We start from the raw sequence: 57,671 nt of genomic DNA, 5'->3' as shown, positions 1-57,671 counted from the left end.
GCGCATGAGCAGGCGCGAGGTGCCGCCGTCGCGAAAGAGCCGCTGCAGGCTGAAGATGACTGCGGAAATCATGAACGGCAAGGTTGTCATCTTCAGCAGGTCGACGTAGACGTCGCCGATGAAGCCGAGCTTTTGCGCCAGGTCGGGCAGGAACAGGCCGAACGCGCCGCCAAGCGCGAGGCTGCCTATCACCACCCAGGGGTTGAGAACGAATGCGTAAAGCCTGCTGGAATTCATGGTGGTCTCTCGTGCTGTTTTCTTTCTGTTCGCGCGTTTCGATTAGTGGTCCGCTGCCTGCAAAACCGCGCTCACGTCGAGCTTCACGCTGCGTTCGGAGAGGAACTGGTTCACGAACGCAAGCAGCGCCGGATCGCTCACGTTCACGCCGACCGCGAGCGTGTCTTCCAGATCCTGGAGCGTGACGACGCGCAGACGCAGCGAAGCGGTGGGGTCCACCTTGAGCACGTGCTTCACTTCGAACTCGTCGCGATAGGCGGCAGTGATTTCTCCTGCGTTGAGCGCCTTGAGTACGTCGTCCCAGGTCGGATAGGCGTGCACCTGCGCATGCGGGAAGTTGCTCACCACGTAGGCGGCATACGACGAATTCGCAACCACGCCGATGGTGCTGTCGAACGAGCGCACCACTTCGGGCACCGAGCGGTCGTGTGCGATCTGCGCGAACTTCACGCGGTTGAGCAGCAGCGCGCGGTTCAGGCGCAGGTACGGCGTACTGAACGCGATGACCGTGGCGCGCGCGAGCGTGCGCGACAGCTTGCTCACGGCAATGTCGGCCTGGCCGCGTGCGAGCAGGCTCACTACGTCGTCGAAGGTGCGCGCGTCGCGGTTGAAGCGCACCTTCACGTGCAGCCGGTTCGCCATGTCGCGGGCAAGATCGATGTCGATGCCTTCGAGCTTGCCGTTGCGTTCCTCGAAGAACGGCGGCTGGTCCACGCCCAGCACCGCCACCACCAGTTCGCCGCGACCGACGATGCGTGCGAACTCGGGGGCGAGCAGGCGTCCGTCGGGCATCTGAACCACGCCGGTCGAGGTGGTGACAGGCGCCGCAGACACAACGGCTGCGCCCGATGCGCCGCCCGCAACCGGTTTCGTGAGCGAGGTCGCGCCCGCAGCGGCGGGCATCGCCGCGAATGCGCCGGTTGCGGCGCCCAGCATCGCACCGGCCACGCCCACACCGAGCCACGCACGCCATGCGCGTCGCGCAGCACGTGCGAGCCGTGCGGCTCGCGAGCCGCGCACGTCGTTGGATGGAAAGTTGAACAAGGAAGACGACATGGCGTTACCGGTCTCAAAGAGTCGAAGAAGCGGATGCGGGCACAGCGGCGGTGCTGCCCGTATCCAGCGGCGAGGGAGCGGCGAGATCGGACTGCATACCCGGCGCAGGAGCCGTGGCGGATGGGGTGGCGCGCAGCGCGTCGGCGCTCTGGGCGGGCGCGCGATTCATGCGTGCGCCGATCTCCACGCCAAGGAGGAACAGCAGCAGGCACAGCAACAACGCACAACTCACGGCGATGGTCACCATGCGCGAAGTCATCGAAAAAACGTATTGCATCGCGGCCTCGGTCTCAGTTGGTCAGCGTGGTGAACTGCGCGGCGACCACTATCTGGATGACACCGCCCCATGTGCACATCAGCCGCGACGAGTCCTGTAGCGCAGGCATTTTGCCGATCATGACCTGCGATGAGCCCGGTGCCCACGGCGCCGCTGTGGCCGGCATGCACGGCATCGGCGTGAGCACGCCCGACGCCGCTGCCGTGGCGGCGGCCACTGTCGGGTTGGCCATCGAGTTGCACATGCCGAACGGCAGCACGTTGACGAACGGCGCGTGGTCCATGATGTTTGCGGCCGGCGTGCCCGCCGTCACGCATTTCACCGGCAACACCTGCAACGCCGAAGGCGTGGCGCCGAAGCTGCACTGGAGCGTTGCGCCCGAAGTCACCTGAAATGCCATGTCTACCCTCTCACCCACTTTTCCAGTTGCTTGACCATGCGCGGCCCGCGCGCCCCGTCGGCGTTCGTCGCGGCAGTGTCGAGCGCGCGCCAGTCGCCTTGCGGCTTGCCGAGGCGATAGACGCGCTCGTGCGTCACCGTGCCGTCGGGCGCATAGCGGCGCGCCGTACCGTGCAGCAGGTCGCCGTGGTACGGCAGGCTCTGCGCGAGCGTGCCGCTGGCGGCGTACTCGCGCGTCTCGCCTTCCAGACGGCCCTTCACGTAGCGCGCGCGGCGCACCACCACGCCCTCGTGCAAAAAAACCGCTTCGCGTTCGAGCTTCCCGGCCTCATAGGTCATGCGCGACGTGACGAGCCCCGAGGGCGCATAGGTCACGCGCTCGCCGTGCAACACGCCGGCCACGTATTGATGCCGTGCGGCGAGGCGCCCGTCCTGATACACCGACATCGCGCCGTCGAGCAGGCCCGCGCGGTACTGCGCTTCCTGCACGGGCTGCCCGTGGGCATCGAACGTGCGCAGCGCGCCGTCGAGCAAACCGAGTGCGTAGTTCGCGCGCAGCAGCGCCGTGCCATCCGGCGCGTACTGCACCGTCTCGCCGTGCGGCACGCCGTTCACGAGCGCGGCGCGGGTCACGAGGCGACCTGCGGCATCGCGCGCCTCGATCACCGTCGGTTCAACGGCCTCGGTTGCATCGGCGGCGTGGGTGGCAGGGGTAGCATGCGTGCCATCGCCCACGAAGAACACGTTGGCAGCAGAAGGCGGAGCGGAGGTCGGCGCAGACATGGCTATCCCTAGTTGAGCGCAATGAGGCCGCCCTTCAGCACGAGCATGGTGCCGCCGTCCACGGTCTGTTGCGCGGATGCCTTGTGCGATACGCTCGCGGCCTCGGTGCTGAGCGTGATCTTCGCCTTGCTCGTGTGGGTCGTGCCGGCTTCGCTCGAAAACGACGTGCCGGCCTTGATGCTCACCGAGCCCGTCACTTCGATCGAGAGATTGCCGCCCACCTTCAGCGTGTAATTGCCGTCCACCGTATGCGTGTTGTCACCCGTCACGTTGTGCGTGAACTTCGCGTGGCTGGTGTGCGTTTCGTCCCCGGTCACATCGAGCGTGCGCGTGCCCTTCACGGTGTGCGTTTCCTTGCCCTCGCTCACTTCGATGCTGCGGTCGCCCTTCTTCACGACGTGCGTCTCCGCGCCTTCCTTCACCGTGGTGGAAAGCGCGTTTTCGATCTCGACGGTCATGTCTTTCTGCGCGTGGAAGTACAGCTGCTCGGAATCGAGCTTGTCTTCCATGCGGATCTCGTTGCCCGCCTTGCCGTTCTTCGACGAACGCGAGCGCATCACGCTCTGCGTCTGCATCGACGGCAGCGAAACCGGCGGCGCGTTGTCGCCGTTGTAGACGCAGCCGGTTACGAGCGGCCGGTCGGGGTCGCCGTCCACATAGCTCACCACCACTTCCTGCCCCACGCGCGGCAGGAACAGATGTCCCCAGCCCGGCCCCGCCACCGACTGCGCCACGCGCACCCAGCAGGAGCTGTTCTGGTCGGCGCCCTCCGCGCGGTCCCAATGGAACTTCAGCTTGATGCGCCCTTGCGCGTCGGTCCAGATTTCCTCGTCGGTGGAGCCGACCACCTTCGCGGTATGCGTGCCCGCCACGAGCGGACGAGGCGTCACGAGCGGCGCGCGAAACGGCACCGTGGCCGGAAACACGTCGAATTCGTTGCTATAGGTGCTGTTGGACGCCGTATGCCGCACGGCCCGTGTCACGTAGCGCACGTTGAGTGCGCTGCGGGGATGCGCCTTGAGCGTAAACGTGGTGCCCGCGGCAAGCCCGTAGTACCTGCCGGCGCCCTGCCCGGTCTGCTGGGTGACGTTGTGCGCTTCGAGCTGTGTGGTTGAGAGATGCGTGGCCTGCCCCGCGGTCGCAACGCGGCCCGGGAACGTGAAACGCGTGCCGGTCGGCAGGTTCGAAGACGCCTTCGCCGAAGAGAGCATTGTTTCCGGCGTCGTGTAGTCGTAGTCGCTCACGATGTGCTCGCCCGCCACCACGCCACGCGACATCGCGAAGAAGTCGAGACGCTTCGCGTCGCTGGAAACGCTGGCGTCGGGCGCGAAATACAGTTCGCCGGCCGGGGTTTCATCGTGGGCCGAAGCGTCGTCGGCGAGCACCATCGTGTGCGCGCCGTCTACGAACGTGAAGAAATAGAAAATGCCTTCCTCTTCCATCAGCCGCGAGATGAAGCGAAACGCGCTCTCGTCGTACTGCACGCAGTATTCGCGCGTGCCATAGGCGCTGCTGCGCTTCGTGCGGTCCTGGAACGCCACGCCGAACGTGCCCAATACGCTCTTGATGATGTCGAGCGCCGTCTGGTTCTGCCAGATCACGCGGTCTTGCCCGAGCGTGAGCAGCCACAGGCGCGGCGCCAGTTCCGCGGAGTAAAAGCCGTACTGCACGTCCGCGCCCGCGTGCGCGAAACGCGTGACCATGCCGTTGAAATGCCGCACAACGCCGGTCTGGTCCTCGAGCGTCACGGTCACGCTCTTGCCCACGATCTGTTCGGGGTCGAGCACCTTGTTCGTGGAATGCATGCGCAGGTCGAAGCGAAACAGCTCCGAGATGGCCTCGCGGCCCGCGAAACCATCGAGCAACAGCACGTCCGCGCCGAACGGCGTAGAGACCGACGCGAACCAGTTGGCCTGGCTGGGTTTCGACATGCGCTTACGCCTCTTCGCCGGAGTGGAAGCGGAACTCGACCACGCCCGATGCGCCGGGTGCGAGATGCACGCCGGCAAACGGTTCGGATATCGAAATACGCTCCAGAACCTGGCGCGCAAGCTCCGGCAGCACGGACTGCGTGAGGATGTGGTCCACGTTGCGCGCGCCGCTGTCCACTTCCTTGCAGCGTTCGGCGATCAGCGTGGCCATGTCCTCGTCCCACGTGAGGCGCGCGTGATGGTTGCGCTGGAAGCGCTGCGCGAGCCGTTCGAGCTTGAGGTTCACGATGGCGTTGATCTGCGCGTCGCCCAGATGGTAGTAAGGCACCAGCACGAGGCGGCCCAGGAAGGCCGGACTGAACTGCTTGAGCAACGCGGGGCGCAGCTTCTCGATGAGTTCTTCGGGCGGCGGCCGGTGCCCGCCGCGGCTCGCTTCGGTAATGACGTCTTGCGCGGCGTTCGACGTAAGCAGGATCAGCGTGTTCTTGAAGTCGATGGGCACGCCTTCGCCGTCTTCCATCACGCCCTTGTCGAACACCTGGAAGAACAGTTCCAGCACATCCGGGTGCGCCTTCTCCATTTCGTCGAGCAGCACGACGCTGTACGGGCGGCGCCGCACGGCTTCGGTCAGCACGCCGCCACGCCCGTAGCCCACGTAGCCCGGCGGCGCGCCCTTGAGCCCCGAGACGCTGTGCGCCTCCTGGAACTCGGACATGTTCACCGTGATCATGTTGCGCTCGCCGCCGTAGAGGATGTCCGCGAGCGCGCACGCCGTCTCGGTCTTGCCCACGCCGCTCGGGCCCACGAGCAGGAACACGCCGACCGGCTTGCCCGGATCGTCCAGGTCGGCCCGGAACGTGCGCACGCGGCGCGCAATCGCGTCGAGCGCTTCGTTCTGGCCCACCACGCGTTCGGCCAGTTTGTCCTGCAGATAGAGCACCGTGTGCAGTTCGTCGGCGAGCATGCGGCCCACGGGGATACCGGTCCAGCCCGAGATCACTTTCGCGACGGTGGCCGAATCCACGCAAACGGGCACCATCGGCTCGTCGTTCTGCACCGCTTCCAGACCTTTCTCGAGACGCGAGAGGTTCGCGCCCAGCGATTCAGCGTCTTCGCCTTCGGCGGCGCTGGCCGCATCGGCAAGATAGCCGCGGATCTTCTTGCGCCACACGAGTATCTCGTCCACGGCGCGCTTTTCGGTGCCGAGCTTGTCCGAAAGCCGCGCGTGCTGCGCGCGCTCGTCTTCCAGCTGCTTCGTGAGCGCGGCGATGGCGTCGGTGCGGTCCGTGCCTGTAGCGGCCTCGTGGCGCAAGATGCGCAACTGGTTCTCCGCACTTTCGATGGAGCGGCCAAGCGCTTCGATCTCTTCGGGCACGCCGTTCTGGCCGATCGCCACGCGTGCGCATGCGGTGTCGAGCACGCTGATCGCCTTGTCCGGCAACTGGCGCCCCGAGATGTAGCGATGCGAGAGCTTCACCGCGTCGCGCACGGCTTCGTCGAGAATTTCGACACCGTGATGTTCTTCGAGCTTCTGCACCATGCCGCGCAGCATGTCGATGGCAACCGCCTCCACCGGCTCTTCGACCTTCACCACCTGAAAGCGCCGGGCAAGCGCCGGGTCGCGCTCCACGTACTTCTTGTATTCGGCCCACGTCGTGGCGGCGATGGTGCGCAGCTCGCCGCGCGCGAGTGCGGGCTTGAGCAGGTTCGCGGCGTCGCCCTGGCCTTCGCTGCCGCCCGCGCCGATCAGTTGATGCGCTTCGTCGATGAAGAGGATCACAGGAACGGGCGACGCCTTGACCTCGGCGATCACCGATTTCAGCCGGTTTTCGAACTCGCCCTTCACGCCCGCGCCGGCCTGGAGCAGGGCGAGGTCGAGCGAGCGCACCGAGACGTTGACGAGCGCAGGCGGCACCTCCCCCTGCACGATGCGCTGCGCGAAGCCTTCCACCACCGCCGTCTTGCCCACGCCCGCTTCGCCCGTGAGGATCGGATTGTTCTGGCGGCGGCGCAGCAGCACGTCGATCAACTGGCGGATTTCGGCATCGCGGCCGCGAATGGGGTCGATCCGGCCTTCGCGCGCGAGGCCCGTCATATCGACGGTGTACTGCTCCAGCGCGGACTGGCGGCCGCTCGCGCCCACAGCGCCCGCCGTCATGCTGGGCATGGCCGCCGCACCTGGCGCAGAGGACGGCGCGGCCGCGGGCATGCCCGTGGACATTCCCGAGCCCGACCCGCCGGACCGACCCGCGTCAGAGCCAACGGCCTGGCCGCGCATTGGCGAGCCGCCCGCATCTTCGGACGACCCCGCGAGAATCGCCGCGAGCCGTTCGCGCAGCGCCGCACGCGGAATATTGAGCAGCGCAGGCGCGGATTCGAGCAACAGCCCGCGCAGGCTATCCACTTCGAGCAGCGCGAGCGCGAGCGTGCCCGAGCGGATCTGCTGCTCGCCGAGCAGCATCGAACTGAGCAGCCACGCCTCCTGGAAGAGCGGCGAAAAATTCGGCGAAAGCGCGGGCGTACGGCCATTGCCGCGCTTGAACGAATCCACGGCTTTTTGCAACTGCGCCGTGAGCGTGTCGGCCTTGATACCGAAGTGCGAAAGGATGGCACCCAGGTCGGGCGCGTCGGATTCGAGCAGCGTGAACAGCAGATGCTCGACATCCACGTTGTAGTGCGTCTGCCGCACGCACAGCTGCGCGGCCTGCTCCATGGCGAGCTTGCATTCGGGGTTGAGACGGCTCAACAGCGTGCGGATATCGATGTCCATGCGCAACGTCCTTAGTGATGCTTCGGCGCGGGCACGGCAGCCTCGCGCATCGCGAGGCGCACGGGTGCCGGCGCGTGAGTGAGGTGACGCGAACCGCCCAGCCAGGTGGTCCAACCAAGCTTCGCCGCTTGCGCACCGCCGGCTGCGCAGACCGTGGCCTGCGGTGCAGGATCGGGCGCAAGATGCAGCACGAACCGCACGTCGAAATCCTGTTGCAGATAGGTGCGAACGAGCCACGCGGCGCGCGCGTGATCCGCGCCGCCAGGCAGAAGCGCCTCGAAACGCGCCTTCGAAAGACACGGAAATTCGAGGCGAATGCCGCTCGCTTCGTCCCATGTGCGTCGCCCGAGCACCGCCACACCGGTGAGTCGTGTTGCACCGGAATCTGTTTCTGAAGCAGTTGCCAAACCGATGCCTGCGAGACGCAGCGAATCGGCGCGATTGATCTCACGCCAGCCGCCCACGAATTGCACGCCGCGTACTTCGATTCCGAGCCGGTCCGCAAGCACCGCGACGAGACCCGTCATCGAGCGCGGCGCGGCGCTCAGGAGCCCTGCGTGGCGCAGCCACAGACGGGCGTCTTGCGGGCCGCGTTCATCCGCGCGCAGACCCAGATTGCTGAGCGCGTCGAGCGAAGTTGCAATCGCGCTCGCATGCGGCGAACGCCAGTTCAGCGCAGGCGCGTGCTTCTTGCGGCTGCGATACAGGAACGACAGAAAGCGGTGATTGAAAATGTCGAGCAGGTCTGTTGTCGCCGTGTCGCGTTGCGCACGGCGCTCCAGCACCAGTTCGGTGTAGGCCCTCGGCAACGGGCCGTTGGCGCCCGCGAGCGTGAGCAGAGGCGTGGACAGCGTCCACGTGGGTCGCTGTGCGTAAGAGACGCCGGGCGCGCTGTCGTGATCGGCCGCGGTGTTTTCGCGCACGCTGTGGATGTCGCTCGGCTGGAACGCGAGCGAGACGTGGCCCGTCAGACGCACCGCCTCGGCAAGCCCGTTGCCCCGCCCGAGCGGACGCGCCCACGGCGCCGACCGTTCCAGCAGACTGATGGCCTGGAACAGATCGAAGCGCTGCGGATTCGCCCGGAGACGGGCGATCAGAGCAGCTGCTGGCAGCCTGTCATCGGCTCCCATTGCTTCCATATCTCGTCTCCACGGCGCACCACGAGCCGTACAAAGGAATTGACCGACGTGTACATCGCGAAGAAGCGCGCGAGCACGGCGCCCAGCAGCAGCGGCGAGCCGCCTACGAAGGTGTCTGGATCGAACTCAACGCAGACCTCGGTGCCGCGGCAATAGCCGCGCCACGCATCGCCGCCCACATGCGCCGTCGCGCTGCGTGCGTCCACACTGCGAATGCCTCGAATCTGGTCCTGTTCGCGCGTGCTGTCCGATGCGAAGAGACGCAACATCTCCTGCAACTGTGCGCGGCCCGTTGCGCCGCTCACGAGCGAGTGATAGTTGAGCGTGAGCAGCGAGATCAGACGCCACAGCGTCTCGCTGCCGAGTGCCGGGCTGCGCTGTGCGGTGGGTTCGTAAAGGCAGCGCACGCGCGCGTTCTGCGAGACTTTCTCGACGAGCATGCGCGCGCCCACCGGCACACGTTCGGCGAGCCTCCGGTTCGTGCAAAGCACGTTCGCGTAGATCACGGGCGCACCAGGATCGGCGAGCGTGTTGGCCGCGTCGACGAAACTCAGGAACATGTCGGTGCCTTGCACGTGCTCGCGCAGGCTGCGCTCGCGTCGCGCCGACCAGAACACGGTGTCGCCTTCGGCCGCGACGTGGTCGATGGCCGAGAAGCACGGCACCGCGGACTCGCGCCCGAGCGTCGGGTGCGACGCCACGACGGAATCGATGGAATGGATTTCCGTAATCGACTCGCGCCGCTGGTCGGCAACGAGCCGGTATTCGTAGTGGCGATGATCGATGACGATCGGCTCGCTCGTCTGCGAAAACAGATTGATGACGGGCGTGCAGCCAAGCTGGAAATGCCCGGCGTTGAGCATGCCGAGGCCACGCGGCGTGCGCTTCAGATGCAGCACGATCTCGCAGCGGCGGCCCTTGCCGAGACGCCCTTCGAGATGGTGCAGATCGAAGAAATGAAACTTGCGCGGAAACGCAAAGTACTCCTGCATCAACGCGTAGGCAGGCTGCGCGTTCGGCGGCCGCGGCAGCACGTCGTCCGCTTCGCCGTAGCCCACTTCCCGCCAGGCGCGCGCGGGCAGCAGAACCGGTACACGGCCTTCGGGCTGCACCGAAACGTCCCTCACGCCCGATACGAGCAACTCGTAGAGCGGCATCGTCACCATCCAGTCGCCGTACAGATGCAGGCGCAATTGCCTGATCTCCAGTTCGGAGAAGTCCACACCGTCTGCGCACTCCAGCGTGAGGCGCAGCGTGGCGTCTTCGCCGAACGCGGCGTGGACAATGGAAAGCGGCCACAACACCGTCTCCCATGCCGTGCGGAAGCGGCATGCGTCGCCTGTTTCCGTGCGTGCCTGCAGGCCCGTGTGACGCGGCACGGCGAAACCTGCCGTGACCTTGCCTTGTGCGGGATCGAGTTCGAACTGCGCAACCGTCATCGAAGGCACGGGTTGCACGAGCGACGGACAAACGTTGTCGAGCAGGGCCGACGCGACCTGCGGAAACTCCTGGTCGAGATCGCGATGCACGCGCGCAGCGAGAAACGCCGTGGCCTCGACGAGACGCTCGGTGTGCGGGTCGAGCGATTCCGTGCCGTGCAGGGCGAGACGCGACGCGATCTTCGGATAGCTGCGCGCAAACTCCGCACCTTGCAGACGCAGGTACGAAAGCTCGCGTTTGTAGTACTGAAGGATGTCGTCGGTCGCCATGTCAGCCCCGGTTCGCGCCTCGCGCATCGGCGAACGTATGTCCGTTGGCCGCAAGTTCGAACGCCACGTGCGTGACGCCCAGGCCCGCGCGCATCTGCCCCGCAATGGTCAACGTCGCGTGCTGCGCGTGACCTGCGGGAAAGGCGAACGTCACCGTTACGTGGGCGAGGCGCGGCTCGAACAGCGATATCGCGCGCACGATGGCCGCGGCAATCGCGTCACGGTCCGGTCCGGATTGCAGCGAGCGCTCCGAAAAATCCGGCACGCCGTAGTCGAGCACGGTCCCCTCGCAACCGGCGAATTCGCCGAACGTCAGGTGTGAGCGCGTATTGAGCAGTCTCATGAGGTCGCGCGCGATCGAGTCCCGCAGCGCATCGGCGCTGGAAAGCTGCGCCTCGCCGCTGGCGGCGAGGCGGTCGAACAGGGGCATCGGTGAACCGCTGACGATTGCCGGCATGGCACGAAAACTCCAGATAGTGCGGACTGCCGATCTCCAGCATCCGACAGCGGCGCGCAGCCGATGCTCAGGCCGGTGCCTCGGCCTTGTTTGCGGCCAGATCCCAGCCGAACGAAGCCGTGCCCTTCTTCGTCGAGTCCACGTTTTGCTGCGTATAAACGGTCGTGATCTTCGAGAAGCTGATCGTCACGCTGTCGGTCGATTCGCCGCCGCCCGACGTATTGATCGAAGAGATCATGGCGTCGCTCAGGGTGTACTCCAGCAGCGGCATGAACTTGCTGCCCTCGTTGCGCCCGATCGAGATCTTGGCGTCGCCGAGCTTCGTACCGCCGGCACAGGCACCGTAGAGTGCCGGCGTGGACTGGTCGGACGCCTTCGTGACGACGAAGTCCTGGAAGTTCGGGCGGCCGAGCGTACGCTCCGTGCGGCCCACGTCGTGATTCATCGGCATCGCCACGCCCAGTGAGTACGAATACAGCACGATGTGGTCAGTCGCGCCTTCCAGCGTCGAATTGCCCTTGATGTCCTTGAAATGCAGCAGAACGGTATCCATGACTGTCTCTTGTCGAAAGGTGACTCAAAAGATGAAAAGCGAAGTTGCGGCGTGCGGCCGGTGCCGCACGCGCGGACGTCACGCCGCGGCGGCCGGCAGTTCGGCCACGAGCCGGATCGACGCCGTCAGTTCTTCCATCTGGAAATGCGGCTTCAGGAAACACGTTGCGCGGTATGCGCCCGGCTTGCCCGGCACTTCGGTCACATCCACGCGGGCTTCGCCCAGCGGGAAACGCGCCTTCTGCGCATGCGAGGCCGACGGGTTGATCAGCACGTAGTCCGCAATCCAGTTGTTGAGAAACGCCTCGATGTCGCTGCGCGCCTGGAAGCTGCCCACCTTGTCGCGCATGATCACCTTCAGGTAATGGGCAAAACGCGATGCCGCGAGCACATAGGGAAGACGTGCCGAAAGCTGCGCATTGGCATTGGCCGCGTCCTTGTTGTAGACCTTGGGACGATTGGTCGTCTGGCCGCCGAAGAACGTTGCGAAGTTCGAACCCTTCGAGTTGACGAGCGCGATGAAGCCCAGATCGTTCAGTTCCTTCTCGCGACGATCGGTGATCGTCACTTCGGTGGGGCACTTGAGCACGACGTCGCCCTCGCCCGTCTTGTACGCGTGCGCCACCATGTTTTCGACCTTGCCACCGCCTTCCACGCCGCGAATAGCCGTGGCCCAGCTGAACTTCGCGAACGAATCGGTAATGCGCAGGCCGAGTTGATAAGCCGAGTTGGCCCACAGGTACTTGCTGTGATCGGTGCCGTCCACGTCTTCTTCGAAGTTGAAGCTCTCCACCGGCTTCGTCTTCGCGCCGTAGGGCAGGCGCGCCGCGTAAGACGGCAGCACGAGCGAGACGTAGCGCGAGTCTTCCGAGTCGCGGAAGCTGCGCCATGCGGCCAGCTCGGCGCTCTCGAAGGTCTTGGACAGATCGCGCGTCACGCCGAGATCCGTGAACGACTTGAGGTCGAAGAGGCTCGGCGCAGCGGAGGCGACGAACGGCGCGTGGGCAGCGGCTGCCACCTTCGAAATGCGCTCGAGCAGCGCGAAGTCCTGCGGATGACGACCGAACGAGTAGTCGCCGATCAACATCGAGTACGGCTGGCCGCCGAACGTGCCGAACTCTTCTTCGTAGATCTTCTTGAAGAGCGTACTCATGTCGTGATCGACGGCGGTTTCGAGGTCTTTGAGCAACTCTTTCTTCGTCACGTTCATGAGGCGAAGCTTGAGTTGCGGGCCCGTTTCCGTGCCGAACACCATGTCGTGCAGACCCGTCCACGACGCTTCGAGCGCCTGGAATGCTTCGTCATGCATGATTGCGTTCAGTTGATCGGTGAGCAGCCGGTCGATCTCGGCCACGCGCTCGTTGATCATCGCGACGACGCTCTTGTCCGGGCTCGTACGCATGCCCTCGTCGAGAATCTGCGATGCGAGCTGGCCGATCAGCTTCTTCGCATAGCTGTTCTGCGAAGGCTCGACCGCCATGTTCCCTTCCTGAACGATTTGCTCGAGCAGGCTCAATTCGCCGCTTGTCGCGTCGAGAGCCGTGGTTTCGCGCGCGGCCGCGCCGCCCGCCTGATTGCTTGCCATTCCGATCACCTCAGAAAATTCGTTGCGCCCCGGTCAGAGGCAGATTGAGCAGTCTTTCGCGATGCGTCACGCCGCCGGAGCGTCTTCTGCGGGCGCAGCCGGCTCGGCCGACGCTGCCGCCGGGGCATCGCTCGATTGCGCCTGGCTCTGAACCTCTTTCAGCGCCTCACTGTTCTGCACGATGCGTTCGAGAATCGAATCCAGCTCGTCATTGCCATCGAGCTTGGCAAGCAGATCGCGCAACTGCTGGCGCGCTTCGAGCAGCTTCGCGAGGCGCGGCACCTGGTTGACGATGCTTTCGGGGTGGAAGTCTTCGAACTTGCGGAAATTCAGTTCGATCTTGAGATTGCCCTCACCCTTCGCCGTGTCGGGCACGGAGAGATCGAGACGCGGGGCGATCTTGCCCATGATCTCGTCAAAGTTGTCGCGGTCGATCTCGACGAAGCGACGTTCCTTGAACTTGGGCAGCGGCGTAGCCGGCTGTCCGGACAGGTCTGCGAGCAGACCGACCACGAGCGGAAGCTCGCGTTTTTCCACGGCATCGCCCACTTCGACGTCGTAGGTGATCTGGACACGCGGCGGACGGTTGCGCCCTACCCACTTCTGCAAACTGTTCGACATGGATCTCTCCGAAAACGCTCAGCTATTTAGTGTTACTAAGTGAATGCCACGCTCGCCGCGAGGCAGGCAGTACGAAGCGAAATGGTTGGTCGAAGCGCGCGGACGTCCGCTTGCGACAGCGAGGCGGCAGGCCGCTGGCGCAATGCCGCTAACGTGAGCGCTTTTCTTCAGACTCCTGCGAACCAGGGCACTCACACACGGCGGTGGCGAACCTTGCGCGGATGGCAGGCTGCCGTATCGAGCGCCGGGGTCATGTCGGCGCTCGTCCCCGCGATTCTTCCGGGCCGTGAACGTCACCCTGGTCAGGGGTATGGCTGCACCGGAAAGAACCGTGACATCTATGAGTTGATTTGAGCGGGAGCACGATCGGCGCTCAGCCTCAGGTTTGTAGTGTCTCCAAATTCAGGCGGCATTTAACCATAGACTTTTTGCGTCGTACTGCCTGGTTCAGCGAAAATCGGACCGCGCAAAACAACGTATCAGGGTGTCTCAAATACTTGTCGTTCTGTCTCACTCGCGGCGGCCGTCGACGTGGTGGCGGACTCTGCCCGAATGCATACGTCAATACGCCTTACTCAATGTGACATCAGGATGACACTCGACGAGTGCGGCACCCCTCTGCCCTTTGCCGCACGCCGGTAGATCTGCCGCTCTAAAGTATTGGGCCGCGCGGCCGTTAGCCCTGTTAGCCCGGCGAGGTATCTCACGTTCAGCTCCTGCCATGCCCGCCCGGGACGTACAACGATCCAGTCCAGAACGCAGCCGGAACCCACGTGGACCATGAACCCAACGCCGAACGCTCTGCCTCATTCTCACTTCGATACCAGCGGCCTGCCGCGCGCCCAGCAGTTCGCGGCCTGGCGCGAAGCGGTCAACGTCATCTTCGACACCGAAACCTCCGAGTCGCGCGACGCCGGCTTCAAGACCCGCGTGAACGGATATCAGTATGGGGACGTGGTGCTGGGATCGATACAGACCGGGACGCAGCGCTACAACCGCTCCAATGCAAAGATCGGGCGTGATGGTCTGGACCACTATGTTCTGCAGTTCTATCTGGACGGCAGTTGCCGCGCGCGCGACGGCGGCCCGGAGTCGTGTACCCGGCCAGGCGACCTCTTTATCGTAGATGCGGCCCAGCCGCTCGCAACCGAAACCACGCAAAGCACCTTTCTCAATCTGGCCGTACCTCGCCGTCTGCTGTCGCCGCTGCTGGACGCGCCGGACCAATACAGCATGCGGGTGCTTCGCGGCACCGATCCCACTGTGTCTCTGCTTCGCGAACATCTGACGTCGCTATACAAGCACGGCCCCGAGATGACGATCGCAAGCGCGAAAGCCGTACTGCCGGCCACGTTGCAGCTTGCCGCTTCGGTCATGAATGCGAGCGCGAAACCGGAACATGCGGCCGCCGTTCAGCAGTGCGTGTTCGTATCGATTTGCCGCCACCTGGAAGAGCGGCTGAACGATCCGCAATTGAGTGCGGAGCAAGTGGCCTTCGCTTACGGCATATCGCGCGCTACGCTCTATCGGTTATTCGAGAAGGAAGGCGGTTTCGCGACATACATCCGCGAACGACGCTTGCGCCGCTGCCGCGAGATGCTCGCGGACCCGGCACGACGTGGCATATCGATTGCCGACATCGCTGCCGAGCATGGATTTTCGAACGCGGCGAACTTTGCCCGCGCGTTCCGCCGGTCGATTGGCTTGTCTCCGCGCGCAGTGCGTATGCTGGCGTTGAGCGGCGACGCCGCGCGAGTGCAAACGGCGAGTGCCGACGATTGGCACGACTGGATTGCGCGGATGCGGTGAGGTAGGCGTCGCAGACAGGCACATGGGTCCGCCGGGCTCGAACCAGCGGGCCGTCATCCCGGAAGCGTCCAACACACGCGTCACTTCTTGCGTCGCGCACGTCGCGTATGTCGCGCACGTCGCGTATATCGCGTATGTCACATATCGCGGCGCGGCTCCGGCTCAACTGCGCGTGCGAATGAGCACCTTGCCGCACGCATGCCCCGTCGCGAGATTTTCGAGCGCTGCGCGCACTTCTTCCAGCGGGAAGACACCCGTCGTAGCCAAAAAGGAAGCAGTCAGGTGAGCCAGGCGATATCCATCACGTAATCCGGCAGCCAAGGTCAGACCGTCGCCAAAACCAGACGCGTGGGTGCCACACCGATATTCAGCCCGTCCGTGCGGTTGGCGAGATAACGCTGGTTCAACTCATCTGGGGTCCAGGTTTCGCTGCTGCTGAACCCCAGCGTGCCGAGCATCCCGGCGAGTGCGGCAGGTTCGAAGAAGCTCTTCCATGGCTCGCCGCGCTGCGCGAATTGCGCCGTCAATTGCTCCATGGCGATGCGCATCATGGTGGGCATGCTCGACAGCGGCAGTGCGTATTCGAACAGCACCGCGCTGCCTTTGGCGCAGCCGGCGATGAAACGTAGAGTCTCGGCAACTGCCGCTTCGTCGAGATACATGGTCACGCCGAGCCAGCTGAAAACGGCCGGCGCGTCGGCATCGAAACCCGCGCGCGCCAGGCCCTCGGCAAGTCCCACGCTCTCGAAGTCGACCGGCACGAACCGAAGCGATGGCGGCACCGCAATGCCGGCCTCGCGCAAGCGCGTCTGCTTCCATGTCTGCGTAGCGGGCAGGTCGACTTCGAAGAGTCGACCGGGCGCATCGGGATGCCTGTACGCAGTCGTATCAAGCCCCGCGCCAAGCACGACGTACTGGCGCACGCCGCGTTCGATCGCGGCGGCCCACACGTCATCGGCCAGCCGGCTGCGCACGACCACCGAACTTCGCATCCCTAAAGACGTTGGTTGACGGAACGTTTCGAGGTTGTCGCGAAGCGCCTGTATTTCTTCTGCGTCCAGGATAGTCAACGCGACAGGATCGTCCAGCACGAGCGGTCGGTCCAGCAGTTGATGTGCAGCCCGCTGCACGGCCACCTTCAACGCGCTGGGCTTGGGCGCTGCCTGAACCGGCACCGCCGTGTCGTTGCCGACGAGGTGTGCCTTGTGCAGATAGGCCAGCAGCGCATCGTCCAGGCCCACGCCCAGTTGCAGATCGGGTTCCTGCATCAAGGCATTGCGAATACGCGCCTCCAGGGCCGCATCGTCTCCGCAGAAGCTATCGCGAAACAGCTGCTGCCAGCGCCTGACGATGGCCTGTACCGGCTCGGCGCCTGGGTCGACGCCCGCCTGCATGTGCGTTCTCAGTTCGATCACCAGTGCCGGCCATGCCTGCCGGTTCGTGGCGGCGAACTGACGCCGCCGCACTTCTTCGGTCTGCGCCGCGCTGAGGTGCTTCGCGAACAACGCGCAGCGCGCGTGCGTGAATGCTTCGTCGATCCACGCCAACATCTGCGCTGTAATGCCGACGATCTGCTGGGCGCGCGGTTCGCCGAGCTGCATCAGCATCAACCTCGTGGCCAGTGCCGGATTGTTGCGGGTCATTCGCACCACCTGCCGGATCCAGCGCCAGGCCAACGCCTGCGCGGCGCTGCTTTCGGCCGGCAGCGATTGCTCCACGGCGCGCCGCACCTCTTCGATGAGTTCGGTCCATGACGGGTCCGTTGGCGCAACCGTATCCGGCCCGGATGCGAGCAGCGTGTCGAGTTCGTCGTCGTTCAGGTGTTTGCGGTACATGTCCATCAGCTCCAGAGCGTCCAGCCAGTCGATCGCCGTGGTCTCGCTGCCGGCGGCGATCATGTCGACCAGGTGCTGCAAATGGCGGCCAAGGCGTTGCGCGCGCAGTGCCTGCGCATCGAGTTCCGCGATCTGCCGCTGCAGAATGTGCAGCGGTGCGTCAGCCAACGGGCCGTCGAGGCTGGACATGATGTCGGCAAGCGAATAGCCGTACCGTTTCAATGCCTCGATACGGTGAAGCCGGATCAGGTCGTCGCGCCCGTACAGGCGCGCGCCGCCGTCCGTGCGCTGCGACGGCGACAGCAATCCGATTGCGTCGTAGTGATGCAGGGTCCGAATGCTCAACCCTACCTTCTTCGCCAGTTCGCCGATTTTTAGTTGCATGGCCTTCCCAGTCGTCGGGCTAACCATAAAAGGTAACGTAACGTCAGGTGCAAGCGAAACGCCGCGCGTTTCAGCTTTCGTGCGGCGACTGGCGCGATGGCCGCGCGGCCCCGCCGCTCGCACTGTCCCGCTGCTCCTGCAACAAATCAATAAACGCACGCAATCCGGCGGGAATATGCCGGTTGCCGGGAAAATACAGAAACAGCCCCGGAATCGCCGGGCACCAGTCGCTCAGCACCGCGACGAGCCGCTTTTTTGCCAGCGCATCGCGCGCATAGGGCTCCGGCACGTAGGCGATGCCGAGTCCGTCCAGTGCCGCTTCGACCATCAGCGTGTTGCTGTCGAGCGTCAACGCACCTGGCGGATCGATCGTGATCGCCTCGCCATGACGCGCGAATTCCCAGCGATAGCGCCTGCCGCCCGGCAGCCGTTGCCGGATGCAACGATGCGCCTGCAACTCCTCGGGCACGGCAGGCCGCCCGTGTTTGCGCAGATAGCGCGGCGACGCGACGGCCAGAAAACGGAAGTCCTCGCTGATGCGAACCGCGATCATGTCCTTGTGCACCGCTTCGCCCAGCCTGATGCCGGCATCGAAACCTTCCGCGACGATGTCGACGAACCGCCCTTCGGACACGAGATCCAGCTCCATCTGCGGATACATCGCCAGAAAACGCGGCACGACCGTCTGCAGCAGTTGCCGGATCGCGCCATCGCTGCCGTTGATGCGCAGGGTCCCGCGCAACGCCTTGTCATCGCGCGCAACGTCGTCCAGCACGTGATCGAGGTCGCTGAGCACGGGGCGCAGCCGCGCGAGCAGACGCTCGCCCGCTTCCGTCAGTGACACGCTACGGGTAGTCCGATGCAGCAGGCGCACGGCCAGATCGTCTTCGAGGCCGCGCATGGCATGGCTCAGCGCCGAGCGCGACAAGCCCAGTTCGCCGGCCGCCTGCACGAAGCTGCGCCGCGCGGCGACCACCATGAAAGCCTGCAGATCGGCGAGCGTCGGTTTGCCCATTGGTGAATTTCCTTCAACACGTGATGCGGATTGGCGGCACTTCTGCGGCGAATCATACCGCTCTAGCATGAACGCTCAAACCTTCAACGGAGCGGGAGCATGGCGAAGAACTGGCTGATAACGGGCGCGTCGAGCGGTCTGGGGCGCGCAATGGCAGAACGGCTGCTTGCGCGGGGTGACAGCGTCGTGGCGACGCTGCGCACGCCGGGCAGCCTGGACGATCTGCGCGAACAATACGGCGACCGGCTGCATGTCGCGCAATGCGATCTGACGCGCGTCGATACGATCCGCACCGCCGTCGCACAGGCGTTTGCGGCGCTTGGGCACATCCACGTCGTCGTCAGTAACGCGGGCTATGGGCTCTTCGGCGCGGCCGAGGAACTCGACGACGCGCAGATCGAACGGCAGATCGCGACCAATCTGACCGGCTCGATCCAGCTGATTCGCGCAGTCGTGCCGCGTCTGCGGCAGCAAGGCGGCGGACGCATCGTGCAGGTGTCGTCGGAAGGCGGGCGCGTCGGCTACCCGGCCTTCAGCGCGTACCACGCGACGAAATGGGGCATCGAGGGCTTCATCGAAGCTGTTGCGAAGGAGGTTCTGCCGTTCGGCATCGATTTCGTGATCGTGGAACCCGGCGCCACGCGCACCCACTTCGGCACCGGCCTTGACCGCGCGAAGCCGATGCCGGTGTACGACGCGACGCCCGTGGGCGACATCCGGCGTGCGCTCGAAAACGGCTACTTCGAACTTGCAGACGCGGAAAAGACGGTGGACGCGATGATCGCGACGATCGACAACCCGTCTGCCCCGTTGCGGCTGACGCTAGGCAGGTCCGCATACGAATCGATCCGCACGTCGCTGATGAAACAGCTCGAGATCCTGGAGGCGCAAAAGGAGATCGCCTTTTTGGTGATGGGAGATGCCTAGATTCGGAAAATGGACGGCGGCGACATGTGACGATCGGCATCCGTTGCAGGAGAGATCGCACCACGTATAGCGGTTGAGCGCCGCTGCGATCACGCCGGGCGCGAAGTGGCGGTCGGTACGCCGAAGCGGTCGCCGCGCGATCGCTGTCCGGCAGCGGTCATGCCGTCGAAGATGCGCCTCCAACGGGCTTCAGGGGACGCCTATGCTGTGTAATCCTAACGAGCCGCCACCATCAACACGAAAAGCGCGTTATTGAGGGCATGGAACGCTATTGGCACCGCCAATCCTTTCGTTTTCCTGGCGAGCCACCCTGCAATCAAGCCAAACGCAGCAAGGTAGACGAAGTGCTGGCCGTCGTGGTGCAAGCCCGCAAACAGGAGCGCTTGCAGGATATTGGCCCAGCCGAAGCTCAGGTGGCGTGAAAGCCCGCCCAGCAGGCAGCCGCGAAAGACCAGTTCCTCCATGATGGGCACCCAGACCGACATGATCGCCAGCGCAAGCGGTATGCCGCCGAGCGACTGCGCGCCATGGACCAGCGCAACCGACCAGGTGGCGTCGGACCAGACAGGCGGCATGGCAGCGCGGTGCCGCAACCACTGATAGGCCGCCACCCCGAGCAGCGCCGCCGGAAGCAGAAACCACCGTTTGTTCCACTGGCCGCTGCCGGTCCATTCACGCCACGAAAGCAGCCTGCCGACCGGAATGAGCGCGATGGAGCAAAACAACAGCGTCCACAGATGCGACACCGCGACGCGCTTCGGCCACCCCATGCGGCCCACGCCGCTTCCCGAAGGCGATATCGACGTGTTGCCTCCGAAACGGAGCATCGCCACCGCGTAGAGCGCGAGCAACAAGATCGCAAGCGCGAGCCATGCATGCCGCAATCCGATGCGCTCGAACAGCGGCACGCAGGGCTTACCGATGCGTTGCCGAACGGTGCCTCGATAGTGGACCGGAAAAACCAGCAGCGCCGGAGCCGCGACAAAGGCGAACAGACAGCCGGCAAGCGCCCACGCGAGCGGAATGAGATCTGCGCGCGCGGCAAGTGACGGATCGAGCCGAAGCAGACGGGCGTACGCCGAAACGAGGTGGCCTGCATCTTTCGTTGCCGCGTACTGATCGCTGATGACGTCGGCGGCGGCTTTCGCGTCGGCGGCAGCGAAGGCCACGTCGAGGCGGAATTGCCGGTCCTGAGGTGTGCCGATCTTGCGTGACGCCTTGTCGGCGCTCAGCAGAGCGTCCGCGCCGGCGGCGTCTCCGGTACGCTCCAGGGCACGCGCCGCCGTATAGGAATCGATCTTCAACCCGGCGCGCTGCGCGCGATGCAATTCATCGATCGCGGCATTTCCCGGAAGAATCTCCGTCGCCGTGCGGATCCGCGATGTTTCCGCCCACGCGAACTTCGGCAACGGCGCCGCTTCGAGCAACCGGGTCGCCGCGGCGGGGTCGCCCTTCCTGGCGAGATAGCGCATGGCGGGAACGAGTTGCACGCTGGCGGGATCCAGCTGCGTGGCGAGAACGGCCTCCTGGCCCGAGCGTTCGTCGTTCTTCACGTAGGCGTAGGCGCGTGCAAGCGCGGCATGCAAACGTGCCTGCTGCGATGAAGACCAGTTCCGGGCGCGCGGCACGAGCGGCTCACCGAACGCAATCGCCGGCTCGCCGAACTTGTGTTCGAGCAGGAACAACTCGACTTCCACATCCGACGCATGCTGTCTTTCGAGGGTTTCCCGGCAGGCATCGAAGTCTTTTCCCGCCGCGTCGGCCCAGGTCAATTCTTCCGACATGCCGAAATGCTCACTGAATTGGCATGCCGACAATGCCAGCGCGGCATCGGCCGGGTGTTCAAGCATCGCTCGCCGATACGATGCCAGCGTGTGGTCGTATGCGGCCTTCTCGCTGTTCTCCACGACGCGGGTTGCATCGCTCGACGCGCGGAGTTCGTCGACCCGCATATCCGTACCTTCCGAAGCGGCGGCGCCGCCAATCGATAACGCAGCGAAAGCGCAAAGCGCCATGAATCTGGATGTTGTTTTACGCATGATCGACGAACCCTATGCGACGAACCCTATGAGCCATCTGCCATTAACGGCATCCGGCAGGCAATCTTGAGCGGCGAAATCTCGCACGGCGTTATCGGCTCCGCGCCCTGAAAAACGATGCGAATCGGATGGCAGGGCAGCAGCGAAGCTCATCGGGCGATTGATAATCAAATCACATCAATCGTTCCGAAAATCGCACTTATCGTTTTTCCGGCTTCGGGCGAACATTGCCCAAAACACAAACACCCAGACCCCCGCGCATTTTCCGGATTTCAGGAGACACCTCGATGCACCCCTCGTCTAGCCTTCCGACTGGACATTCGAAGGCCGCTACGGTCTTTCGCGTCACGGCCGGCAATTTCCTCGAGCAGTTCGACTTCTTCCTGTTCGGCTTCTACGCCACGCAGATCTCCAAAGTCTTCTTTCCCGCCGAGAGCGAGTTCGCCTCGTTGATGATGACGTTCGCCGTCTTCGGCGCCGGCTTCCTGATGCGCCCGCTAGGCGCAATCGTGCTGGGCGCCTACATCGACGAAGTCGGCCGCCGCAAAGGCCTCATCGTCACGCTCTCCATCATGGCGAGCGGCACCATTCTCATCGCGTTCATCCCCGGTTACGCCACGATCGGACTTCTCGCGCCGGCGCTCGTACTGCTCGGTCGGCTGCTGCAGGGCTTTTCGGCAGGTGCCGAGCTGGGTGGCGTGTCGGTCTATCTGGCCGAAATGGCCACGCCTGGCCGCAAGGGCTTCTTCACGAGCTGGCAGTCCGCGAGCCAGCAGGTCGCGATCGTCATCGCAGCGGGCCTCGGCTTCGCGCTCAATCAATGGCTGAGCGTCGCGGCTATCGCTGCGTGGGGCTGGCGCGTACCGTTTTTCGTCGGCTGCATGATCGTGCCGTTCATCTTCATGCTGCGCCGCAATCTGGCAGAAACGCAGGAATTCAAGATGCGCCAGCATCGCCCCGGCATGAAGGAAGTGTTCGGCACGTTGCTGCAAAACTGGGGCGTCGTGATCGCCGGCATGTTGCTGGTGGCGATGACCACCACGAGCTTCTACCTCATCACGGTCTATGCGCCCACCTTCGGCAAGACAGTGCTGCACCTGAGCACCGCCGACAGCCTGCTCGTCACGCTGTGTGTCGGCGTGTCGAACTTCGTGTGGTTGCCGGTGGGCGGTGCACTCTCCGACAAGATCGGCCGCCGGCCGCTCCTCGTCGGCATGACGGTGCTTACCATCGCCACGGCTTATCCGGCGCTTTCGCTGCTCGCTCACGCGCCGTCGTTCGTCAACATGCTGCTCGTGCTCCTCTGGCTCTCGTTCATGTACGGCATCTACAACGGCGCGATGGTCGTGGCGCTCACGGAAGTGATGCCGGTTCAGGTGCGCGTTGCCGGCTTCTCGCTGGCCTACAGCCTCGCGACAGCCGTGTTCGGCGGCTTCACGCCGGCCATCTCGACGGCACTCATCCACATGACCGGCGACAAGGCTGCCCCTGGCTACTGGATGAGCCTCGCCGCGGCGTGCGCCCTCTGCGCAACGTTCGCGCTCTATCGCCGCCGCGCGGCGACGCTGACGCCGGCACACTAATGCCGCGCACTGATGCCCAGACCGTCCGTATCCTCGCGAACCACACATACGACACCCCCCACCTCAGCCATGAAAAATCTGCTTCTGAAACTCGGCGCGGCCGCGCTCGTTGCCACCTCCGCAGCGGCGGCGAACGTGCAGGCCGCCGACCTGCACGTCATGAGTTCGGGCGGCTTCACCGCCGCCTACAAGGTGCTCGGCCCCCGCTTCGCCGCCCAGACAGGCGACACGCTGGAAACCGCGCTCGGCCCGTCGATGGGCAAATCGCCCGAAGCGATTCCGAACAGGCTCGCGCGTGGCGAGCCTGCTGACGCCGTCATCATGGTCGGCTACGCGCTCGACGATCTGATCAAGCAAGGCAAAGTCATTCCCGGATCGCGGGTCGAGCTGGCCGATTCGCGCATCGGCATGGTCGTGCGCGAAGGCACGGCGAAACCCGACATCAGCTCGCCCGAAGCGCTCAAGCAAACGCTGCTGCATGCGAAGTCGATTGCCTACTCGGACAGCGCGAGCGGCGTCTATATCGAGCGGGAGCTGTTCAAGAAACTCGGTATCGAGGATGAGGTGAAATCGAAGGCAAAGATGATTCCGCGAATTCCCGTGGCGTCGGTGGTCGCGAACGGGGATGATGAAATCGGCTTCCAGCAGGTGAGCGAGTTGCTGCCCGTGCAGGGCGCGACCTTCGTCGGCAAGATTCCGGAGTCTCTGCAGTCGGTCACGCGCTTCGCCGCGGGCATCCCCGTCGGGGCGCAACATCCGAAGGAAGCGAAGGCGCTGCTCGACTATCTCGCCTCACCCGGCGTGCAGCCCGAAGTGAAAGCGACCGGTCTCGATTCCGTTTCCGCACATTGAGACAAGACCGCGGGAAGGCTTGCGTCAGCCGGCTTTTCCTTCACGCCGGGCGGGGGTTGCGGCGGGGGTTACAGCCTGGGTCACAGCCTCATCACCGGCATCATCGCCGCCGCCCGAGCCGCCCGGCGCGGCCCCGCTGAGCCTCTGCGCAAGCCGCGTACGATCGCACGCGCCTTCCCACAACGACACGAAGATCACCGCGCAGGCATTGCTGATCACGCTCGTCAGGGCGCGCGCTTCGGACATGAAGCGATCGATGCCCACGAGAAGCGCTACCCCGGCAACGGGCAGATCGGGAATCACCGCGAGCGTAGCGACGAGCGCAATCAACCCGCTGCCGGACACGCCCGCCGCGCCCTTGGACGTGAGCAGCATGACGGTGAGCATCGTCGCAATCTGCGTCGCCGAAAGCGGCACGTCGCACGCCTGGGCAATGAACAACGAGGCGAGCGTCAGATAGATCGCGGTGCCGTCCAGGTTGAACGAGTAGCCCGCGGGCAGCACGAGCCCCACGACGCCTTTGTCGCAGCCCAGCGACTCCAGCTTGACGATCAGGCGCGGCAATACCGGCTCCGTAGACGACGTCGCGAGAACAATGAGCAACTCCTCGCGCAGGTAGCGCAGGAGCCGCCAGAGCGAGAAACCGTGCAGCCGAGCGAGCGACGCGAGGACCAGCGCCACGAAGAGCCCGCATGCCACGTAGAACGACACCATCAGCATGGCGAGCGAGCCGACCGAGCCAATGCCGAAGCGGCCCACCGTGAACGCCATCGCCCCGAACGCGCCCAGTGGCGCGAGCCGCATGATCATCGCGAGAATGCGAAACACGATCTCGGCGATGCTGTCGATCAGCGCCAGCACGGGCCGGCCGGCCTGCGGATGGGCGTTCAGCGCAAAACCAAAGAGCACCGAGAGCAGCAACACAGGCAGCACGTCACCCTTCACGAAGGCGGCGAACATCGTGTCCGGGATCACGCTCAGCGCGAAGTCCACGAGCCCGTGCGCCTGCGCATGCTTCGTATAGGGCGCGAGGATGCTCGAATCCAGACGATGCACATCGATGTGCATGCCGGCACCAGGCCGCAGCACGAATGCGGTGACGAGCCCCAACAGGAGCGCTGCCGCAGTCAGGAGATAGAAGAGCGCCAGCGCCCGCACGATCGTGCGTCCGATCGCCTTGCCGTTGGCCAGCGACGCGATGCCCGAGACGATTGTGCAAAAGACGACCGGCGCGATCATCATCCGCACGAGGCCAACGAATGCATCGCTGAGCGGCTTGAACATCGCGCCCGCAGTCGGCCAGAAATGGCCGACGGTCACGCCAAGCACCATGGCCACGAGGACCTGCACGTACAACGAACCCGGCGGTCTTGCCCACCTCACGATGCTGTCTTCCTTCCAGTCTTTTCTATCGTCGTCGCGTTCATGCAGCGCTGCGGGCCATGCCGCCGCGCTTCGCTTCGATGATCGCCCGGTGAAATTCCTCTGCGGCCGGCGTGAGCGGCCGTCCGCGCCGCTTCACGATGCCCACGCGCCGTTTCACTGCCGGTTCGACGAGCGGCACGCTCGTGAGAACAGGGTGATCCTGTCCGGGCATGGCCATCGACGGCACCGCGGCCACGCCGAGCCCCGCTTCCACCAACCCGAGCATCGTGGTGACGTGCCGCGTCTCGCACACGCTCGGCGCACGCGGCGCCACGGCCGAAAGCGCCTGGTCGAGCAACAGGCGGTTGCCTGAAGTCTTGTCCACCGACACGTACTCGTGCTCGTAAAGCTCGTTCCACGTGACGCGCTTCTTGCGCGCGAGGGGATGGTCGCGGCGACAGGCCACGACAAAGCGCTCCTGCAGCAACAGCTTGAACTCGATGTCGGACTCCTGGCTGCCCATGAAACTCACGCCGAAGTCGGCCTCGCCGCTGATAACGGCGCCCAGCACTTCGTTCGCGCTCGAATCCAGCAGCTTGACCCTGATGCGTGGAAAGCGGCGATGATAGTTCGCGATGACGTTCGGCAGGAAATAGTAGGCCACCGAAGGCACGCACGCGATGGTCACGTGGCCCAGGCGGCTCGACGAAACATCGCGGATGCCGAGCAGCGCGACGTCGAGATCGTCGAGCAGCTGTTCGGCGCTGCGGGCAAATACGCGGCCCACGGTGGTGAGCGTGACGCTGCGCGTGGTGCGCTCGATGAGACGCACGCCGAGCGCTTCTTCGAGTTTGTCGATCCGACGGCTCAAGGCCGGCTGGGAAATGCTGACCGCCTCGGCGGCCTTGCGGAAGCTTCCCAACTCCACCACGGCGCGAAACGCCTGCAAGTCCGTCAAATCAAAGTTAATCGCCACGGGGCCGGTCTCCGCATCTCAGATCCCGGGTATTTTGCCCGATTGAGCCGGACGCACCGCGCCGAGGGGTCTTTCGTCTGCGCGCACTGCTGAACGCGTCGATGGCTTGCGTCGGTGGCTTGCGTCGATGTGCCTGTCTCGTCGCGATCAGCCGGGTGGGTCCGCCATGGCGCGCTGGCCGTCGGCTGTCGGATTCGCGCCGTCAGGCGCGGCGTCCGGCACCCGCCCAAACAGCGCCGCCCTGCCGCACGGCGATGCGTACATGCGCGTGCTGCTATGTCCAACGCCTGGCACCTCTAAAACGCGCTGGCCGAGATGCCCGCCGCTTTGGGTGCGCAGCCAGGCGACGTAGTCGAGCCCGCGTGCAAAGCGCGTAGGGCCCTGCGCCTCGGCGGCGCATGAACGGTCCAGTTCCTTGTGGTTCGGATCGATGTCTGCCGTACCGAGGAGATACACGATGTCCTGCGCCAGGTAATGCGCTTCGACGGCGGGCACGGAGACGGGTTGCTGGACATAGGGCGGCAATCCGCCATCGAGCCCATATTCCCAGCGGTTCAGGCGCGGGCACGACGCGGCTGACGTAGCAACGGGCCGCGCCTCGCCGAAATACAGATACGACGACGGATTGGCCACCACGTAGCGGATCGCGATGCCTTGCGCGAGCAACGGCGCCTGCCCGCGGCCCACTGCCGCATAGCGCTGCACGTACTGACCGCCGGCCGAGTGCCCGGCCAGCACGACCTGTTCGAGCGACGGAAAGAGCCGCCGGTCGGCAAGGCGCGCGAAGATGGTGTCGACCACGCTGAACGAACTGATGGGGGCGGGCCCGTGGGCGTCGTAGCCCGTCTTCCAGCCGTCCCGGCCCCAGCGCAGCATGTCGCCGGGCAGGTGATGCGCCTCGATGTCCGCGGCGATGAGGAACTGCGGCGTGATGATGACCGTGTGCTGCGCAGCCGGCCCCGCCTCGACCGCCGCCCGCTCCGCTGACGTCAGGTCTCGCCGCGGCCAGCCGTGAATGACCACGACGGCACGCGTCACGTCGGGCTGCGGCACTGACCAGTCGCGCGTCACGTGAATCGGGACAACGCCCCGGCCCGCCGGCGTCGCGACCTCGAGCCGGCCGTCCTGCACGACCGGCACTGGCGTGAGCACCAGCGGATCGGTCTTCGGCTGCGCGGACGCGACCGCTTCGACAGACGCCGTCTGCCCGGCGCATCCCGACGCAACCTGCAGCAAGAGTCCGAGGGCGGCAGCAGCCAGCACGCGTGAGCAGAGGGTGGAGCGCATGTTCGTCCTTTCCGTTATCCGGGCATGAATTCCTTTAACGCACGCGGCGGGCGAATCCGTCGCGGGCCGCCGTAACTTCCTCTGCCCCCCTGCTCGCGGTCAAGCCCGGTCTATCGGCGCAGTCACCCGATCTCGAACTGCCGGTTGCGGTACCGTCGATCCGTTGGGGCCTTCCTCTTCCTGTCGTTTCTCGACATGCGTCAAGTGGCGCCTGGAAGCCCTGCGGACAAAGACATTCCGCACGATTCGCCGTTTCAGCGAATGCTCCATTGCGCGGCTTTCCCGCCTTCGAGTTACGGAGCCTTTCTTCCGGAAATGCGTCGCTAAAAACGCACGTGCGTGCGACCTTTCGGTCTTTTGCCTGGAGCAAACCCTGAAGCAAACGATTTGCGCGCGCATTGCGATTTAGGAAATGCGCGACGGCGACGAAATAGCAAGACAAGAGATCGTTCAATGCGAACCACAGGAGGACACGCGTATGAACTTCAAGGAAATGACGGTGCGAGCCAAACTCACCGTGACCTTCGGCCTGCTGGCGTCCCTCGTTCTTCTCGTTTCGGGGATCGCGCTGCGTGCGCTTGGCGACGCGAACGAACGGTTTTCGGACTACGTGAGCGGCATCAGCGCCCGCGCGGAACTGGCCGAACAGGTTCGCACCGCAGTGGATCGGCGCGCGATTGCCGCGCGCAACCTCGTGCTCGTGACCAAACCCAGCGACATCGAAATCGAAAAGGCGGCCGTCACGCAAGCCCACGAAGATGTGCAGGCGCGGCTTCGCCAGTTGAAGGAAGCGGTGGCGAACAGCGCGAGCGCAACCCAGCAGGCGCGCGAACTCGTGGCCGGCATCGACCGCGTCGAAACGCAGTACGGCCCTGTCGCGCTTGCCATCGTCGACGCCGCCCTGCACAACCAGCACGATCATTCCATCGCGATGATGAACGACCAGTGCCGCCCGCTGCTTGCCGAACTCATCAAGGCAACGAACGCCTATAGCCATTACACGCGTAGCCGCGCGCAGCAGATGATGCAGGAGTCCGCCGAACATTATGCGAGCCAGCGTGTCCTGCTGATCGGCATCTGTCTCGCCGCCCTTGCGGCTGCTGTGGTCGCGGCGCTGCTCATCACGCGCGGCCTCACGCGCTCGCTTGGCGCAGAGCCGTCCACGCTCAGCGACATCACGCGCCGCGTGGCCGCAGGCGATCTGAGCACGGTTGCCGGCGCCCAAAGTGCGCCGAAGGGCAGCGTGCTCGCCTCGATGAGCGAGATGCAGGCAAGCCTCGTGCGGCTGATCGCCCAGGTTCGCACCGCCGCCGACGGCATCGCCACAGGCTCCAGCGAAATTGCTTCGGGCAACCAGGATTTGTCGTCGCGTACGGAACAGCAGGCGTCTTCGCTGCAGGAAACGGCTTCGAGCATGGAGGAACTGACCTCCACCGTGCGTCAGAACGCAGAGAACGCGCAGCAGGCGAGCGCGCTGGCCGGCAATGCGTCCGAGGTGGCGCACAAGGGCAGCACCGTAGTGGGTCAGGTCGTGGAGACCATGACCGACATCAGCCACAGCTCGTCGAAGATTGCGGAGATCACCGGCATCATCGAAGGCATCGCGTTCCAGACCAATATCCTCGCGCTCAACGCCGCGGTGGAAGCCGCGCGTGCCGGCGAACAGGGCCGCGGCTTCGCCGTGGTGGCAAGCGAAGTGCGCAGCCTTGCGCAACGCTCCTCGAGCGCCGCGAAGGAAATCAAGGATCTGATTGCCGCCTCCGTGCAGAAGATCCAGGACGGCTCGCGCCTTGCCGACGACGCGGGCAGCACCATGGTCGAAGTCACCCAAGCCGTGGCGCGTGTGACCGACATCATGGGCGAGATCGCCGCGGCCTCCACCGAACAGAGCCGCGGCATCGAGCAGGTCAACGTCGCGATCACGCAGATGGACGAAGTCACACAGCAGAACGCGGCGCTCGTGGAGGAAGCAGCGGCAGCGTCGAGGTCGCTCGAAGACCAGGGGCATCAGTTGACCGAGGCCGTATCGTTCTTCCGTCTGGGTTCGAACGAGGAAGCCCGGCATGGCCGGCTCGCGTTGGCCCCGGCCGCGCCAGCCGCAACGGCCGCAACGGCACGCAAGCCGGCAGCGAAGCGCCGTGCGGCTGACCGGCCTGCGGTTTCGAGCCGCACACCGGTGGCGGCGCCCGCGTCCGCTCCCGCCCTTGCGAGCGCGAATGCCGCTCGCGACTGGGAAACCTTTTGACGCTCGCATGCCGCTTCATCACGGGAGAATGCAATGAACGCAGTCATGGAGTCCGCGCGGCTCGCGCGCGCCGGGCGTATTGGGTGAGGCTGCGCAAGCTCACGCTTTCGGCTCTCCACGTTGCGTTGCGCGGCCCGCTTCGACAGGCGCGCAACGATCAGGTATCGCGGGCAGCCCCGTCTGCCCGCGAGCCATACGGGTTCCAGTGAGAACACCTGGCATGCCGCGGCGATGCGGCAATCTCGGGCCCAGGTCCAATTCTGTTGATGTCCATCCCGCCTGGTTCCGCCAACGGGCGAGCAGTGACAAGGCGAGTTGCAGACGCCTTCGGCACGCCGCCAGGGATTACCCCACCTATAACCGCACGGAATAGCCCACGCCAATCCCGGTCTTTGACAGTCGAATTTGACGGTCCTACCGTAGGGCCACCCATAACGATGCGTTCTAAACAACGCATTTCGACTCAAGAACGGACTACATGAACAGTCGACTCTTCCCCTTGCTTCTCGGCATGCTGGCTGCGGCGGGTGCCGTGTATCCGTTCGCCGCTCACGCGCAGGCCGATTCGCGCCCGGTGATTCGTGCGGCCTCCGGCGCCGAGGACATCGCGACGCTCGACCCTGACCGCGCCACGTCGACCAACGACGTCACCGTCGTTGCCGAGATATTCAATGGCCTCGCGCGTTTCGCCCCCGGCAGCGCGGATCCGAAATCGCTCGAAGCGGATCTTGCCGAAAGCTGGCAAGCCTCGAGCGGCAGCAAGGTCTGGACGTTTCATCTGCGTCACGGCGTCCAGTTCCAGGGCGGCTGGGGAGAGTTGACCTCCGCAGATGTCGTCTACTCGCTCAAGCGCGCCGCAGACCCCAAGCGTTCGAGCTTCGCCGCGAGCTTTGCCGAAATCGACGGCGTCGAAGCCGTTGACCCCTATACCGTGCGCGTCACGTTGAAGTACCCGGACGCCAATTTTCCCGGGCGCGTGTCGAACTATCACGGCGGTTATATCGTCAGCATGAAGGCTGCCGAAAAATACGGCAGTCAATTCGGCAATCATCCGGTCGGCACCGGCCCGTTCGCATTTGGCGAGCACGTCACGCAGCAGTACGTAAAACTGGTCGCGAACGACCAGTACTTCCGCGGCAAGCCGAAGCTCGCGGGCATCACCTGGCGGATGATTCCCTCAGACAGCGATCGCGAGCTGGCCTTCGCTTCCGGCGAACTCGACGTCATTTACGGCAAGCGCGAGCAGCGCTGGGTAGAACGCGAGCGCAAGCGCAACGGGGCGCACGTCGACATCTTCCAGCCGGCGGAATTCCGCACGCTGTTCATCAACCGCACCATCAAGCCGCTCGACAACCTCAAGGTGCGTGAAGCGATTGCCGAGTCGATCAACATCGACGAGATCATGCATTACGTGGGCGCCGACGTAGCCGTCAAGGGATGCTCGGCCGTTCCGCCGGGCTACCTCGGAGAAGACTGCTCGAGCGGCGGCTACGCGTACAACGTCGAGAACGCGCGCAAGTTGCTGGCGCAGGCCGGCTATCCGAACGGAGTCGCGATCAAATCGATCGTGTCGAACATCTCGGCGCAGCGGCCCATCATGGAAATCATCCAGGCACAGCTGGCCAAAGCCGGAATCAAGCTGGACATGCAGATCGTCGATCACTCGACTTACCAGGCGCAAAGCCGGAAAGATCTGAGCGCGCTTGTCTTCTACGGCGCGGCGCGTTATCCGGATGCCGATATCTGGCTAAGCGAGTTCTACGATTCGGCTGCCTCGGTGAATACGCCGACAGCGATGTCCAACTTCTCGCATTGTTCGGTCGCCGACGCCGATATCCGCGCGGCGCGCGTCGAGCCGGATCTCAACAGAAAGCTCGCGTCGTGGAAAAGCGCACAGCAGAAGATTCACGACGACGTGTGCTCCGTGCCGCTCTTCGGTCTGCTCCAGGTCTGGGTGCACAGCGACAAGGTGCAGTATGGCTACGACCTGAAAGGCTCGCTGAACCTCGCCCCGCTCATTACCGAAAAGACCACGCTGGCTGCTCACTGAAACCGGTAATGCGTCGAACTGTTTCATTCATCGCGTACGCTCATGAAACCAGTTAGTGATCCAGAATATAGACGCGATGCGCAATCCAGCGATGCCATCGTGGTGGGCGCGGGCGTAGTCGGAAGCGCCATTGCTTACGGCCTCGCCCGGCAGGGTTGGCGGGTGCTCGTGCTCGACGGCGCAGATGGCGACTTGCGCGCGGCCAAAGCGAATTTCGGTCTCGTATGGGTGCAGGGAAAGGGCTTCGGTCAGCCGGCCTATCAACAGCTTTCGCGTCGGAGCGCCGCATTGTGGGCCACCTTCGCGCAGGAATTGACGGCGGATAGCGGCATCGAAATCGACTACCGGGCGAATGGCGGCATTCACTTCTGCGTCGGTCAGACGCAATGGGAACAGCGGGCTGAGAAGCTCGCGCGCTGGCACGAGCAACTGCCAGGGCAAGCAAGCTGTACGGAGATGCTCGATCGCGCGCAGTTGCAGCGCCTGTTCCCAAAGGCGCAATTCGGGCCGGAAGTGAGCGGCGCAAGTTATGGACGCATGGACGGCCACGTCAATCCGCTGCGTTTGCTCGCCGCTTTACAGCGCGGGCTGCAAGTACACGGCGGCACATTGCGGACCAACAGTCCGGTCTCGCGCATTGCGCCGCTCGCCGGTGGCGGCTTCTCGGTTCATGTCGGCGCACAGCGTTTCGAGACGCCTCGGGTCGTCGTCGCCGCGGGTCTGGGTTCGTCGGCGCTCGGTCCCATGGTCGGGCTGGACGTTCCGTTGCGGCCGCAGCGCGGTCAGCTGCTTGTCACCGAGCGCCTGGCGCCCATCCTGCCGCTGCCCGCGAGCGGCCTGCGGCAGACGGCGGAAGGGACCGTGATGATCGGCGTCACGCAGGAAAACGTCGGCTATGACCTGAGTACGACGACGACTGCCGCAGCCCGCATGAGCCGCCAGGCCGGCCGGATATTGCCCGCGCTCCGGCAGGCGCAACTGGTGCGGCACTGGTCGTGTCTGCGCGTGATGACGCCGGATGGTTGCCCGGTTTATGCCGAGTCTGCCCACTACCCTGGCGCCTGGGTCGCGCTGTGCCACTCCGGCATCACGCTCGCCGCATTCCATGCCGGACCGCTTGCCGCCGCGGTGGCGCAAGCACGGATTCCAGACGAACTACAGATCTTTCACCATGGACGTTTCAATGTTCCGCAAACTGCATGACCCCGGGGAGCAGGCCCCCGTCATGACCTTGACGGTCGATGGACAGACGGTCAGCGCAGAGCCGGGCGAAAGCGTGGCCGCCGTATTGTTGCGGCTCGCTTCTCCGATCTCGCGCACAACGCCGGTGAACGGCAGCCCGCGCACGCCGTATTGCATGATGGGCGTATGTTTCGAGTGCCTCGCGAACGTGGACGGCGTGGCTTCGGTTCAGACCTGCCTCGTCCAGGTACGCGACGGCATGCGCGTGGAGCGCCAGCACGGTCGGCGGGTACTCGCCGCGACCGTGCGCGACGATGCGGTGGCCGGCGCTGTCGCCTCTCCCGGCGCAACGGCGCAAGGAGCGCCGCGATGAGCCGCTCAGTCGACCTGTTGATTGTGGGAGCCGGGCCAGCAGGCATGAGCGCCGCGCTGCGCGCGCGCAGCCTGGGCCTCAGCGTGATCGTCGTCGACGAACAGCAGGCGCCGGGCGGGCAGATCTGGCGCGCCGTCGAAGCACGGGCCGGCACCCGGACCGGCGACCTGCTGGGTGACGAATACGCCGCGGGTCTGCCGCTTGTCCGCGCATTTCGCGCGAGCGGTGCGCTCTACGAGCCGGGCACGCAGGTCTGGCAGATCGAACCCGGCTGGCAAGTCTTCATGAGCCGTGGCCAGCAGGCGGAGTGCGTGCACGCGGCCAACGTGTTGCTGGCCACGGGCGCGCAGGAACGCCCCGCCCCGTTCCCGGGCTGGACCTTGCCAGGCGTGTTGACGGTTGGGGCCGCGCAGATTCTTCTGAAGACCGCGCGTGAGATTCCGCAACCGGCACCGTGGATCGCGGGCAGCGGTCCCCTGGTGTTGCTGTACATGGTGCAACTGCTGCGAGCCGGCGGCCGGATTGCGGGATGGCTCGATACGTCCCCTGCCGGCGGCTGGCGGCGCGCCCTGCCACACATGGCGCAGGCGTTGCCGGCGTGGAAAGACCTGCTCAAAGGCCTCGGCTGGACGCGCGAGTTGCGGCGTGCCGGCTTTCCCATTGTCCGCGGCGTGACGCAGTTACGCGGCGAAGGACAAGAGCGCCTCGCGCACCTCGTCTATCGCACCGCCGATGGACAATCGCGGCGGCTCGACCTGGATCTGCTGCTCGTACACGAAGGGGTGGTGCCTTCCATACACATGACCCAGGCGCTGGGCTGCCAACATGCGTGGCGCGCCGACCAGCGATGCCTCGCGCCGGAACTCGACCCGTGGGGACAGACGAGCAAACCAGGGATATTTTCAGCCGGCGACGGCTCCGGCATCGGCGGGGCGCGCGCAGCGTGCACGCGCGGCGAACTGGCCGCGCTCGGCATCGCGCTGCGGGCCGGCAAGCTGACCGACGAGGCGGCGCAACGCATGGCGGCGCCGTTGCGGCGAACCCTGGCTGCACAACTGTCGATGCGAGGCATGCTGGACGCGCTGTATCCGCCGCGTGCGGAACTCTTCGCACCGGACGACGACACGGTCGTGTGCCGTTGCGAGGAACTGACCGCCGGCCAGATCCGCGCGGCGGCCCGCATCGGCCAGCCCGGCCCGAATCAGATCAAGGCCTTCACGCGCGCAGGCATGGGGCCGTGCCAGGGTCGCCAGTGCGGCTATACCGTTGCGCACATCCTGGCCGCGGCACACGGCAAGAGCGTCGAGCAGATCGGTTTCTATCGCATCAGGCCGCCTTTGAAGCCGTTGACGCTCGGAGAACTGGCATCGCTCGACACCGGGAGCGACACGTGACGAGCCAGGCCGTATTCGACGTTGCCGTGATCGGGAGCGGGTTGCACGGCCTGTCGGCGGCGTTGCACCTGGCGCGCGCGGGCAGGCGCGTCGTCGTGCTCGAACGCGCGTGGGCCGGCAGGCATGCCTCGGGGGCGTCGGCTGCGGGCGTGCGTACGCTGAACCGCGACCTGCGCGAACTGGATCTCTCGCTCGAAGCCATGGAGATGTGGCACAGCATCGCATCGCTCGTCGGCGACGATTGCGGCTTTCACGCGCATGGCCAGATCTGCGTAGCGGAAGACGCCGCGAGCTTGTCGAAGCTCGAAGCGCACGTCGCCGACCTCAACGCCAGGGGATATACGCACGAGGCGCTCATCGATGCCAAAGAACTGCGCCGACGGGTTCCCGCGATCAGCCCGCATTGCGTCGGCGCCTCCATTGCGGCGGACAACGGAGCGGCGGATCCGCATCGCACGCTGGCTGCGTTTCGGCGCAGCGCGCAAGCGGCCGGCGTCGTGATTCGCGAAGGCTGCGGCGTGCGCGGTATTGCGCGGTGCGGGTCGGACTGGGCCATCGACATGGACCCCACAGCGAATGGCGCCGACCAGCAAGCCGGCTCGCTCGTCGTGCCTGCCGTCGTCAACACGGCGGGCGCGTGGGGCGCGCGCATCGCGGCGATGGTCGGCGACACGATTGCACTCGGCACGAAAGCCTCCATGATGATCGTCTCCGAACGCATTGCCCCCATGATCGAACCGGTCGTTTCGATCATGGGGCGCCCGCTGTCCTTCAAGCAGTCGGATCAGGGTACGCTCGTGATCGGCGGGGGCCTGCAAGGCGTGCCCGATCTGGACCGCGAGACCGCGGAGGTGCGCATGGGTGTTCTGTGCAAAGGCGCTCGCGCGGCAACCGACCTGTTCCCCTGCGTACGCGACGTTCGGATCGTGCGCGTCTGGTCCGGTCTCGAAGCGAGGACAGCGGACATGCTCCCCGTGATCGGGCCTGCGAAGAACGCGCCGGGTGTGTTCCACGCCTTCGGGTATTCGGGCCACGGCTTTCAGCTCGCGCCCGTGGTGGGCGCCGCGCTGGCGGACCTGATCGTCCATGGTTCGACGCGCCGCGCCATCGCGGCGCTCAGTGCTCACCGCTTGATGGTTGTCCCGCCTTCGGAGGTCTGCGCATGATCCGATACACCCTCAAGCGCCTGTTGCTTGCGGTCCCCACCCTGCTCGCCATGCTCACCGCGGTGTTCGTGCTCGTTCGGCTCGTGCCGGGCGACCCGGCCGCCGCCATGCTCGGCGACCAGGCGAGCGCACAGGCGCTGGCAGCCCTGCGCAATCAACTCGGTTTGAACCTGCCGCTGCACACGCAATATCTGCACTTCCTCGCCGACGTGCTGAGCGGCAATCTGGGCCGCTCGCTTGCGAACGGCCACAGCGTGTTGCGCGAAGTAGCGGCCGTGCTGCCATGGACGCTGCAGCTCACCGTCGCCGCGATCGTGATCGGCATCGGGCTCGGCTTGCCGCTCGGAATCTGGGCCGCACTCCGGCGCAATGCCTGGCCCGACTACGTCACGCGTCTGCTTTCGTTGGCCGGCCTGTCGTTTCCGGCGTTCGTCTCGGGCATCCTGATGCTGCTCGCGTTCGCCATCGAACTCGACTGGTTTCCCGTCATCGGCAGTTCGACCTCGGGCAACCCGTGGGGCCAATGGCGCGGTCTGGTGTTACCGGCCTTCAACCTCGGGCTGATCATGACGGCCTATGTGACGCGCGTCACCCGCTCCTCGATGCTGAGCGTGCTGGGCGAGGACTACATCCGCACGGCCCGGGCCAAAGGGCTGCGACCGGCCCAATTGATCCTGCGGCACGCCTTGCGCAACGCGCTGATTCCTATCTTGACGGTGGTAGGCCTCTATTTCGGCACGCTGATCGGCAACTCGGTGCTGACCGAAATCGTCTTCAACCGGCCCGGTATCGGAAAACTGATTCTGGGCGCCTTGAATTCGCGCGATTACACGCTGCTGCAAGGCCTGATGATCGTGTTCGCCTTTTGCGTCATCGTCGTCAATCTGGTGACCGACCTCGCCTACGCGTGGGTCGACCCTCGGGTGAAATTCAAATGAGCACTGTGGCCACTTCGTCTCCTCCCGCCACGCCCGCCGCCCGTTCTGGCGGGCTGTGGCGAACGCTGCTAGGCAATCGCATCGCATGGATCGGCCTGATCGTGCTCGCGACAGTCACGCTCGCGGCGGTATTCGCACCCTGGATCGCACCGCACGACCCCATCAGCCAGCACATCGCCTATCGGCTGGACCCGCCTTCGGCGCAGTACTGGCTAGGTACCGACAGCTATGGCCGCGATGTCCTGTCGCGGCTCATCTACGGCGCGCGCATTTCGCTGCTGGTGGGTTTTCTCGCCGTGTTGATCGCGATGGTGGTGGGCCTCGTACTCGGCATCCTGGCGGGGTATCTCGGCGGCTGGGTCGATCAGCTCGTGATGGGGCTCGTCGATGTGCTGCTTTCGTTTCCCGCGCTGCTGCTGGGCCTCATGGTGGCGGCCATGCTCGGCGCCAACCTGCAGAACCTGATCGTGGCGATCGCCATTACGGAGATTGCGCCCTTCGTGCGCGTAGCGCGCGCACCGACGATCGCGCTCAAGCAGCGCGACTTCATCGAGGCCGGCCGGGCCCTGGGCTACGGGCCGATTCGCCTGATGGCCGTACATATCCTGCCCAACATGATTTCGGAAGTGATCGTACTGGGATCCATGTGGATGGCCACGGCGATCCGCACCGAAGCCTCGCTCAGCTTCATCGGGCTCGGCGTGCCGCCCCCCATCGCGACATGGGGCGGCATGATCCGCGATGGCTTCGACAACATTCTCGACGCCTGGTGGCTGATCGTCTTTCCCTGTCTCGCCATTCTTGTCACGGTGCTCGCCTTGAACCTGCTGGGCGACGCCCTGCGCGACGTGCTCGACCCCAAACTTCGCGGAGAGAACAGATGACGCAGCCTTCGCCCGTTCTGGAACTTCGCGCGTTGCGCACCGAATTCCGCATCCGCCGGCAATGGCGCGCCGCCGTGCGCGATGTGTCGCTCTGCGTGGCGCGCAACGAAACGGTGGCGCTCGTCGGCGAGTCGGGTAGCGGCAAAAGCGTGACCGCGCTATCCATCCTGCGGCTGTTGCCGACAGCGGCGGCACGTCACGGCGGCGGTCAGATCCTGTTCGAGGGGCGCGACCTTTCGGCGTTGTCCGAGGCGGAGCTTGCCCACGTGCGCGGCAATCAGATCGCCATGATCTTCCAGGACCCCATGACGTCGTTGAACCCGACGATGAAGGTGGGCGATCAGATCGTCGAAGCGATCCGCCAGCATCACGACGTTCCGTATGCCGACGCGCGCCGCCAGGCGCTCGCGGCTTTGCGCGAGGTGGGCATCCCGGGTGCTGAGAATCGCATCGACGACTATCCGCATCAGTTTTCAGGCGGCATGCGTCAACGCGCCATGATCGCGATGGCGCTCGCGTGCAAGCCGGCGCTGCTCGTGGCCGACGAACCCACCACCGCGCTCGACGTCACCATCCAGGCGCAAATCCTGGCGCTGCTGGCGCAGCTCAAGGCCGCGCATGGCATGTCGGTGCTGTTCATCACGCACAACCTGGGCGTCGTTGCGCAAATCGCCGACCGCGTGGCGGTCATGTACGCGGGCGAGATCGTCGAGCTGGCGGATGTCGACGCGCTGTTTGCACGGCCCACGCATCCCTACACGCAGGCCTTGCTGCGCGCGATGCCGCGCGTCGATCTCGACATCGACGCCTTCCAGGGCATTCCGGGGCAGGCACCTACGCTCTCGACGATGCCCTCCGGCTGCGCGTTCGCGGCACGCTGTCCGCACAGGCAGGCTCGGTGCGAACACGAGCATCCCGACTTGCTGCCGGTGCCGGGCGGCGCCCGCGATCATGTCGCGCGCTGCCCGGTGGCGCTGACACCGTTACGAACGAAGGGGGAGACGTCGCTATGAGCGAACTGCTGCGTGTAGACCGTCTGGTCAAGCATTTCGTGAGCGGCGGCGGGCGCTTTGGCGCACCACGCCAGGTCGTGCGGGCCGTGAACGAGGTTTCCTTCACGCTGGAGCGAGGCGGCTCGATGGGGCTCGTGGGCGAATCCGGCTGCGGAAAGTCGACGGTTGCGCGCACGTTGCTGCGCCTCATCGAACCCGACTCCGGCTCCATCGTGTTCGACGGAATCGATCTGAGGCAGGCGAGCGCCGTGCAAATGCGCGCGTTGCGCCAGCGTATCCAGATCGTGTTCCAGGACCCCTATGCGTCGCTCAACCCTCGCCGCACGGTACGCCAGACGCTCGAAGAACCGTTGTACGTTCACCGCCGGGGCAATGCCCGCACGATCGCGGAGAAGGTGGCGAAGACCTTGCTCGACGTCGGGCTGCCGCTCGACGCGCTCGACCGCTATCCGCACGAATTCTCTGGCGGCCAGCGCCAGCGTGTCGGGATCGCGCGTGCACTCGTGCTCGACCCCGAACTCATCATTGCCGACGAGCCCGTGTCGGCCCTCGACGTCTCGGTGCAGGCGCAGATCCTTCAACTGCTTGCGAGCTTGCGCAAAGAGCGTGGGCTGTCGTTCGTTTTCGTCTCGCACGACCTCGGCGTCGTCCGGCAATTCTGCGACACCGTGAGCGTCATGTACCTCGGCCGCATTGTCGAAAGCGGTCCAACCCGCTCGCTGCTCGATACGCCGGCGCATCCGTACAGCGGCGTGCTCAGAGATTCGTCGCCGGTGCCTGACCCGAGGGAACGGCTGCACCTGGCGAAGATCGAGGGTGAAATTCCATCGCCTACCCGGCTGCCTGCCGGCTGCGCTTTCCATCCGCGTTGTCCGCGCGCCAGCGGGCCTTGCATGGAGAAGACCCCGAATCTCGACGCGGTGGCGGCCGGGCGCAGCGCGGCCTGCCATTTTCCGTTGACGGCGCACGAGTGCGCGTAGCGATACTCAACGAATCGGTTCCGCACATCATGGTTGCATCAAGTGAACATTCGCAGGCGGCCGCCCAACCCGGGCAAGCAGCCTCGGACGCCGCCCGCGCACACGGAATGACGACGCACATTGCGCAGTACGTCGTAACGGCCCGCGAACAGCGCGCGAACGAGCCTGCAAGGCAAGCCGCCTTCCGCTGCATCCTCGACCTGTTGAGCGCGGCTGCGGCGGGTCTTCACGAGCGAGGCGTCGTGGCGGTGCGCGGCATGGCGCTCGACACCTTCGGCGCGGGGCGATCGTCGATCTGGTTCGCGGGACTGGCCGGGTCCGCTATCGGCGCGGCGTGGGCCAATAGCGCCGCGGCGTCCGTGCTCGACCTCGACGACGGCCACCGTCTCGCACGCGGCCATCCTGGCGCAGCCGTGATCCCGACCGCCTTCGCCGTTGCCGAGGAAACCGGCGCCACCCTGGAAGAACTCATCAGCGCCATCGTCATCGGCTACGAGGTCGGCGTGACGATCGGCGCGGCACGCCTCACGTATGGGAACACGGGCACGTGGTCCGCCTACGCTGTCGTTGCCACGGCCGCGGCGTTGCGCAAGACGCCGCGTGCCGTACTCGAGCATGCACTCGCCATTGCGGGAGAAAGCGCGCCAAACCAGGCGTTCGCGAGTGCCCCTGCGCCTCGCACGACGAACCCGGAGGGAAGCGACGTCAAGGAGGGCATCCCCTGGTCGGTGGTCACCGGTCTCATGGCGCTCGGCTTGGCCCAGGCCGGACATACCGGGCCGCGCAACATTCTCGACAGTGCCCGTCATTTCCGCTTTCCCGACGCGTTCCGTGCGGGCGAGGCCGCGCACATCCGCAACGTCTACTTCAAGCTCTATGCGTGCTGCCGCCACGTGCATGCACCGGTCGATGCCCTGTTGGCGCTGATCAGCCGACACGGCCTCGACATGCGCAGCGTCGACGCCATCGAGGTCGCGACTCATAGCGGCGCGCTGCGCATCCTGAATACGCCACGTCCGGCGAATCTCGTCGAAATTCAATACAGCATTCCCTACTGCCTCGCCATCGCGGCGATAGCGGGCCCGTCGGCATTGCTGCCTCTCACGCACGAGCAGCTGTTTCGGGAGGACATCAGCGCGTTGGCGGAAAAGGTGACGCTGCGCCTCGCCCCCGAACTCGACGCCTGCTTTCCGGCGCAGACGTTGGCTCGCGTCACGGTGACGAGCGCAGGGCGACGCGTCACCTCCGATGTCACCGCTCCGCGCGGGGAAGCGACGAAAGCCCTCACCTGGGCCGAGCTGGAGGCCAAGTTCCGCGCAGCGACAAGACTGATCTCCACCGAAGAACAGCAAAGCCGGCTGCTCGATGCCGTCGATGCGCTGGCTTCCGGCGACCTGGACGGCCTGCTGGCGTGCCTCGGTACGTTGGTGTTCGACCATGCGCCATCGGACGTGCCGACGGATGCCCCGGCAACTGGCGCCCGGTAGACTGCGAAGCGACCGCGCCGTCCCTTCATCACCCCTTCATCGCCCACCGTGCGGTGAACGGCAAGGGTGCGGAATCTCGCGTTGCAGGCGCCGTCGCCTTCGATGCATCATCCTGAACTTCAGCACTGGCTGCGATAAATCGATCCCATAGGGTGATGGCATGAAGCGTCAGGTGAATCTGCGACAGATCGAAGCGTTCAAGGCGGTCATCGAACAGGGCACAGTCAGCCGCGCCGCCGAGATTCTCTATATCTCCCAACCCGCAGTCAGCAAGATGCTGACCCACCTGGAAGACGACTCCGGCCTGACCTTGTTCGATCGCGTACGCGGCAAGCTCGCGCCGACGCGCCAGGGAATGCGTTTGTACGGCGAGATCGACCGCATCTTCGCCGGCCTGCGGCAGCTCGAGCAGGCTATCGACTCGATTCGCCGCGACGAGCAGCGCCATTTGACCGTGGGCACCCTGCCCGCGCTGGCCGGCTCGTTCATACGCCGGGTCTCGCTCAATTTCCTGAAAACGCACCCGGACGTCACGTTGGCCATCCACTCGCGCAGCTCGCAGATCGTGACCGAATGGCTCGTGACCCGCCAGCTCGATCTTGGCCTCGTGAACGGTCTGGTGGACAACACCTACATCGCGCGTGAACCGCTGATGGAGCATGCGCTCGTCTGTGCGCTGCCCCCCTCGCATCCGCTGTGCAAAAAGAAGGTGATTCGCCCGCGCGATCTGGACAACGTCCCGTTCGTCACGTTCTTTTTCATGAGCCAGACGCGCCAGCTGGTGGAAACGGTTTTCGAAGAGCACAACGTCCACCTGAACGTCGTGCTCGAAACCGACAATGCGCCGAGCGTATGCGAGTTCGTCGCCTCCGGCCTTGGCGTCTCATTGATTCATCCGCTGTTCGGCGGCGGCATGCAGGACCGCATCGTGCTGCGCCGCTTCGAACCGGAGGTGCATTTTCGTTTCCAGCTGTGCCGCATGCCGGCATCGCAGAACTCGAGTCTGGTCGAGGCGTTCTTCCACGAAGTACGGCAGGTGGCCGACGAAGTCTTTCACGAGACGTTGAAGGCGTGAGTCCTGCGGCAGCCGCGCCTTCACGAATTCGCAGGCTTGGCGAGGCCAAGCTTTTCCATCGCCTCGTGCGCATCGATCACCATCGTCGCAATCTCGCCCACGGTGATGCGCAGGCTCGTGGCACGCGCGCGCATATGTTCGTACGCTTCGTTTTCGCCGAGCCGTTGCGAATCCATCAGCAGGCGCACGGCCTTCTCGATGTGCCGGCGAGCCTTGATGGCTTCCTCCAGCTTGCCGATCTTGCTGTGCAGCCGCTGCTGGTAGCCCGACGAGGCGCGTGCGAGCACCAGCGTGCTGAGAATGCCGGTGGAGCGATACGGCTTCGTGATGACGCCATGCGCCTGGGTGTCCACCAGCATCTTCAGCGCAGTCGGGTTCTCATAGTCCGACAGCGCGACGAGCGTCGCGTTGCTGTCCGCCGCGCACCAGTTGCCCGCACTGCGAAGCTCGGGACCGACGAGAAAGAAGATGACGTCCGTATCGGCCGGCAGGCGCGCGGGGAACGGCCAGATCACGCGCACCGGGCAGCCGATGCGGCGCAGCTGCTCTTCCAGCACGCTGCGGTCGTCCCCCGGCGGATGAATGACCGTGACCCGCAGCGAGCGCAGGTCGTCGAACAGGCGCCGTGCGCTGCCGCTCATGCCGTTTCCCCATCGAGCCAGAATTCGCCGAAGCCATAGGCGGTCAGATACGGGTCGGGCTTGACCACGCCACGGCTTTCCCACACCACGTCGAACGCGCCGTCCGGCCGGCAGACGGCAATGCGCGGCGTCAGGATCGCATGGTTGTTGGCGGGGTCGATCTTCAACAGACCTTCCGGCGAGTCGAATTCCACCTCATGAATCGCTTCCACCAGCTTTGCCGTGTCGAGGCTGCGGGTCTGTTTCAAGGCCGCCGCGAAGAGCTGCACCTGGTTGTACGCCATCTCCGACCACATGCTGGCGGGCCGGTCGCCGAAGCGCGCTCGCCACGACGTCAAGAAACGCCGGTTACTGTCGTTGTCGAGCGTGTTCAGATAAGTGGCCGAGACGATGTGGCCACCGCACAGCGCGGGGCCGATCATGCGCGTTTCGCCCTCGGTCATCGTCAGGCTCGCAATCGGCATGCGCGCGGGGTCGAGCCCGTGCTCGCGGTATAGCGCGTAGAACGCCCGCGCCGAGCGGCCGATCAGCGTGGAAAAGACCACGTCCGGTTCGACCGCCCGAATGTCGCGCAGCACGCGTTCGAGCGAGGCGGCATCCGCGTCGCTCGGCAGATAGATCTCTTCGACGATTTCGCCGCCGTGATCTTCCACGATGTCGCGCATGATCCGGTTCGACTCGCGCGGATAGATGTAGTCCGCGCCGATCAGGAAGAAACGCCGGCCCACGTGGCGCAGCAGCCACGCGGCAAGCTGCATGCTGTTCTGGTTCGGCACCGCGCCGGTATAGATGACGTTCGGCGAATACTCGAACCCTTCGTAGATCGAGCAATACCAGAGCAGCGCGTTATTGCGCTCGATCACCGGCAGCACCGCCTTGCGGCTCGACGACGTGGAGCAGCCGAAGATCACGTTGACGTCGTCCTCCTGCAGCATGCGGGTGGCGAGCCGGCGGTATTCGTCGGCGTCGCTCTTCGGGTCGTACACGACCGGGTCGAGCAGCCGCCCGTCGATGCCGCCCGTCGCGTTGATCTCTTCGATGGCGAGCGCGGTGCCGAAAAAATGCTCGGACTCCGTCGCCGCGGTGATGCCGGTTCGCGAATAGAGCACGCCAATGCGCCAGCTTTCGTCGTGGCCTGCCCGCGGCGGCTCGCCGCCCGATGGGTCCGGCGCGTGCTTCGCCGCGTCGTCGCGTGTGGCCGCCTCCCGGGCGGCGCCGATGGAAGCACTCACGGCGCCACCTTGCCCGCGCTCGCCATTGCCTGCTCGACGAAGGCCGCCGCGGCGAGCGTCTGCGCGTCGTCCCACGGCCGGCCGATCACCTGCACACCGACCGGCGCGCCGTTGCTGCCACGCAGACCCGGCACGTTCACGCACGGACACCCGAGCAGCGTCCAGTTGCGGTTAAACGCGGGGTCGCCGGTCGTGCCCAGACCCTCGGGCGCTTCGTCGGGCGCGCTCGGCGTGAGGAGTGCCGTCACGCCGTCGAACAGGTCGTCGAGCCGGCCCTTCGCCCGGCGCATCTGCGCGCGGGCGTTCGAGTAAGCCACGAGGTCCACCGTGCCGGCACGCTCCAGAAACTCGCCGAGCAGCGCGGAGAGCGCCGCGCGATGGTGGTCGTACTCATAGCCGAGCGTCTGCCATGCTTCGTAGCTCTGGATCACGCCGTGCGCGGCCACCAGTTCCGCCATCCACGCCTCGAAGCGCACTGGCCTGACACTGCCGCCCGCCTGCTCGACCGCGCGGATCGCGGTGTCCATGGCCGCCACGGCGTTCGCCGACGGCGCGGTCCACGGGTAGTCGACAGGCACGCCGAACACGGGCCGCTGCGGCCCGGCCGCGACCGACAGCTCGCGCCCGGACAGCGCCTGCCCAAGAAACGCGACGTCGCGCACGCCGGCCGCGAACAGCCCCACCGTATCGAACGACCACGAGAAGCACTTCATGCCCACGGTGGGCATCATGCCGAAGGTCGGCTTGTAGCCGGCGATGCCGCAGAAGGAGGCCGGCCGGATGGTGGAGCCGCCGGTTTGCGAGCCGATGGCGAATGGCGCGATGCCGGCCGCCACCGCCGCCGCGGAGCCCGACGACGAACCGCCCGGCGTGCGCGCGAGGTCGCATGGATTGCGCGTATCGGTGGGCGCCATGTACGCGAATTCGGTGGTCGCGGCCTTGCCGAGCACCACGGCGCCAGCGCGGCGCAGCAAGGTCACGATCACCGCGTCCGCAGCCGGCCGATGGCCTGCGTAGATCGGCGAGCCGTAACTTGTCGGCAGATCGGCGGTGTCGAAGATGTCTTTCACCACGACCGGCAGGCCGGCCAGCGGCCCGCGCGCAGCCGCCGCGCAGGCCAGCGCCTCTTCGCGGCCGAGCACGGCGGTCATCGCGCGCAGTTCGGCGTCCGCTGCTTCGATGCGCGCGAGCGCTTCCAGCACCGCACCGCCCCGTTCCTCTGGCGTGTCGCCGCTGCGCTCACGCAGCGCAAGGCCGGACACCGGCCGATAAAGCATGTCTGCATTCATGTTCGAAGCACTCTCCTGGGTGTCGCTCATACGCGCAGATGATCGAAGATCGATGCCGCGGCGGCGGCATCTTTCGCGTCGCCGTGGTCGATAATCTCGCCCTGCTTGAGGATCGCATAGCGGTCCGCGACCCGCAACGCGAAGGGCACGTGCTGCTCGATCAGCAGCACCGTCGTGCCATGGCGGCTACGCTCCCACAACAGCGCTTCGGCAACGCGGTCGATTACCGAAGGCTGCAGGCCCTCCGTAATCTCGTCGAGCAGCATCATCGACGGTCGCGTCATCAGCGCCCGCGCCACCAGCAGCATCTTTTGCTCGCCGCCGGACAGCGTGCCGGCATGCTGCTTCAGGCGGCTCTTGAACACGGGAAACAGCGGTTCGAGGTCCGCGAAGCGTTCGTCGAACACGGAGACGTCCGGCAGCCCCAGCCGCAGGTTGTCGCGAATCGACAGATCCTGAAACAGGGCATGCTCCTGCGGCGCATACGCGATGCCCGCGCGCGCGATGCGGTGCGGCGGCAGTCGCGTGACGTCGAGACCGTTCACGTGGATGGAGCCGCCCTGCTTCGGCAGGTAGCCCATGATGGTCTTCAACAGCGTGGTCTTGCCCATACCGTTCTTGCCGAGCAGCGCAACCGCCTCGCCGGCCGCCACGCTCATCGACAGACCGCGCAGTACGACGGACGCCTTGTACCCGCTCGTCACGCCGCGCAACTCCAATGCGTTTGCGCTCATGCTGCCTCCCCGCCCGCGGCGGCGACGCCGTCCGCCTGTGGCTGCGCCGTACCGGCATAGATGGTGCGCACCAGCTCCGAATGCACGACTTCGTCGAAGCTGCCTTCCATCACGATGCGCCCCTGGTGCAGCACGACGATGCGCGTGGCGATCTCCGCGACGAAATCCAGGTCGTGTTCGACCAGCAGACAGCACAACCGGTACCGATGCGCCAGCGCGGCAAGCACGTTGCCGATCTGCGTGCGTTCGGTCTTGGTGAGGCCCGCCGTGGGTTCGTCGAGCAACACGATGCGCGGTTCCAGCGCGAGCACCATCGCCAGTTCCAGCGCCTGTTGCTCGCCGTGCGAGAGGTCTTTCGCCACGGCCGCCAGTTTCTGGTCGAGGCCGGTGGCACGCACCACGTCGAGCGCGTAAGGCGGCAGCGCAAGCGAGTCCGACACGCGCAGCAGCGAAGGCCGCTCGAGCAGCGTGCCCGCGATCCGCAGGCATTCGGCAACGGTCAGCGTGTCGAAGATGTTCGCGTTCTGGAATTTGCGGCCCAAGCCGAAACGCACGCAGCGGTCCGCAGGCAAGCGCCGGATGTCATGGCCGCACAGCGCGACTTCGCCTGCCGAGCGCTCCGCGCCGTCGCTCATGCAGCGCATCAGCGTGGTCTTGCCCGCGCCGTTCGGCCCGATCAGCCCGACCAGCTCGCCTGCCTGCGCGCTCAGATCGATGCCCTGCAGCACCTTGAGGCTGCCGAAATGCCGCGCCACGCCCTGCATGCGCAAGGCCATGCCGGACTCGTCCCGCGTGCCGGCATCGTCGCGCACGGGCCGCTCGACCAGGGTGGGCACCCGGCGCGTGGTGGCGAAGCCGCGCAACGGGCGCATCAGCAACGGCACGAGCCCTTGCGGCAGCAGCACGATCACCGTGACGAACGCCGCACCCAGGATCAATTGCCACGCGAACGGCAGACTGCCGCTGAGATAGGACGTCACGACGTTGATCAAGAGCGCGCCGGCCACCGGCCCCCACAACGTGCCGCGCCCACCCAGCGCCACCCAGATGATCAGTTGCGTGCCGAGCACGAAGCCGGTCAGCTCGGGCGCAACGACGCCGCTGAACGAGCCGTAGCCGAAGCCTGCAACGCCCGCGACCACCGCCGTCACGACCAGCAGCACGATCTTGACGCGCGACGTGTCGATGCCGAGATACGAGCAGCGCGATTCGTTGTCGCGAATCGCCATGAGCACCCGGCCGCCGTCGCTGCGCACGAACACCCACCCGGCCGTCGCGACGATGGCGAGACCCGCGCCCGCGATCCAGTACCAGGCCTGCAGCGAGAGGTCGAAGGTCTGGTAGCCGGTCAGCCCGGAACTCGAGCCGGTCCATTGGCCGCCCGACAGCACGAGTTGCGACAGCACGATCGGCAGCACCAGCGACATGACGGTTGCGAAGAACGGCGACGCGCCCCGGTAGAACGACAGCCAGCCGAGCAGCGCTGCCACCGTCGCGCTGGCCGCCACGGCCACCAGCAGCGCGAGCAGCACAAAGCCGGGCGAGAAGCCGCCATGCGTGAACACCACGCCGGCGGCATACGCGCCAATGCCGAAGAACGCCGACTGCCCGAACGTCAGATAACCCGTGTAGCCCCAGAGAATGTCCACCGTCACCGCGACGATCGAAAAGAAGAACGCCTGGATCAGCACGTTCAGCAGATACGTGCCGAACACCAGCGGACCCGTCGCGAGCAGCACCAGCGCCACCGCGGCCAACGGCAGCGCGCGGCGCACCAGCGGCATGCCCAACCCCACCGGCCGGAGCGGACGCGGCATCGCGTCGTGGCCGGCGCGGCGCTGCGAAAGATTGCCCTTAGCCATGCGAGAACCCCCTCGGCCGGATACGCAGCGTGAACGCCGCCAGCACGGCGATGGTCAGTCCGCCGAGCACCGGACTCACGAAGGTGCTGACGAGCACCTGGCACGCACCGAACACCAGACAGGTGAGCAGCAGGCTCGTCATCGAATAGCCGGACACCATCACGAGCATGAACGCGTTGACGAGATACGGCAGCCCCATGTCGGGATCGACGCTGGACAGCGGCGTGATCAGCATGCCCGCGAGCGAGCCGAGCGCCGCGCCAAGACTGAAGGTAATGAAGCGGATGCGGCCGGAATGAATGCCGAGGCCGCGCGCCAGGTCCTCGTTCATGATGACCGCGCGCGTCTTCACGCCGAAGCGGGTGCCCGACAGCAACGCGACGAGCGCCGCGCAAAGCACGAGCGCCACCGGCACCAGCAGCAGGCGATACGCCGAATAGTCCGTACCCGCCACGGACACGGCCCCTTTCAGCGGCGACTCGACGAACTGCACCTCGCGCCCGAAACCCATCACGATGAGCTGGCCGATCACGATGCCGAGCCCCCACGTCGCGAGAATCGCATCGAGCGGGCGCCTGTAGAGCGGCCGCACGATCACCCGTTCAACGAGCATGCCGGCCGCGACCCCGACGACGAGCGCAAGCGGCACGCCAAGCCAGGGGTTCAGCTTGAGTTGCGTGACGACGAAGCTCGCATATGCGCCCATCGTCAGCAGCGCGCCGTGCGCGAAGTTGACGATCTTCATCACGCCGAAAATCACCATCAACCCGGCCGTCACGATGAACAGCACCGCCGCCGTGGTCAGGATATCGAGTACCAGGACCATGCCTGCCTCCGCTCGCACGCGTGCGCCTGCCGTTGCAACGGCGGGCGCACGGAGCGCGTTGAATCGCTACTTGATGTTCGGGCACTGCTCTTGCGGATCGACGCTCGGGAAGGTCTGCAGGATCTTCACCGACCCGTCGGGCTGAATCTGGCCGAGACGCATCGCGAGCGGCGTATGGCGGCTGCGGTTCATGCTCACCGGCCCGCGCGGTCCGTCGAACGACACCGTGCCGAGCGCCGCGATCACCTTCGAGGCGTCGGTCGAGCCCGCTTTTTCGACCGCGCTCTTGTACAGATAGAACGCCTCGTATTGCGGTTCGGACAGCTCGTTCGGCGTCTTCATGTCGTTGCCGAAGCGCTTGTGCAGCGCGGCCATGAACTTCTTGTTGCCCGGGTTATCGATACCCGTCAGGTACGAAGCCGACATGTAGATGCCCGTGGCCACGTCGCCCATGCTTTTCGCCGTGCCCTCGTCGATTGCCAGGTTGCCGTACGGCAGATCCAGCCCTGAGCCCTTCAACTGCTTCGCGAGCGACACGTTCGGCGCACCGCCCGCCGTTGCGCTGATGAGCGCATCGGGATGCGCCGCGCGGATCTTCGAGAGGATCGGCGTCCAGTCGGTGCCGTCGATAGGCAGGAACTCCTCGCCGATCACCTTGCCGCCGTGCTGCACGATGTACTTCGAGGTGAAGTCGAGCATACCGCGGCCAAAAGCGTAGTCGTTGCCCACGAGGAAGAAGTTCTTCGCGCCCTTCGTTTTCATGAAGTAGTCGACGACCGGCGCTACCTGCTGGTCGGGCACCCAGCCGTTCACGTACATCCACGGGCTGCACGAGCGGCCTTCGTAGAACGACGTGTAGATGAACGGCTTCTTGCCGCGCGCAACGATGGGCAGCGCCGCGTTGCGCGCCGCGCTCGTTTCCATCGAGATCACGGCGTCGACGTTCTTCTGGAACACCAGCGTGTCGTAGGCCTTTTGCGCACCGACGGCGCCGGACGCGTCGTCGGCAATATCGAGTTCGACCTTGCGCCCGAGGATGCCGCCCGCGGCATTGATCTCGTCGACGGCAAGCTGCGACGACTGCACCACGGCAGGCGCCACCACGCTGTTCGCGCCGGACAGACCGACGGCAACGCCGATCTTGATGGGCTCAGCGGCCCACGCGCCGGCACAGACGATGGAAGCGACGGCCGCCAGAACGGCTCCGGCCGCCATGCGATGCTTGAATGGGTTCATGCGATCTCCTTCAGGTGTGGTCGAGGTACTGCAAAAGGGAACTGCCAAACGGAACGGCGAAAGGAACGGCGCAACGGCACGGGCGTTGCCGGCTCAGCCCGCATCGCGCGGTGGCGAGCCGGTGCCGGCAACCAGCTCATACACGTCGGTGCGGCGGTCGCGCAGCACGTGATTGAGCGGACCGAGCGAACGTCCGGCGCGAATGCGCTCGAGATCGATCGGCGCGTAGAGGATCGCTTCGCGGTGGTGGCTCGCGGGCCCCGCGAGCGGCAAGCCGTTGCCGCCCACGATCAAACTCTGGCCGAGGAATGGCTGTCCGCGCTCGGTGCCGATCCGGTCCGCGCACGCGATCATCAGCCCGTTGCTGTGCGCGGCGGCCATCGCGAGGGTTGTGGCGAGGGCGGGCTCGTCGGGCCGCTGCCCCGGCATCGGCACCCAGTTGGTCGGCACGCAGACCAGATCGACGCCCTGCGCGGACGCCAGCCGGTAGACCTCCGGAAACCAGCCGTCATAGCAGATCGCGATGGCAAGCCTCCCGAAGGGCGTGTCGAACACCGGCAAGCCGAGGTTGCCGGGCTCGAAGAAGCGCTTCTCGTCGTTCCACAGATGCAGCTTGCGATAGCGGCCGATCAGGCCGGCCGGTCCGACGAACACAGCGGAGTTGTAGAGATGCTCGCCTTCGCGCTCGGCAATCCCGGCGACGAGATAGATGCCGAGGCGCCGCGCGGCGTCGCACCAGAGGCGCAGCGTGTCGCTCTCGTCGAAGGCTTCGGCGAGCGCCGCCGCTTCGGCGCGATCGGCAAAGACATAGCCGGTGTTGACGAGTTCGGGCAGCACCATGAGCGACGCCCCGTGCGCGGCGGCGGTTTCCATCCGCTCGACGGTGCGCGCAACGTTGTCGCGCTTCTCGCCGACGCGAGGTTCCATCTGGATGCAAGCCACGACCGGCAGGCCGGGACGTGCATCCGGGGTGTTGCGTGAGTCGATTGCCAAGTTCGTTCTCCAAAAGCAAAAAGCCCCCGAACTGGCGTTGAACGCAAGTTCGGGGGCTACGTAGCCGTCCATGTGTCGCGCGGCATCGTTGCCGCGGGTTGCCGCCGCTGAGGGCCCGCAACCAGTGATGCGAATTTAGGAAGCCAGTTTTCTGCTGTCAACCTATTTTCAAAATACCGGGAAAAACACGAGGCAACCCGGCACCGAATCCCCGCACCGGATTCGACCCGCCAGACCGATCAGCTGCGATGCGCGCGCTGAACGAAGCGATCCTTCTGGTCTGCCCGGCGGCTCAGGCAAACCCGACGGGGGCGTGCTCGCGCTGCGCGCCGTCGGCCAGCCTGAATATCGCCACGGCCTGCTTCAGGCCGGCTGCCTGTTCCCTGAGCGACTGCGCAGCGGCAGCGGCCTGCTCGACGAGGGCCGCGTTCTGCTGCGTGACCGTGTCCATTTCGTTGACGGCCAGATTGACCTGTTCGATGCCTCGCGCCTGTTCCTCGGATGCGCTCGCAATCTCGCTGACAATGTCCGAGACCCGCTTGATCGCCTCCTTGACCTGCCCGATGGTCTCGCCCACGTCTTCCGCCTGCTTTTCGCCGGCCTGAATCATCGCGACCGAGGTGCCGATCAGTTCCTTGATCTCCCTCGCCGCATTGGCCGACCGTTGGGCGAGGCTGCGTACCTCGCTTGCCACCACGGCAAATCCACGGCCCTGCTCGCCTGCGCGCGCCGCTTCGACAGCCGCATTCAAGGCCAGAATGTTGGTCTGGAATGCGATGCCTTCAATCACGCCAGTGATCTCGGAAATCTTGCTGGAGCTGCCGCTGATACGGGAAATCGTTCGAACCATGCCGAGCACCGCATCGTTGCCGGCGTTGGCCACCTCGGAAGCGCTCGCGGCCAGCACATTGGCCTGCCGGGCGTTGTCCGTGTTCTGCCTCACGGTCTCGGTCAACTGCGTCATGCTCGCCGCCGTTTCCTCCAGCGAACTGGCCTGTTCCTCCGTGCGCGAAGACAGATCGTCGTTGCCGGCGGCTATCTCGTTGGACGCCGTGGCGATATTGTCGGTGCTGGTTCTGACCTGGGCCACGATGCGCGACAGACTCCGGTTCATGGTTTCCAGACTTCGCATCAGACGGCCCGTCTCGTCCGTGGACGCCACTTCCATGCGCGCCGTCAGATCGCCCTGTGCCACGCATGTCGCAAGCGACACGGCGCGTTGCAGCGGACGCGAAACAGCGCGTGCAAGCCAGGTTCCCGCGAAGATGGCCGCCATCAGGGCAAGCGCCGACGTCACGAATATCGTCACGTACATTTTCGTACGCAGCGATTCGAGTTCCCCCTGGCGCGTCTTCATCAGCGCCCGCTCATAAGCATCCAGCCTGTCGATAGACGCGATCAGTTTCTCCGTGCCCAGGTAAGCGCCGAATCCTTCTGTCATGTCCGAAAGATCGCTTACGTTGGTCGCGAACTCATCCACCTTCTTTCGCATGGCCACAAGGGGATTGACGACGGTCTGCAGCCACGCGTCGTATTGTTCCTGGCACGCCGCAGCCAGCGCCGCACCCTGCGCAGAGCCGTCTATGGCCCGCAGCGCAGCGAGTCTCGTGCCGAAATCGCCGCCGTGCTTGACGATCCATTCCCGGTGCCCCGCTTTACCGTTCAGGTTGTTCGCCAGAACGGCCCATACGATGTTCAGGTAATCCGCAGTGCCATCCTTGAGCAAGAGAAGAATCGCCTCTGATTTCGCGATCTCCTTTTGCCTGAGGTCGATCGACCGGATGCTGGAAATGCAGACCAGCGCGCTGATACCAAACATCAGGACGATGCTCGCAAACGCGACACCGATCTTTCCGGCAATGGGGAGGTTCTTGATTGTTCTCATGATGGTCATCGTAAAGACGCGCCATGCAGCCCCACGGAGGACCGTACAGCGGCGTGCAGAAAGCGGCAGCGCGGCGCCCTACACCGCGCCGCGCACCTGTTCCCCGGCCTGGGCCCGTTCGTGGGCCTGCTGCAAAAGCCGCCCGGCAATCGCGGCGACGCGCGCCACGTGCGCCGTTGCCGCATCACGGGCGCGTATCGCGTCGCGGCAACGAATTGCGTCGAGTATCTCGTTCATCTCTTCCACGGCTTGACGGCCGCGGTCGTCGGAGGCAATGGTCATCGCGCGCAAACGGTTGACGCGCGCATTCAAGGTCTGGGCAATTTCCCAGGCAACCCTCTTTCCACCGCCCTCGAACATCTGCTCGTAGAAACGCGTCGTGAGTTCGCGGACCGTCGCATGCTCGTGCGCCTCGAATGCCCGCTGGATGTCTGCGATGCAGGCGGCTAGACGCGACACCACGCCGTCGTCTGCGGACCGTGCGCACGCCATCGCCGCGTCGCCCTCCAGCAGTGCGCGGATCTCGTAGATCTGGGCGGCTGTTTGCGCATCGAGCACCGCGACGATCGGTCCCTGGTTCGGAATCGAATCCACGAGCCCTTCCGCCTCCAGGTGCCGCAACACCTCTCGCACCACGGTCCGGCTCACGCCCAGTTCCTCGCACAACGTGCGCTCGACAAGCCGCTCGCCTGGCGCGAAATGCGCATCGAGAATCGCCGTGCGCATCTTGTCCAGCGCGAGCTCACGCAACGTCGTCGTATTGCGTTCGACCTTCAGCGAGACAAGCGTGCCGCTCATCGTCGTCATGCCTGCGCAAAGAGGCGCACGTCGCGCGCATCCCAATCGACCAGCGCTTCGGTCCCGATCGCGAGGCCGCTGTCGTGGCGATGGGCCGCCGGCATGCGAATGGAAATCTCCTGCTGCCAGGGCGTCGCGACCGCGTAATGCATGGCGTCGCCCAGATAGGTGATGTCGCGCACCGTGACGGGCAGCCCCGCCGTGCCATGGGCTTCCTGCAGCGCGCGAATGCGCATCTGCTCCGGCCGGATCATCAGCGTGCCGTCGTCCCCGGCCACCAGCACCGAAGCGAGGTGCGCAGCCGTCACCGCATGGCCATTCGGAAACACGCCGTTCATGCCGCGTTCGTTGTTGGACATCACGCGCACCGGCAGGAAATTCGAGTTGCCGATGAAGCTCGCAACGAAGCGCGAAGCTGGGTTCGCATAGAGCTCTTCGCCTGTACCGACCTGCTCGATGCGCCCTTTGTTGAACACTGCAATGCGATCCGACAGACGCAACGCCTCTTCCTGGTCGTGCGTCACGTAGAGAATCGTCACGCCGGTCTCCTGATGGATGCGGCGCAGTTCGAGCTGAATTTCCTCGCGCAGCTTCTTGTCGAGCGCCGAAAGCGGCTCGTCCATCAGCAGCACGGGCGGGTCGTAGGCCAGCGCGCGCGCAATCGCGACGCGCTGCTGCTGGCCGCCCGAGAGTTGCGCCGGCATGCGGTCGCGGCAGTCGGAAAGATGCACGAGCTTGAGCATCTGCTCAACCTTCGCCTGCACCTCGCGGTCGGAACGGCGGCGCACGCGCAGCGGAAACGCCACGTTCTCGCCCACCGTGAGATGCGGAAACAGCGTGTAGCGCTGGAACACCATGCCGATGTTGCGCTTGTTCGGCGCCACCGAAAGCAGCGGCTTGCCGTCGAGCAGCACGCGTCCCTCGCTCGGCTCCTGAAAGCCCGCCACGATGTACAGCGTCGTGCTCTTGCCCGAACCCGACGGCCCGAGGAACGTCATGAATTCGCCCTTGCGAACGTCCAGCGACACATGGTCGATGGCGACGACGTCGTCGTACGTTTTACGCAAGCGCTGGATTTGCAGGAATGCGGCAGTCATGGCTCATGCACCTCCTTATCGGGCGCGGCGCAATACTGCGCCCGCCAACATCAATACGGTCGTCAAGCCGACGAGCAACGAAGACGCTGCCGCGACGACAGGCGTCAAATCTTGCCGCAGCGTGGTCCAGATTCGCACCGGCAGCGTCTGCAACGTGGGGCTCGCCATGAAGATCGAGATGACCACTTCGTCCCACGACGCGAGGAACGAGAAGATCGCGGCAGCGAAAAGCCCGAGCCTGATGGCGGGCAGCGTCACGCGCAGCTTCACTTCGAGCGGCGACGCGCCGCAAATCAGCGCGGCGTCTTCCAGCGCGGTGTCGAAGCTCACGAGCGAATTGCTGATGGAAATGATCGAGAACGGCAACGCGATGATGAGATGGCCGATCACGAAGCCCACCATCGTGCCGTTCAAGCCGATACGCAGCGTGAACGCATACAGCGCGACAGCCAGCACGACGACGGGCAGCACCATCGGCGTGAGGAAAAACGCCTGTACGGCGCCGCGCCCGCGAAACTTGCCGCGCACGAGCGCGAGCGAAGCAAGAAAACCGATCACGACGGAAAGCACCGTCACGATTGCCGCAAGCTGCGCGCTCGTCAGCAGCGAGTTGAGCCAGCCGGCGTCGGTGAAGAGCTGCCGATACCATTGCAGCGTCCAGCCAGGCGGCGGAAAGATCAGCCATTGCGAATCGCCAAACGACAACGCGACGATAAACACAATAGGCAGCAGCAGAAACACGGCGACGGCCGCGCCCACCGCCAGCAGCAGCCAGCGCACTGCGCCGAGGCGATCGAAGTCGAGCAACATGTCAGCGCCCTCCCGGATTCGTGCGCGCACCGCTCGTGAAGCGCAGCTGCAACGCGTACAGCGAAAGGGTCACGGCGAGCAGCACGAATGCGGCGGCGCCCGCGAGCCCCCAGTTCAAGAGTTCCTGCACGAGCTGCGCGATCAGTTCGGCCAGCATCATGTACGACGGTCCGCCGAGCAGCGCCGGCGTGACGAAGTAGCCGAGCGCCATGACGAACACCATCAACGCACCGGACGCGACGCCCGGCAGCGCGAGCGGCACCAGCACGCGCCAGAACGCCTGCCAGCGGCTTGCGCCGCAGATCGCTGCCGCACGCAGCGTGGACGGATCGATGCTGCGCAGCGTCGCATGCAGCGGCATGACGAGAAACGGCAGCATGATGTACGTCATGCCGATCGTCACGCCGACGAGGTTGTTCACCAGGGCGAGCGGCTCGCGGATCAACCCGAGCGCCATGAGCACACGGTTGATGGGACCTGTGGCCTGCAGCAGCACCATCCATGCGAACGTGCGCGCAAGCAGATTGGTCCACATCGAGAGCAGCAGGATCGCGAACAGCACGGAGCTGAGCTTGCGCGGCGCGACGGCCAGCAACCACGCAGTGGGGAAGCCGATTGCAACGGTGGCCACCGTCACGACGGTCGCCACGAGGAACGTATTGCCGAACACCCGCAGATACGTCGTGGATCCGAGCAGCTGCGTGTAGTTGTGCAGACCCGGCGTCGGTTCGAGCACGCTGCGCAGCAGCAGCGAAAGCACCGGCAGCAGAAAGAAAACCGCGAGCAGCAGCAAGGCCGGCGCGAGCAGGCGAAAGCTGCGCCAATCGCGCCGCCGGCGCGAAGACGTGGCGGGCGGCTGGGCGACGGTACTCAAGACGTTAGGCATGGTGACTCCCAATCACACTGTGCGGCGCCCGCTGCGGGGCGCCGGGGTCATGCTTGCTTCATGCTTGCTTCATGCTCACTTCGACTGCCACGCATACCAGCGCTTCGCGATCTCGTCGCGATGCTCGGCCCAATACTTCATGTCGAGGTCGATCTGCGACGACTTGTACTGGTCGGGCAGCGTCTTCGCGACCGCAGCGGGCATCAGTGCCGGCGCTTTCACGTTGATCGGCGCATAGCCCGTATCCGCGGCAAATTTCGCCTGCGCCTGGGCGCTCGTTGCGGCGGCCAGATACTTCATCGCCTCGTCGCGATGCTTCGCGCCCTTCGGGATCACCAGCAAGTCGGCCGCGGTCAGGTTCTGGTTCCACGAAATGCCCACCGGTACGCCGGTCTGTTCGAGCGCATGCAGGCGACCGTTCCAGAACATGCCGATGGGCGCCTCACCCGATGCAAGCAGCTGCTGCGATTGCGCGCCGCCGCTCCACCAGACGATGTCGCTCTTGATGGTGTCGAGCTTCTTGAATGCACGGTCGAGATCGAGCGGATAGAGTTTGTTGGCCGGCACGCCGTCGGCGAGCAGCGCCAGTTCGAGCACGCCCGGCGCGGACCACTTGTACAGCGTGCGCTTGCCGGGGAAGCGCTTCGTGTCGAACAGGTCGGTCCATGTCGAGGGTTGCGCAGTCGTGTACTTCGCCTTGTTGTAGCCGAGCACGAACGAGTAGTAGAAGCTGCCCACGGCGGCAGGCGACGTGAAGCGCGGATCGAGTTCGTCCTTCTTGACGACGGAGAAGTCGATCGGCTCGATCAACCCCGCCTTCTGTGCGGCGTACGCGAAGTCGCCTTCCACGTCGACGACGTCCCACGTCACGTTGCCGCTTTCGACCATGGCCTTCAACTTGCCGTAGTCGGTCGGGCCGTCCATCAGCACGTTGATGCCCGTTGCCTTGGCGAAGGGCTGCGCCCAGTCCTTGTCCTGCGAAGACTGCGTCGTGCCGCCCCAGCTCG

48 protein-coding genes and 1 pseudogene (2 of these 49 cut by a window edge) are annotated in these 57,671 nt (G+C 65.3%); 16 read left to right on the top strand and 33 right to left on the bottom strand.

Annotation, left to right across the window (positions count from 1 at the left end):
- The 13 genes from P2869_RS20025 to tssB all read right to left on the bottom strand — a co-directional run.
- On the bottom strand, nt 1-237 hold the start of the coding sequence (locus P2869_RS20025) for a cation:dicarboxylase symporter family transporter (RefSeq protein ID WP_017773559.1). 1,038 nt of this gene lie to the left of the window's left edge; the window shows 237 of its 1,275 coding nt (coding positions 1-237); it begins with the start codon at nt 235-237; the stop codon falls past the left edge of the window.
- A gap of 42 nt (nt 238-279) precedes the next feature.
- Nucleotides 280-1,293 (bottom strand): ABC transporter substrate-binding protein, encoded by a 1,014-nt coding sequence (locus P2869_RS20020; RefSeq protein WP_017773558.1) that lies wholly within the window; start codon nt 1,291-1,293, stop codon nt 280-282.
- A 13-nt stretch (nt 1,294-1,306) separates the two neighbouring features.
- Nucleotides 1,307-1,570 carry a hypothetical protein gene (locus P2869_RS20015; RefSeq protein WP_277599305.1) on the bottom strand — a complete coding sequence of 88 codons (264 nt, stop codon included), beginning with the start codon at nt 1,568-1,570 and terminating at the stop codon, nt 1,307-1,309.
- A 13-nt stretch (nt 1,571-1,583) separates the two neighbouring features.
- The gene (locus tag P2869_RS20010; RefSeq protein ID WP_277599304.1) at nt 1,584-1,970 is read right to left on the bottom strand and encodes a DUF4280 domain-containing protein; all 387 of its coding nucleotides are present in this window, start codon (nt 1,968-1,970) and stop codon (nt 1,584-1,586) included.
- Nucleotides 1,971-1,972: 2 nt separating this feature from the next.
- Complete coding sequence (locus P2869_RS20005; RefSeq protein ID WP_277599303.1) at nt 1,973-2,752, bottom strand: toxin-antitoxin system YwqK family antitoxin; 780 nt, start codon at nt 2,750-2,752, stop codon at nt 1,973-1,975.
- An 8-nt stretch (nt 2,753-2,760) separates the two neighbouring features.
- A complete protein-coding gene (gene tssI, locus P2869_RS20000; RefSeq protein ID WP_277599302.1) occupies nt 2,761-4,683 on the bottom strand; it encodes a type VI secretion system tip protein TssI/VgrG in 1,923 nt (640 codons plus the stop codon).
- Between the two features lie 4 nt (nt 4,684-4,687).
- Nucleotides 4,688-7,453 (bottom strand): type VI secretion system ATPase TssH, encoded by a 2,766-nt coding sequence (gene tssH / locus P2869_RS19995; protein WP_277599301.1) that lies wholly within the window; start codon nt 7,451-7,453, stop codon nt 4,688-4,690.
- A gap of 11 nt (nt 7,454-7,464) precedes the next feature.
- Nucleotides 7,465-8,592, bottom strand: a complete 1,128-nt coding sequence (tssG, locus tag P2869_RS19990) for a type VI secretion system baseplate subunit TssG (RefSeq protein WP_277599300.1) — start codon at nt 8,590-8,592, stop codon at nt 7,465-7,467.
- A complete protein-coding gene (gene tssF, locus P2869_RS19985) occupies nt 8,547-10,301 on the bottom strand; it encodes a type VI secretion system baseplate subunit TssF (RefSeq protein WP_277599299.1) in 1,755 nt (584 codons plus the stop codon). Before tssF ends, tssG begins: the two co-directional genes overlap by 46 nt.
- Before the next feature lies 1 nt (nt 10,302).
- Nucleotides 10,303-10,758 (bottom strand): type VI secretion system baseplate subunit TssE, encoded by a 456-nt coding sequence (tssE, locus tag P2869_RS19980; RefSeq protein WP_277599298.1) that lies wholly within the window; start codon nt 10,756-10,758, stop codon nt 10,303-10,305.
- A 67-nt stretch (nt 10,759-10,825) separates the two neighbouring features.
- On the bottom strand, nt 10,826-11,311 hold the full coding sequence (locus tag P2869_RS19975) for a type VI secretion system tube protein Hcp (RefSeq protein ID WP_017773549.1): 486 nt from the start codon (nt 11,309-11,311) through the stop codon (nt 10,826-10,828).
- Between the two features lie 78 nt (nt 11,312-11,389).
- Nucleotides 11,390-12,895 (bottom strand): type VI secretion system contractile sheath large subunit, encoded by a 1,506-nt coding sequence (gene tssC, locus P2869_RS19970; protein WP_277599297.1) that lies wholly within the window; start codon nt 12,893-12,895, stop codon nt 11,390-11,392.
- A gap of 66 nt (nt 12,896-12,961) precedes the next feature.
- The gene (gene tssB / locus P2869_RS19965) at nt 12,962-13,516 is read right to left on the bottom strand and encodes a type VI secretion system contractile sheath small subunit (RefSeq protein WP_277599296.1); all 555 of its coding nucleotides are present in this window, start codon (nt 13,514-13,516) and stop codon (nt 12,962-12,964) included.
- Nucleotides 13,517-14,296: 780 nt separating this feature from the next.
- Here tssB and P2869_RS19960 point away from each other — a divergent pair.
- Nucleotides 14,297-15,325: a helix-turn-helix domain-containing protein gene (locus P2869_RS19960; RefSeq protein ID WP_277599295.1), complete on the top strand. Its 1,029-nt coding sequence runs from the start codon at nt 14,297-14,299 to the stop codon at nt 15,323-15,325.
- Between the two features lie 323 nt (nt 15,326-15,648).
- Here P2869_RS19960 and P2869_RS19955 read toward each other — a convergent pair whose 3' ends face one another.
- Entirely contained in the window at nt 15,649-17,544 is a 1,896-nt protein-coding gene (locus P2869_RS19955; RefSeq protein WP_277599294.1) for an SAM-dependent methyltransferase, read from the bottom strand.
- A gap of 70 nt (nt 17,545-17,614) precedes the next feature.
- Nucleotides 17,615-18,559 carry a LysR family transcriptional regulator gene (locus tag P2869_RS19950; protein WP_277599293.1) on the bottom strand — a complete coding sequence of 315 codons (945 nt, stop codon included), beginning with the start codon at nt 18,557-18,559 and terminating at the stop codon, nt 17,615-17,617.
- Nucleotides 18,560-18,658: 99 nt separating this feature from the next.
- On the opposite strand from P2869_RS19950, the gene P2869_RS19945 reads away from it, so the two are divergent.
- The gene (locus P2869_RS19945; RefSeq protein ID WP_277599292.1) at nt 18,659-19,486 is read left to right on the top strand and encodes an SDR family oxidoreductase; all 828 of its coding nucleotides are present in this window, start codon (nt 18,659-18,661) and stop codon (nt 19,484-19,486) included.
- A 215-nt stretch (nt 19,487-19,701) separates the two neighbouring features.
- On the opposite strand, the gene P2869_RS19940 is transcribed toward P2869_RS19945, so the two are convergent.
- Nucleotides 19,702-21,270, bottom strand: coding sequence for a CPBP family intramembrane glutamic endopeptidase (locus P2869_RS19940; protein WP_277599291.1), 1,569 nt, complete (start codon nt 21,268-21,270; stop codon nt 19,702-19,704).
- A 542-nt stretch (nt 21,271-21,812) separates the two neighbouring features.
- Here P2869_RS19940 and P2869_RS19935 point away from each other — a divergent pair.
- Both P2869_RS19935 and P2869_RS19930 read left to right on the top strand, forming a co-directional pair.
- Nucleotides 21,813-23,108: an MFS transporter gene (locus P2869_RS19935; protein WP_277599290.1), complete on the top strand. Its 1,296-nt coding sequence runs from the start codon at nt 21,813-21,815 to the stop codon at nt 23,106-23,108.
- Nucleotides 23,109-23,177: 69 nt separating this feature from the next.
- The gene (locus P2869_RS19930) at nt 23,178-23,960 is read left to right on the top strand and encodes a substrate-binding domain-containing protein (protein ID WP_017773539.1); all 783 of its coding nucleotides are present in this window, start codon (nt 23,178-23,180) and stop codon (nt 23,958-23,960) included.
- 24 nt (nt 23,961-23,984) lie between these two features.
- Here P2869_RS19930 and dctA read toward each other — a convergent pair whose 3' ends face one another.
- The 3 genes from dctA to P2869_RS19915 all read right to left on the bottom strand — a co-directional run bounded on the left by dctA (nt 23,985) and on the right by P2869_RS19915 (nt 27,588).
- A complete protein-coding gene (gene dctA / locus P2869_RS19925) occupies nt 23,985-25,343 on the bottom strand; it encodes a C4-dicarboxylate transporter DctA (RefSeq protein WP_277599289.1) in 1,359 nt (452 codons plus the stop codon).
- A gap of 40 nt (nt 25,344-25,383) precedes the next feature.
- The gene (locus tag P2869_RS19920; protein WP_026121190.1) at nt 25,384-26,301 is read right to left on the bottom strand and encodes a LysR family transcriptional regulator; all 918 of its coding nucleotides are present in this window, start codon (nt 26,299-26,301) and stop codon (nt 25,384-25,386) included.
- Nucleotides 26,302-26,448: 147 nt separating this feature from the next.
- Nucleotides 26,449-27,588, bottom strand: a complete 1,140-nt coding sequence (locus P2869_RS19915; protein WP_277599288.1) for an alpha/beta hydrolase — start codon at nt 27,586-27,588, stop codon at nt 26,449-26,451.
- A gap of 478 nt (nt 27,589-28,066) precedes the next feature.
- On the opposite strand from P2869_RS19915, the gene P2869_RS19910 reads away from it, so the two are divergent.
- The 12 genes and pseudogenes from P2869_RS19910 to P2869_RS19855 all read left to right on the top strand — a co-directional run bounded on the left by P2869_RS19910 (nt 28,067) and on the right by P2869_RS19855 (nt 42,375).
- Entirely contained in the window at nt 28,067-29,833 is a 1,767-nt protein-coding gene (locus tag P2869_RS19910) for a methyl-accepting chemotaxis protein (RefSeq protein WP_277599287.1), read from the top strand.
- Nucleotides 29,834-30,311: 478 nt separating this feature from the next.
- Nucleotides 30,312-31,883, top strand: coding sequence for an ABC transporter substrate-binding protein (locus P2869_RS19905; protein ID WP_277599286.1), 1,572 nt, complete (start codon nt 30,312-30,314; stop codon nt 31,881-31,883).
- A gap of 42 nt (nt 31,884-31,925) precedes the next feature.
- Entirely contained in the window at nt 31,926-33,086 is a 1,161-nt protein-coding gene (locus tag P2869_RS19900; RefSeq protein WP_277599285.1) for an FAD-dependent oxidoreductase, read from the top strand.
- Nucleotides 33,067-33,360, top strand: a pseudogene (locus tag P2869_RS19895) ((2Fe-2S)-binding protein); the annotation flags it as partial. The gene P2869_RS19900 and the pseudogene P2869_RS19895, both read left to right, overlap by 20 nt.
- Before the next feature lie 74 nt (nt 33,361-33,434).
- The gene (locus tag P2869_RS19890) at nt 33,435-34,832 is read left to right on the top strand and encodes an NAD(P)/FAD-dependent oxidoreductase (RefSeq protein WP_277599284.1); all 1,398 of its coding nucleotides are present in this window, start codon (nt 33,435-33,437) and stop codon (nt 34,830-34,832) included.
- Nucleotides 34,829-35,998: an FAD-dependent oxidoreductase gene (locus P2869_RS19885; protein ID WP_277599283.1), complete on the top strand. Its 1,170-nt coding sequence runs from the start codon at nt 34,829-34,831 to the stop codon at nt 35,996-35,998. Before P2869_RS19890 ends, P2869_RS19885 begins: the two co-directional genes overlap by 4 nt.
- Nucleotides 35,995-36,936: an ABC transporter permease gene (locus P2869_RS19880; protein ID WP_277599282.1), complete on the top strand. Its 942-nt coding sequence runs from the start codon at nt 35,995-35,997 to the stop codon at nt 36,934-36,936. Before P2869_RS19885 ends, P2869_RS19880 begins: the two co-directional genes overlap by 4 nt.
- A complete protein-coding gene (locus tag P2869_RS19875; RefSeq protein ID WP_126875948.1) occupies nt 36,933-37,820 on the top strand; it encodes an ABC transporter permease in 888 nt (295 codons plus the stop codon). The genes P2869_RS19880 and P2869_RS19875 overlap by 4 nt, the downstream gene beginning before the upstream one ends.
- Nucleotides 37,817-38,833 (top strand): ABC transporter ATP-binding protein, encoded by a 1,017-nt coding sequence (locus tag P2869_RS19870; RefSeq protein WP_277599281.1) that lies wholly within the window; start codon nt 37,817-37,819, stop codon nt 38,831-38,833. Before P2869_RS19875 ends, P2869_RS19870 begins: the two co-directional genes overlap by 4 nt.
- Entirely contained in the window at nt 38,830-39,813 is a 984-nt protein-coding gene (locus P2869_RS19865) for an oligopeptide/dipeptide ABC transporter ATP-binding protein (RefSeq protein ID WP_126875950.1), read from the top strand. The genes P2869_RS19870 and P2869_RS19865 overlap by 4 nt, the downstream gene beginning before the upstream one ends.
- Before the next feature lie 107 nt (nt 39,814-39,920).
- Complete coding sequence (locus P2869_RS19860) at nt 39,921-41,300, top strand: MmgE/PrpD family protein (RefSeq protein ID WP_277599280.1); 1,380 nt, start codon at nt 39,921-39,923, stop codon at nt 41,298-41,300.
- A 160-nt stretch (nt 41,301-41,460) separates the two neighbouring features.
- Nucleotides 41,461-42,375 carry a LysR substrate-binding domain-containing protein gene (locus tag P2869_RS19855; protein ID WP_277599279.1) on the top strand — a complete coding sequence of 305 codons (915 nt, stop codon included), beginning with the start codon at nt 41,461-41,463 and terminating at the stop codon, nt 42,373-42,375.
- Nucleotides 42,376-42,395: 20 nt separating this feature from the next.
- On the opposite strand, the gene P2869_RS19850 is transcribed toward P2869_RS19855, so the two are convergent.
- From P2869_RS19850 to P2869_RS19785, 14 genes are all read right to left on the bottom strand, one after another.
- Complete coding sequence (locus P2869_RS19850) at nt 42,396-43,016, bottom strand: ANTAR domain-containing protein (RefSeq protein ID WP_017773533.1); 621 nt, start codon at nt 43,014-43,016, stop codon at nt 42,396-42,398.
- Nucleotides 43,013-44,131, bottom strand: coding sequence for a transporter substrate-binding domain-containing protein (locus tag P2869_RS19845; protein WP_277599900.1), 1,119 nt, complete (start codon nt 44,129-44,131; stop codon nt 43,013-43,015). Before P2869_RS19845 ends, P2869_RS19850 begins: the two co-directional genes overlap by 4 nt.
- A 113-nt stretch (nt 44,132-44,244) precedes the next feature.
- Nucleotides 44,245-45,537, bottom strand: coding sequence for an amidase (locus tag P2869_RS19840; RefSeq protein ID WP_277599278.1), 1,293 nt, complete (start codon nt 45,535-45,537; stop codon nt 44,245-44,247).
- A gap of 26 nt (nt 45,538-45,563) precedes the next feature.
- Nucleotides 45,564-46,271: an ABC transporter ATP-binding protein gene (locus tag P2869_RS19835; protein WP_017773530.1), complete on the bottom strand. Its 708-nt coding sequence runs from the start codon at nt 46,269-46,271 to the stop codon at nt 45,564-45,566.
- Nucleotides 46,268-48,055, bottom strand: a complete 1,788-nt coding sequence (locus P2869_RS19830) for a branched-chain amino acid ABC transporter ATP-binding protein/permease (RefSeq protein ID WP_277599899.1) — start codon at nt 48,053-48,055, stop codon at nt 46,268-46,270. Before P2869_RS19830 ends, P2869_RS19835 begins: the two co-directional genes overlap by 4 nt.
- Before the next feature lie 70 nt (nt 48,056-48,125).
- On the bottom strand, nt 48,126-48,959 hold the full coding sequence (locus P2869_RS19825; RefSeq protein ID WP_199542158.1) for a branched-chain amino acid ABC transporter permease: 834 nt from the start codon (nt 48,957-48,959) through the stop codon (nt 48,126-48,128).
- A gap of 66 nt (nt 48,960-49,025) precedes the next feature.
- On the bottom strand, nt 49,026-50,174 hold the full coding sequence (locus P2869_RS19820) for a substrate-binding protein (RefSeq protein ID WP_233411683.1): 1,149 nt from the start codon (nt 50,172-50,174) through the stop codon (nt 49,026-49,028).
- Between the two features lie 114 nt (nt 50,175-50,288).
- A complete protein-coding gene (locus P2869_RS19815) occupies nt 50,289-51,260 on the bottom strand; it encodes a nitrilase family protein (RefSeq protein WP_277599277.1) in 972 nt (323 codons plus the stop codon).
- Nucleotides 51,261-51,480: 220 nt separating this feature from the next.
- Nucleotides 51,481-53,073, bottom strand: coding sequence for a methyl-accepting chemotaxis protein (locus P2869_RS19810; protein ID WP_277599276.1), 1,593 nt, complete (start codon nt 53,071-53,073; stop codon nt 51,481-51,483).
- Nucleotides 53,074-53,151: 78 nt separating this feature from the next.
- Complete coding sequence (locus P2869_RS19805) at nt 53,152-53,871, bottom strand: GntR family transcriptional regulator (RefSeq protein ID WP_277599275.1); 720 nt, start codon at nt 53,869-53,871, stop codon at nt 53,152-53,154.
- Between the two features lie 5 nt (nt 53,872-53,876).
- Nucleotides 53,877-54,968, bottom strand: coding sequence for an ABC transporter ATP-binding protein (locus tag P2869_RS19800; RefSeq protein ID WP_277599274.1), 1,092 nt, complete (start codon nt 54,966-54,968; stop codon nt 53,877-53,879).
- A gap of 15 nt (nt 54,969-54,983) precedes the next feature.
- Nucleotides 54,984-55,778 (bottom strand): ABC transporter permease, encoded by a 795-nt coding sequence (locus tag P2869_RS19795; RefSeq protein WP_017773522.1) that lies wholly within the window; start codon nt 55,776-55,778, stop codon nt 54,984-54,986.
- 1 nt (nt 55,779) lies between these two features.
- Nucleotides 55,780-56,664, bottom strand: coding sequence for an ABC transporter permease (locus P2869_RS19790; RefSeq protein WP_199542155.1), 885 nt, complete (start codon nt 56,662-56,664; stop codon nt 55,780-55,782).
- A gap of 75 nt (nt 56,665-56,739) precedes the next feature.
- Nucleotides 56,740-57,671: the 3' portion of an ABC transporter substrate-binding protein gene (locus P2869_RS19785; RefSeq protein WP_277599273.1), read on the bottom strand. It continues 100 nt past the right edge of the window; the window shows 932 of its 1,032 coding nt (coding positions 101-1,032); its start codon lies off the right edge, out of view; its stop codon occupies nt 56,740-56,742.

Source organism: Paraburkholderia sp. SUR17, from assembly GCF_029536165.1.
Lineage (GTDB): Bacteria > Pseudomonadota > Gammaproteobacteria > Burkholderiales > Burkholderiaceae > Paraburkholderia > Paraburkholderia kururiensis.
Note: the sequence above shows the minus strand (reverse complement) of the source record. Positions and strands in the feature narration are given on the sequence as shown.

Coding starts and splice junctions, on each gene's coding strand:
- P2869_RS20020 (WP_017773558.1), bottom strand. CDS start 1,293: ATGTCGTCTTCCTTGTTCAACTTTCCATCCAACGACGTGCGCGGCTCG.
- P2869_RS20015 (WP_277599305.1), bottom strand. CDS start 1,570: ATGCAATACGTTTTTTCGATGACTTCGCGCATGGTGACCATCGCCGTG.
- P2869_RS20010 (WP_277599304.1), bottom strand. CDS start 1,970: ATGGCATTTCAGGTGACTTCGGGCGCAACGCTCCAGTGCAGCTTCGGC.
- P2869_RS20005 (WP_277599303.1), bottom strand. CDS start 2,752: ATGTCTGCGCCGACCTCCGCTCCGCCTTCTGCTGCCAACGTGTTCTTC.
- tssI (WP_277599302.1), bottom strand. CDS start 4,683: ATGTCGAAACCCAGCCAGGCCAACTGGTTCGCGTCGGTCTCTACGCCG.
- tssH (WP_277599301.1), bottom strand. CDS start 7,453: ATGGACATCGATATCCGCACGCTGTTGAGCCGTCTCAACCCCGAATGC.
- tssG (WP_277599300.1), bottom strand. CDS start 8,592: ATGGAAGCAATGGGAGCCGATGACAGGCTGCCAGCAGCTGCTCTGATC.
- tssF (WP_277599299.1), bottom strand. CDS start 10,301: ATGGCGACCGACGACATCCTTCAGTACTACAAACGCGAGCTTTCGTAC.
- tssE (WP_277599298.1), bottom strand. CDS start 10,758: ATGCCGGCAATCGTCAGCGGTTCACCGATGCCCCTGTTCGACCGCCTC.
- P2869_RS19975 (WP_017773549.1), bottom strand. CDS start 11,311: ATGGATACCGTTCTGCTGCATTTCAAGGACATCAAGGGCAATTCGACG.
- tssC (WP_277599297.1), bottom strand. CDS start 12,895: ATGGCAAGCAATCAGGCGGGCGGCGCGGCCGCGCGCGAAACCACGGCT.
- tssB (WP_277599296.1), bottom strand. CDS start 13,516: ATGTCGAACAGTTTGCAGAAGTGGGTAGGGCGCAACCGTCCGCCGCGT.
- P2869_RS19960 (WP_277599295.1), top strand. CDS start 14,297: ATGAACCCAACGCCGAACGCTCTGCCTCATTCTCACTTCGATACCAGC.
- P2869_RS19955 (WP_277599294.1), bottom strand. CDS start 17,544: ATGCAACTAAAAATCGGCGAACTGGCGAAGAAGGTAGGGTTGAGCATT.
- P2869_RS19950 (WP_277599293.1), bottom strand. CDS start 18,559: ATGGGCAAACCGACGCTCGCCGATCTGCAGGCTTTCATGGTGGTCGCC.
- P2869_RS19945 (WP_277599292.1), top strand. CDS start 18,659: ATGGCGAAGAACTGGCTGATAACGGGCGCGTCGAGCGGTCTGGGGCGC.
- P2869_RS19940 (WP_277599291.1), bottom strand. CDS start 21,270: ATGTCGGAAGAATTGACCTGGGCCGACGCGGCGGGAAAAGACTTCGAT.
- P2869_RS19935 (WP_277599290.1), top strand. CDS start 21,813: ATGCACCCCTCGTCTAGCCTTCCGACTGGACATTCGAAGGCCGCTACG.
- P2869_RS19930 (WP_017773539.1), top strand. CDS start 23,178: ATGAAAAATCTGCTTCTGAAACTCGGCGCGGCCGCGCTCGTTGCCACC.
- P2869_RS19915 (WP_277599288.1), bottom strand. CDS start 27,588: ATGCGCTCCACCCTCTGCTCACGCGTGCTGGCTGCTGCCGCCCTCGGA.
- P2869_RS19910 (WP_277599287.1), top strand. CDS start 28,067: ATGAACTTCAAGGAAATGACGGTGCGAGCCAAACTCACCGTGACCTTC.
- P2869_RS19905 (WP_277599286.1), top strand. CDS start 30,312: ATGAACAGTCGACTCTTCCCCTTGCTTCTCGGCATGCTGGCTGCGGCG.
- P2869_RS19900 (WP_277599285.1), top strand. CDS start 31,926: ATGAAACCAGTTAGTGATCCAGAATATAGACGCGATGCGCAATCCAGC.
- P2869_RS19890 (WP_277599284.1), top strand. CDS start 33,435: ATGAGCCGCTCAGTCGACCTGTTGATTGTGGGAGCCGGGCCAGCAGGC.
- P2869_RS19880 (WP_277599282.1), top strand. CDS start 35,995: ATGATCCGATACACCCTCAAGCGCCTGTTGCTTGCGGTCCCCACCCTG.
- P2869_RS19875 (WP_126875948.1), top strand. CDS start 36,933: ATGAGCACTGTGGCCACTTCGTCTCCTCCCGCCACGCCCGCCGCCCGT.
- P2869_RS19870 (WP_277599281.1), top strand. CDS start 37,817: ATGACGCAGCCTTCGCCCGTTCTGGAACTTCGCGCGTTGCGCACCGAA.
- P2869_RS19865 (WP_126875950.1), top strand. CDS start 38,830: ATGAGCGAACTGCTGCGTGTAGACCGTCTGGTCAAGCATTTCGTGAGC.
- P2869_RS19860 (WP_277599280.1), top strand. CDS start 39,921: ATGACGACGCACATTGCGCAGTACGTCGTAACGGCCCGCGAACAGCGC.
- P2869_RS19855 (WP_277599279.1), top strand. CDS start 41,461: ATGAAGCGTCAGGTGAATCTGCGACAGATCGAAGCGTTCAAGGCGGTC.
- P2869_RS19850 (WP_017773533.1), bottom strand. CDS start 43,016: ATGAGCGGCAGCGCACGGCGCCTGTTCGACGACCTGCGCTCGCTGCGG.
- P2869_RS19840 (WP_277599278.1), bottom strand. CDS start 45,537: ATGAATGCAGACATGCTTTATCGGCCGGTGTCCGGCCTTGCGCTGCGT.
- P2869_RS19835 (WP_017773530.1), bottom strand. CDS start 46,271: ATGAGCGCAAACGCATTGGAGTTGCGCGGCGTGACGAGCGGGTACAAG.
- P2869_RS19830 (WP_277599899.1), bottom strand. CDS start 48,055: ATGCCGCTGGTGCGCCGCGCGCTGCCGTTGGCCGCGGTGGCGCTGGTG.
- P2869_RS19825 (WP_199542158.1), bottom strand. CDS start 48,959: ATGGTCCTGGTACTCGATATCCTGACCACGGCGGCGGTGCTGTTCATC.
- P2869_RS19820 (WP_233411683.1), bottom strand. CDS start 50,174: ATGGCGGCCGGAGCCGTTCTGGCGGCCGTCGCTTCCATCGTCTGTGCC.
- P2869_RS19815 (WP_277599277.1), bottom strand. CDS start 51,260: ATGGACGGCTACGTAGCCCCCGAACTTGCGTTCAACGCCAGTTCGGGG.
- P2869_RS19810 (WP_277599276.1), bottom strand. CDS start 53,073: ATGAGAACAATCAAGAACCTCCCCATTGCCGGAAAGATCGGTGTCGCG.
- P2869_RS19805 (WP_277599275.1), bottom strand. CDS start 53,871: ATGAGCGGCACGCTTGTCTCGCTGAAGGTCGAACGCAATACGACGACG.
- P2869_RS19800 (WP_277599274.1), bottom strand. CDS start 54,968: ATGACTGCCGCATTCCTGCAAATCCAGCGCTTGCGTAAAACGTACGAC.
- P2869_RS19795 (WP_017773522.1), bottom strand. CDS start 55,778: ATGTTGCTCGACTTCGATCGCCTCGGCGCAGTGCGCTGGCTGCTGCTG.
- P2869_RS19790 (WP_199542155.1), bottom strand. CDS start 56,664: ATGCCTAACGTCTTGAGTACCGTCGCCCAGCCGCCCGCCACGTCTTCG.